Genomic DNA, 57,671 nt, shown 5'->3' on the forward strand with positions numbered 1-57,671 from the left:
TCCTTGGCGACCTGACCGACCGAGCGGTCACCGCGCCGGCACAGCTCGACGATCTCGGCCTTGAACTCCGACGTGAACGAGCGGCGAGGGCGCGGTTTGTTCCCCATGCTCTCCATGATCGACATCATCCTTACCGGGACCGAAGCCCCTGATCAGGGGTGTCCGTCAAAGCGAATCAAGCCCACTGTGCAGTGAGTTTCGCGAGATGCAGCGGAAGCGGGAGAACCAGCGTGGCCCGGTAGTCGGGGGCACGACGCAGCTGGTGGGCCAGCGCCGCCCATTGCTCGGGGTCATCCGATTCCGCGGCGTGGGTCTGGCAGGCGAGGACGGCTAGCTCGAGGGCGGTGGGGTTCCAGGCGTTCTGCCCTGTGTCGGTGACCTCTTCGCCCTTCTTATCCATTCTCGTAGCGATTTTGGAGGCCGTGACCGCAGCGCGCTTCGCGGTGTCTGGCTTCTCAGCAGTGCTGAGGAAGACACGGAAACCGTCAGGAGAATCCGGACGTGTCCAAAGTCCGCTGGCGATGCCGTGTACATGGGTCTCATCGTCTGGCGCGAACCACTGAGGTGTCTCATCCATCCCACTGTCACGGACGCGCACATGGCGAAGCATGTCTCCGTAAAGATCGATCCGCTGAGCAGGGCTAGGGCCAAACTGAAGCATGTCCTGACGGAGGCTTCCATTGCGGAGCCAGGGCCAGTGAAGACGGGAGTTCTGCGCATGAGTCAGTAGCAGCGTGGGCTCGTTACGGAGGCTGTAGAGCATGGCCCGGATGAACTGAGCAGCCTCGGCCTGCTGGTCCTCCAGGTCCGGGCTCCATTCCCGCTTGCCGTTGTTCTGCTGGGTTGCCGCATCGGCCGTAACTGGTGTTTCCTCGGTCACGTCGTCCTCATCGAACTCGCCAGGGATCTCTGCGTGTCGGGCGAGGGCGAGGAGAACTTCGCGGTAGGGAACCCAGGTGCCGCTTTCCGGGTCCCAACCCGTGATGTTGCCGTCTGCGCTGATCTTGACGGCGACGGGAGCGGTACGCCGCTTGCGCGTGGGGCCATCTGCACGGCGCTTGATCATCCACAGTCCGACGTACTGCAGGTCGTCGGGGAGTCCGGTCAGGCTGTGCTCGGGGACAGTGCGCACTCCGAGCTGACGGAATGCGTCCTTCCAAGAGGCTTCGGCCCGGTGTGCGATGTTTTTCGCGCCGGCTGTCTTCCGGGCCGCGCTCGGCAGGTTGATGAACTGGGTGAGTCGACCGGCGTCCGCGTACCCCAGGCGGGCGGCGAACTTCGGGTCCAGGATCGACGGCCGATAGGAGTCTGCGTGCCCGATCTCGATGATGGTCAGCTGCCCAGGGTCGCGCTGGTCCAGATCACACATGGACGCGATCGCCGTACGACGGTCGGTGATGGCTTCGGCGAGGTGCTTGCGCTGCGGTTTCGGTCCGGGGAACGCGAGCGGGGCGGAGACGAGGCCGGCGTCTTCGATGTGCAGACGGACCGCCAGTTCCGGCGAGTCCCAGCTACGCACCGCGCCTTCACCACCATCGCCGTCCAGGCCGAGGAGTTCGGCGAGCGTCGCGATGAGGGCATCGCGGGTACGGGGGTTCTGCCAGCGAATCTCGGCGATGAGCGGCGCGTCGCCGAGCGTTCGGACGACCTGCTTACGCAAGCTGTCCTGCTGCTCGCGCTTCAGAATCGACTTGTGGGCTGCCCGTGCTTCCTTGGTCTTACCCTGAGGGTCCTTGGGCAGATTGCGTGGCACTACCGGGTACCGACTGCGCCCGTGGTCCGGTACACGCCTGAGACGCGGTTCCAGGGCGACCGCCGCCCAGTCAGTGAGTGGGGACCGATCACGTGGCATCAGCCCCGCACCAACGCCGTGCCCACCCATCGACGTTGAGTGCACGACGCCGACCTGGATCCCGTCCTTGCCGTCAATCCAGGCACCCGGATCGCTCTGAAGTTTGCCCGGATCGGGGAGGTCCCGGGCGAAACGCAACCGGCCGATCATGCCTTCCGGGCCGCCCCGGACCCACTGGTAGTCATCAGAACCCCTGCTCTTTCCGAAGCGGCTGACCGACAGTCGCGCACTGCCTGGTGCTTCGTTCAGCCAGGGCATGTCGGCGAGCATGTACGCCGACACGGCACCCTGGAAGGGGACCTTCACCAGGCCGCTCGTGCGCCAGCGGCGCACTCCTGTGCGGAGGTGAACACGGAAGTCGTCAGTGAAGGGAGCAGTCTGGACCGTCAGCGCGACGACGAAGGAGAACCGCCAGGTGCCTTCCTCGCCGAGGAACTCGCGCGGCGGCCAGGAGACGAGCTCGGCTCCGCGCGCTGCCGCAGCGATGCGGAACTGCATTTCGACGCCCTCGAACCGGTAGGGGTCCAACGCCGCGATCTGGTGTGCAAGAGTGTCAGGCAGCAGTTGGTAGAGGCGCGGGTCAGGTTCTGCCGTGCCCCCAGGGGTGCTGGTACGGCTGAGGAGATCCACATCGATCTTCTGCCAGCGCAGTTCATGGGTGTCGAGAGTTTCACCGAGCACGATGGCTGCCTCGACGAGTTCGGGGTGCTTGGCACGCTCCTTGGCGGAGTGCAGATCGCGGATCCATGCATTGATGAACGTGCACAAGACCGGGAGCGGGAAGGGCTTGCGTGCGTAGAGCCACGGTGCGTCATCCTCGAGCGTTGCACCGCGGGCGACGCAGAGAAGATCAGGTGCGACGGCGCGGATGAGCTCGTTCAGTCTCCGGATGGGGACTTGGCTGTAGGTCTCTGGATTCCTCTTACCCAGGCGGTAGAAGTCCAGGAACTTCTGGCGCCAGTGGGCAGGAAAGGCCAGCCCGTAAAGCTGCTGGATGAATGGGGGCGCTGTCCGGGCCGGCTGGAATGCGGCGAGTCTGATGGCAGAGTACGCGGACACGGGGTCCTCCGGGAGGTGGATCGAGGGCGAGTCAGTAATCGTCGGCGGCGGCCGGGTGGTGCGGAAAGAGCCGTGTGAGCGCAGCGTGCAGCGGTTCGTAGAGGGTAGTGACCAGCGCGCGGTCCAGCTGCGGCACGGGCCTCCCGCTCACCGGCAGGACAGCGTCGGGATCTGGGGTGACGTACGGGTCCAGGACATGCCGCATGGCGATCAGTAGGCTGGTCTTCCAGGTGTCGCCGCCTTGCTTGCATGCCGCGCGCTCGGCAAACGGGGCGTCGACGAAGACGACGCGGGCGGGTACTCCGCCGCGCACAAGGCGGCCGATGACCTGCCAGATCACCACCAGTTGATCCCAGGTGAAGGAGATCTTCTCCGCTTCACCGAGGCGACGCCATGCAAGGGGCTGGTTGAGCAGGCGCCTCCAGTGGCCGCGGGCCTGGTGTCGGAATTCCGCGCCGGCCTTGTCCAGACTTGGCTGCGCGCGGACCAGTTCTTCGAAGGTTCCGTCGCGCTGCATACGTGAGGCCCAGTCGTTGACCGCCTGGATGGCCAGACTGATGTCATCGGGGCGAGGGTGGGGGCGGGCGAGGAAGAACACCGAGCCGATGGCTGCGACCCCGTGGTCCAGGATGTTGTGCCCGCGTTCGATGGCGAGCAGCGGAGCGACGAGGATCAGCGTCCCGGTCGAGGCGAAGTTCGCCACGTCGCCGCGTCGCAGGACCTGCGCCGCCGCCATGCCGTGACCGACGTCGACGGTCTGCTGCCACTGGTGGTCCTGCTCAGCGTCGTCCGAGACCAGTCGGCACACCTTTCCGGCCCAGCGGGGTATGCGGTTCAGGATGTCGGCGGCGCGCCGGGCCTCATCGTAGGAGCCCGTCAGAACCAGGAGCCGCCTGCGACGGTCGTCGTCCACGGCCGCCAGTTCCTGCTCGAAGGGGCTGGGTTTGCCGTCCTGCCCGCCCCGGGCCAGTTGGTCGAGCATCTGTTCCAGGACGACTGGGCGCAGATGCGGCTTAGCGCCCGAGAGCTTCAGCGGTTTTCCGTCTGGGCCTTTGAGGAATCGAGTGCTGAACACGGATCGGGCGATGGCGTCGAGCTCTCGCTTCGGCGGCTTGAGCAGGGCGCCTACCTCGGTGAGGACGTGGTAGCGGGTGGACTGCCCCGCCCAACTGGTGCCGGACATCAGCAGAACATGCGGAGCGGGCAGACCGTCGGCTGCGGTCAGATCCGGCAGGTTCAGGAGCAGTTCCCGGCCGTTGCCAGCGCAACGGAAGAAGCGCAGTTCCCCGCTTCGTAGTTCACCGACGCCGGTGTCCTCGGACTGGAACTGGAAGCCGAGGATGTTACCCATGGGCGACTCCGGCACCAGCGGCCGGTAGTCCTCCGGTGGGCGGCGGGACAGAACGTTACTGGAGACCGCGAGGTTGAGTGCGGCCTCCACGGCCGGCCACATCTCCGTCATCAAGTCGAGGCGGGTGTGCAGAGCGGAGAGCAGCAGGGTGAATTCGAAGCGCAAGGTCTGCTCCGTGAGGCTGCTCTGGGCGGCGGTGACCGGTTCACCGACGAGCGCGAGTAGGCGCTCCTGGACGAGACGGCGTGCGTTGCGGGGGCGGGTGGTGTGCAGAAGCTGGCGGGTGAGGCGGATCAGCGCGTCGACGGCAGGGTTGGACTGTTCCTCGTCGCCGAGCGGATCGTCGCGGAAGGCGTCGAGGATCTTGACGATCGCGTCGCGCCGCGGATTCCCGGTGTCCGGTTCGACATGCGCCCCGGACAGCTCGGACGCTGGCATTTCTGCGTGGTAGGAGTCTTCGGCATCGGCAAGGCGCCCGATGTCCTCGTCCCACTCGGGTGCGGGGCGGTCGAGCACATCGGCGGCATCAGCCTGGCTGTCTTCTGCGGTGTCGAACCACTCGGCGACCAGCTTGTACTGGAGTGTCCAGGAGCTGAAGTAGTCCGCTTCGACCCAGTCCCGCAAGCCCTTGTGCTGCAAGAGCATGGAGTAGATACGATCGGCGGCCACGGTGACGGTATGGAGGGCCGCCGTCCACTGCATCACGGTGGCGTCGGACAGCTGAATCCGGCCGTTGCGGGCCAGTTCCTCGATCTTGTGCTGGTGGATCTCGTCGAGCCAGGAGTTCGGGGCCCGGCCAACCAGAGTGGTGGCCGGCGCAAACATCGTGTCCAGCTGCATCTGCACCCGGTCCGCCTCGTCCACGACAATGAGGTCGCTGCGGCGGCAGGCCATTTCCAGGAACCTGATGCGCTGTTCGTTCTGATGGGCCGGCACAGCGCTGTGGATCAGACTCGCGGGAGTGGCGATCCAGATGTCAGCCTCCACAAGTTCTCGGGAGGCGTGATGGCGGGGGCACTGGTACCACAGTGGGCAACCGTGCCGCTTTTTGGCGTTGACCTTGTTGGCGGCGGGCTCTCCTCCGTCAGCAGCGAGCGGTGACAGGCGCCGCTGACCCGAGTTGCCTCCCACGGTGTACAGCTGGGTGCAGGGAGCAGCACGGTAGGGCAACGGCGCGGGGGCTTCCACGCCGCGTAGCGCGTCGAGGGGGCAGGCGGTGCTGAGGTAGTCGAAGCCCAGGGCGTCATGGGTGAGGAGCGAGGCGTCCGCCTGGGTGGCCAGGCGGCGATGCATCCGCTGGAGGTGCTGTTCCCGGGTGGTAGCGCCAAGGACGGGAGCTGCTCGGAGGCCCAGGGTCATGAACATCGCCACCAGGTGAAGGACCTCCGCCACGTCTCCAACCATCAGGGTGATCCGCAGATCCCTGCGGGCAGCCCAGGCGGTAAGGATGTCGCGGAGCGTGCTCTTGCCGGCGCCGACCATGCCGATCAAGTGCAGCATCCGATCAATCGTCAGTGTCTGTCGCTCTCTGGTGAATTTGCCGAGTTGCTGCTCCTGGATGAAGAGTTCGACCCGGTCCAGACGCCGCACCCAGTCCCCGCCGGTTGGATCCTCTTCGCTGCTCAGCTGTTCCTGCATCCACGCAGCGGTCTCGACCAACTCCTCCCAGGGGACCTCCAAGGGCTTGCCTCCTCCGGCCATGCCCGCGTCCAGGAGGTGCGGGGCGGGTTGCACGGCCACCAGTTCAGCGGGGAGGTCGACTGAGGTCCACATGCGGCCTTCGGCGAACCTCCACGTTCCCGGGTCGGCCAGTGGAAGGAGCCGGGTCTGGTGTGGCGGGGCAGCCGCGAGGGCCAGCGTGTAGGTGGCCCACCTGTCGTACGCGATGGACACCGACCGCCGTTGGGGGACATCCGTGTTGCTCTCGATCAGGAAACCGCGGAGTTCCGGGTCCAGCCTGCGATAGCCGTCCAGCGCCCGCTGCCAGCTGCGGCGGCGGCGCAGAGGCCACAGCAGGTGCCGGGCGATCCGCAGCACGAGTTGATCCTCGGGCGTGCTGATGAATCCGAGGGCGGCAGCGAAGGGGTATCCGCCGAACAGGGTCCACGCCGCCTCGGCGGGGTGACCGGGAACGAGGCGCTCCATCAGGAAGAGGCCAAGTTCCACCTCACACAGCCGGGACGCGGCCAGCCGAGGCTTGAGCTCGTCTGCGAAGTACGGGACGAACTCTTCGACAAGGTCTCTCTGCCATTCCCACCGATCACGCATCGTCGTCCTCCATGTCGTCATTGACGGGCAGTCCGTCGATGTGCCCGGCGAGGACCTCGCGGACCCTGGCCACAAACTGCCGCTGGTTCAGGACCGTCAACTGCCCCTTCACCGACTGAGGCAGGAAGCGCTTGATCACGCTGATGTAACCGCGGCGCTGGGTGGTCCGATGGTTCGGGACGACGATGAATGCCTCGTCGTACGGGGGGTTGTCGTCCAGGATGGTCGCGTTGCGGCCCAGCAGGGCGGGGTTCGCCCAGTCCTTGACGTCGACGGCCCACACTCGTCCGTCCGGAAGGGTGATCCTGAGGTCGTAGGCGTCATAGTTCGGCCACAGCTCGGAGGTGAGCCCGAGGCGTCGCAGAGACTGCTCCAGCTGCAGCTCGGCGATGCCCGGCGCGGTGACGAACAGTCGGAGCGGGCGGGTGAGCAGGAGGATCCCGCCGCCCTCGTCCTCGCAGTACTGCGGGCCGACTGGTGCATCTTCCCCGCGACGGCAGCGCGCGTTCTCGCACCACCACCCGCCGTCTCGGGTCGGCACGAGCAGGGTCTTACAGCGTCGGCAGGAAGTGAAACGGCCTTCACGGGTCCAGCCGGCCGGGGCCGGAAGGTAGATCTGCTGCAAGAGGCCGTCGAGCGGAGCGAAGGCCGGTTCTAGAGCGATCTCGGCAGCCTTGTTGCGAGTCAGGACGGGGCGCTCGATCAGCAGGCGCCGGAAGGCGACGTACGCTGACGGGGCGTTGGCGGCCCGACACCGGTCCAGGGCGGTGTGCACCAGAGCGCGGTCGATCTGCTCGGTCGCGGAGTCCGGACGGTCGACCGCCCACTCGTAGCACAGATCGGTGGGGACGTACGCGTGCTCGTCGATCAGCCGGTCCTCGGGACCTGTCAGGGCATCGGGTAGGTCGAGTGGCCAGTCGACGACGGGCCGCTCCCGACACCAGGCCAATAAGTCCGGGACGCTGAGCGGCGGGTCCGCACCGCGCAGGAGGCAGGCCAGGACGGTGCGATCGAGGGCGCGCTGTGCCTCCGGGGGGTAAGGGAGGGTGAAAGTACCGGGGGTCGACACATCGTCGAGGTCAAGGACGGCGCTGGCGATGGTGCGCAGCAGTGTGAGACCGTGATGTGGCGCGTAGGCGGCGTCAGCAGGGGGCATGGCGGATCCAGGATGGTCGTCGGCCGGGCATGGTGGGCTCTGGTTCAGGCGACAGACGTGTTCGTTTCAGCCCCTGTTGCGGGGGCCGGGCACCACCGTGCGACTTCGCACCGGGCGCAGTGTTTGCCGGGCTTGGGCGTGGAGATGGGATCGCCGTGCCACGGAGTCGCGAGTGCGCGGATTACGTCCCGGGCCTTGGCGACCCGGTCGGCCTGGTTGGGGGTGATGAGCTCCAGGTCGGAGCCGGAGGGGCGGAGGATCTCTAGTTCAACGCGCGAGCCTCGCAAGTTGCCGCCGAACACTTCCTCGGAGAGGAGGATCAGGGCGAGGGCCGCCTGCGGGTACTGCTCGAGAATGTCCTTGCCGCCGCGCGGCGTGCGGTACTTGGTGCTCTTCACCTCGCGCCACACCCAGGAGCCGCCACTGAGGTAGAGCAGGTCGGGCTTGGCGACGACCAGGGTGTCGGCATCTGTGTCGTGGAAGGTCAGTGTTCGTTCGATGCGCAGCCCGGCATCGGAGTCTGCGTACTTCAGGGGGCACACGGCGGCATGACGGGCAATCAGTCGGGTTCCCAGCTCCGCGTCGGCGCCGGTCAGATGCCAGTCACCGATGCGCCAGTCCGAGCGGTCGGGCGGAGCGTCGTCTGCGGTGCAGGGGCGACGGGGTGACCGTTCGTGCAGGCGTTGCAGCCAGGCATGGACTGCGTGTCCGCGGCGGACGTGGGGGCCATGTTCGATCTCCCTGTCGTACGGCAGGTGCAGCCGACGCAAGTGCTCCTGTGTGGGGCAAATGTCGTAGCGGCGGAGATCGGTGACAGATAGGGTTCGCCGCGGCCGGGACGTATCCGCGATTCCGAGAAGTCCTGGCACTCGCGGCAGGGCAGGACACGTCGAGGATAGGCGGCACTTGACGCAACTGCTTCCGGGGCGCCGCTCGATGGCATCGATCGTGCTCCGCAGGCGTGGGGCGGCTAGTGTCTTGTACGGGGCTTCGGTTTCTTCGGGCGGGCCGTCGAACAGGACCTTGGCGGAGCCGTCCAAACAGCCCACCTCCACGACCCGCACCCGCTGCGGGATAGCCGTCGGGAGCACCTCGTGCTTCCGACCCCACTCAGGTTCGTCGGCGCGCTCCCCATAGGCAGCGATGTGCGCGACCATGGCGATCTCGGCGGGTTCCCGTTCGCGGACGCCGGCGGTGCCGAACAGTGGCAGTCTGAGCTCCCGCACGCTGCCGTCCGGCGTGGCGTAGCCGCGTCCCCAAGCGCACATCTCATAGACGGCGGGGTCGCCCGCCGGAACAGAGCTCAGCCTGGTCTGTTCGACCCAGCGCTTCTTGTCGGGAAGCAGCCGCCCGGACAGTTCGAGGGTGCTCGACGCGGCAAGGTACTGGGCGACCGCGTGCTCGGCCCAACGTGCCAGCCCGGGATGAGAGGGCAACACCCGGCTCGAGACTTCGCTTATGCCGGCGAACTCAGTCCGGTCAAGGTTCCGCATCACCACGGCAAGGGCGAAGAGTTCGAAGTCCGGAGGCTTGAAAGTAGTGCGGCGCGAGGGGCGCAGCCCGGGGCGCGCGTTGAGCGCCCGTAAGGCCGGACACGCTTCTTCCTTGCCCTGGACCCCGCCCGTGTAGACGCGCACCAGGCTCGGATCTCCAACAATCCCTTCAGGGACAGGCCATTTCGTCATTGTTCCCCCTCTCTGGTCCGGCTGTACCGGACATCCGCAAGTTCGTAGCGGCCTGCCGCTGGCAGGTGCACTGTGGACCGACCCGGGTGCGGTGCAGGGCGGCAAGGAGGCATCACCGACCCTGGTGTCACCAGACGGATACCCAGAGCCATCGTGGACAGCAACAGTAGAGCACATCCCGTGAACAATATCCACGGAGTGAATGTCCACTGATACGCTTCACGCGCCAAGGCCTTGGTGGATGCGATGGGGAGAACGAGCGTCAGGTGGATTCACAAGGACAGACCCTGGCCGAGCGGTACCTGCTAACCCGGAGCCTCGGCGAAGGCTCCATGGGCGAGGTTCGACTGGCGCTCGACATCGCGCTCGACCGCGAGGTGGCCGTTAAGCTCCTGCTTCCACACGGTGCGAAACAGGACGAGGGAAGGTATCTCGATCGCTTCCGCCGGGAAGCCAAGACCACCGCAGCATTGAGCGCCTGTCGCCACATCCCGCAGGTGTACGACTTCGGCGAGTGGGAGGGCAGGCCTTACCTCGTGATGGAGTACATCCGAGGCTTGACTCTCGAACAGTTCGTGAAGGACTGTCACCCGCTGCCAATCGAGGTGGTTGTCGCACTCATCGCCCAGATCGCCACGGCACTCGTCCACGCCCACGACGGCGGGCTGGTCCACCGCGATCTCAAGCCGTCGAACATCATGATCACTGGTGCTGGCGTGGTGAAGGTGCTGGACTTCGGCGTCGTCGCCATCTCCGATCCGAATGCGACCCAGCTCACTGCCACTGGCTGCGTCCCGGGGACTGCTGCCTACATGGCTCCCGAACAGGCCGGCCGCGGACTCGCCGAGCCACGCAGCGACCTGTACGCCGTTGGCTGCATCCTCTTCGAACTACTGACGGGAGAGCATCTCTTCTTTGCCGAGACCGCACACGCAATGGCGAGGTGCCACATCGACGAAGCCCCCCGGAAGGTGACCGAGGTCCGCGGCGGCATCCCGCCCTGGCTGGCCGACCTCACAGATAGCCTGCTAAACAAGGAGCCGGAGCGCCGCCCTGCGGACGCCCGCGCGCTATACGAGAGCGTGCGCCCTTTTCTCCCGCAGAGTGGCGCGCCTGCCGTTTTCACTGCACTGCCATTCGACCCCACGCTCCCGTTCCGCGATCCCTGCGGCCCGCCCCCACTGCCGCAGCGGACGGCTCCCGCGCCGCCCAGAAACCCCCGCCTGCCGAGCAGGCCCCGCCGGCACCGGCGGCCGCCGCTGAAGCGGGAAGACCTGGCCCAGGTCCGACGCGAAGCCGCCGGGCTCGCGGCGGACGGCAAGTTGCTCGACGCGGCGGAAATCATCGACCGCTGCCTGCAGGTCGCTGTCGGGCGCTTCGGTCGCGTCGATGAGGGCGTGGTGCTGATGCGCATCGACCGAGCGGGGCTCTTACACGAGGCGGGCGTTGACGATCTTGCCTGCGCCGCATACCGCGAGGTCAGGCCTGACGCAGTGCAGCGCTTCGGGGACGAGAGCGAGCAGGTTCGCGGCATCGACGAAGGCATCTCTGACTGCGAAGGGGACGTCGACGAGTAAGAGCGGGACTACGGAGGGTCCTCGAACTTCTGCGCGTGAATTATGTACACGCATTGAAGCGCGCCAGTTATGCTTCACATAGCTCGGGGCTTGCATATCATTGGAGGACGTCATGGCGGAACCACCGACCACCGTGACAGCGACCGGCATCGCCAGGATCGCCGGTGTCGGGCGAACCGCTGTCAGCAACTGGCGCCGCCGGTACACCGACTTCCCCAAACCCATCGCTGGCACATCGGCCAGCCCGGCCTTCGATCTCGCCGCTGTCGAGCAGTGGCTCGACGGACAGGGAAAGCTGTCTCAGGCATCTCCCCAGGACCGCGTCTGGCAGCGCGTCGAAGCCTTCGGCGCCAGCGGACAACTCGCTGACGCAGTCTGCCTGATAGGAGCGTTGCTGCTAGCCAGCCCCACAGAGGTGCCTCCCTCAGCCCAACTCGCCGAGTCGCTGCGCTCCTACGGCGAGCCAGCCGCTGAACTTCTCCTCCCCTCCATACCTGCGGAGTGGTCGCCCGCGCAGCGGGCACTCCTCGAAGCCACCGTGGCACTCGCAGAAGGAGCCGATCCGGCGGAGGCATTCGAGCAGGTGCACGAGAGATACTCCTCGGCGCGAGGATCGTCAGGTCTCGAAGTCACTCCGCAGCCGTTGGCCAACCTCATGCTCGAACTCGCTGGACCCGCCGCGCAGGTGTTCGACTTCAGCTGTGGCACCGGCTCCCTGCTCCATGCCGCATACCAACGGTCCCTGGACAGTGGCACCAAGGTTCGCATCTCCGGCCAAGATGTCAATCCCTTCGCAGCTCGAATCGCACTCCTGCGACTCCTCCTGCTGCGACAGCACGCCGCAGACGCTGGCGAAGCACCCGACATCCGCGTGGGCGACCCACTGCTCGCCGATGCTTTCCCACGGCTCACCGCCAGCGCCGTAGTCGCCAATCCGCCTTTCGGTCTCCAAGACTGGGGACATGAGCAGCTCGCCTACGATCCCCGCTGGGCCTTCGGCGGCCTACCGCCCCGTACCGAGCCCGAACTCGCCTGGGTGCAGCACGCCCTGGCCCACCTCGAACCAGGTGGCCGCGCCGTAGTTCTGATGCCCCCGGCCGCAGCGGCGCGAGCTGCGGGGCGTCGTATCCGCGGCGAGCTCGTCCGCCGTGGTGCCCTACTAGCCGTCATCGCCCTACCTGCGGGAGCCCTGCCCGGCACTGGCATCAGCCTCCACCTCTGGCTGCTGCGTCGTCCTGGTGCGGAGGAAGGGACCGGGCAGCGAGTGCTGTTCATGGACGTGCCGGGACACTCCACACCAGGGGGCCGCACAGTTGATCTGCCGGCGCTTCGCCAAGACGTGCTCCCCCTATGGCATACCTACTTGGCCTCCCCGCAGAACTTCTCCGAGAAGCCGGGTATCGCCAGGTCGGTTCCCCCGATCGAACTACTCGACGAAGAGATCGATCTAACTCCGCTACGCCATCTGCCTTCCGCAGAAGGCAGCGAGCGGAACGCCGAAGCACTGCTCGCACTTCCCGCCGCCTTTGACGCCCAGCTGGAATCAATACGCGGAGCGCTCCCGCAGCTGACGGTCGCCCAGGACTCGGCGCTCTCCGCCGCTCCCACCGCAACCCTGGACGGACTCGCCCGCACCGACGCGCTCACCCTGCACCGCTCCCTGGCCAAGGGCACGGGACGATACGAGGCATCGGCAGAGCGGCAAGCCCGACCTTCCACCATCGAGGTCAAGGCTGTCGTCAGCCAGGACGTCATCGCAGGCCAAGGCCCGAGCGGAACTGTGGTGCGTAACGATTCCAACGACGCCAGCAGCACGATCCAGGCGGGTGACATCCTCATCCCGGCGATCGCAAGCAGCGTCATCGCCCGGGTCGCCACGGAGCAGCAGATCGGCGCCCAGCTCGGCATGGGCGTCCATGCCGTACGGGTCAACCCGGACATCCTCGATCCCTGGTTCGCAGCCAGCGTGTTGTCCAGCGCAGACAACACGCGCCGAGCCGGGCGTTCAGCCACTGGGATGGGTGGCCCATTGCGTATCGACGTCAAACGGCTACACCTACCTGTCCTTCCCATCGAGGAGCAACGCCGCTACGGCGAGGCACTACGCAGACTGGCCGACTTCGAGGCAGAGCTCGCCCACACCGCCGAGCTGGGACGCAAGGCCGCACGAAACCTCGCCGAGGGACTGATAAGTGGCACCCTGGACCCTGCTGAGGATGGGTCTGTGCGGTCAACCGGTGTAACTCGCGATCACGGACGTAGCACCTGATGACCGACGTGACCGTCTCCTTTGAAGCGGTTGAGGAAACCGGGGGATTCAAGCAGCGGCGGACCCGGAAGGTGGCCCGTCATCTGCCAGTACGTTGGTAGCGCTTACCGCCTCTTGGGTAGCCTCCCTGGGTAGAAAGCGGCTGGCCTTGCCGTTCCAGGTGATGACGAGTTCGTCGCGGGCGCGGGTGGCGGCGACGAAGAGGAGCGATCGGGCGCGCTGCTCCTCCTGCCGGTAGCGCTGGGGGTTGCTCAGACGGTGGGTCTCGATGCGCTGGTGCGGAACCTGTCCTTCGCTGACGCTGGTGAGGAATACCCGCTGGAACTCCAGGCCCTTGAAGCGGTGCATGGTTCCAATCCGCACGCCCTCGGGGCTGCGCGGGCCGTCCTTTCCCAGTTCCGTGGCCGGGATGTTGAATGGTGGATGGGCCAGAGTCAGTGCCATCTGAGTTGCCGCCGCGGCGTCTGGGACGCTGATGGCCATCGCCTCGTACGGGGTACCGTACTGGTCGTGGCGCTCCTTGACGAGGGTGGCCACGGTTCGCATCTCGGTCTGCCAGTCCGGTGCACGGTAGAGCTGCGGGGCGAGACCGGAGAGCACCGAGCGGTAGCCGTCCAGGCTATCGATGCCGTCGTCGAGATCGTCGAAGGTCTCGCCGGTAATCAGGCCGTGGGCGCTGCCCAGGATCTGGCGGGTGGTGCGGTAGTTCAGCGTCAGACGGCGCGACGCGCGGCCTGGGGTCTTGATGCCGAGCTGGCCCAGGACCACCTGGTGGGCGTAGATGCGCTGGTGCGCGTCGCCGACCAGGAAGATGTCGTTCGATCCCGGCCGGACCATGGCGCGCAGCATCCGCCAGTGGGAGGAGGACAGGTCCTGGGCTTCGTCGACGACGATGTGCTGGTAGCGGGGCTTGAGCCACATTCCGCTGCCGGCCTCGCGGTGAACGAGGTCGACGCCGCCGTGTTCTTCCTTGTATTGCGCCTGCGCCTCGACCCGGGCCATGCGGTGTTCCTCCACGCGGGCGGCCTGGGCTGCGATCTGCGCGTAGGTGGTCTGGAGCGGTGCTTCGGCGAGCTTTGCCTGGTACGCCTCGACCAGGGCCCAGACACGCGCGCGCTGGGAGCGCTGGAACTGGCCGCGGCCCCTGCGCGGGGCCCGCATGTACTGCGCGCAGGTGCCGCAGCCCTGGGCGAGGATGACGTGCTTCCACTCCGAGTCGAGGAACTCCACGTCGAACTCGTACTCGCCCGCCTCGGTGCACACGGTGTGCCACAGGTTCAGTGCTGACTCGTCGTCGATCGGACGCCCCAGGGGTAGGCCGGGCTGTTCCTCGACGACCTCTCGCGCGAGCTGGTCGACGGACTTGACGTCGACGCGCCGCAGCAGTTCGGTGCCGCCGAGGAGCTGGAGGCGGTGTCGAAGGTCCGCGGCAAGATTGGTGTTGTAGGTGGTCAGCAGGACGGGGCGGGTGTGGCCCGGTTGCAGTTGGTCCACGAGATGGCGCACGCGATGCAGGGCGACGACGGTCTTGCCGGTGCCAGGGCCTCCGGTGACCTTTGCCGATCCCTTGAAGGTCGCGGTGGCCAGGCGCTGCTGTTCAGGGTGGAGGAACAGCCGCCAGGCGTCGAAGCTGGAACCGAGCGCGTCGAGGACGGCGGTGTCCTCGGTGCTGACCTGGGAAACCGGGCGGCGGGCGGCCTGGGCCCAGTCGCGGGGGTCGACGTGCTCGTCGGACTTCCACTGGCTGGTGATGTGCTCACGTACGTCGTCGGGATCCATGCCGCCATGGAGGGCGAGCAGGACGTCCTTGGTGAGTTCGGGAAGATTGCGGGCGAGCAGGGAGTCGAGCTGACGCGCGTCCGTGAGCTTGCGAAGTGCGGGTAGCAGGGAGGCGATGACGCCGAGGCTGGTGAGAGTGGTGTTGTCGAAGCGCGCGAAGAGCCGCCCCCGCAGGATGAGGGTGGGCTGTGACGGCGAGTCCGGCGCCTGCGCAGCCGGAGGTTCGGGGCGTTCGGGCAGGGGGATGACGTTGGCGCTGACCTCGGCCTGGTCGACAAGCTCGATGCCGCCGGAGACGGGGTTGATGTCGACGGTCAGGCGAGCGAGTTCGTCGTACGCGACGGGTCCTTCGCGCAGGGCGAGAACAGTGAGGCGGTTCTGCTCGGTCTCCAGGAGCAGCGCCATGCGGGTGCTGTCGAGCACCGCCGTGCACAGCTGGCCGTTGTCGCCTGCCGCGCGCAGCGGGAGTAGGCGCAACGCGCGGTTGGTGCGGTCGGCGCGCAGTCGGCGGACGAAGTCCCCGAGGGCATCCTTGGCGTCACGTCCCAGCCTGCGGATGTCCTGGTGGGCCTGGGGTGAGACGGTGACCTGTGTGCTGATCTTGTTCACCGTTCGCCTCCAGTCGTGGTGGTGAACTGTGCCGGCTCGCTGAGAAGGGCGAGGAGTTCCTCGATAGTCCAGTCGCCCGGGGCACGCACGTGCCAGCCTGCGCTGCGGCACTGGTCCATGTAGGCGGGGTCGTCGGAGTCCTCGGCCAGTACCACGCCGATCCGGTGGTCGGGCCAGGCGAGTTCGATGGGTCGCTCGACGCCGTCGATGTCCAGGCCCGCCTGGGCGACCGGAGTGCCCTTGCGTTCGGCGAGCATGTGTGCGAGGGCGCCGACCTCGGGATCGCCCATGTAGGACAATTCCTTGAGGACGGTCTGCCACAAGGCGCGTTCCAGCGCCGACTGCGTCTGGTCGGCGGCCGCCGGCACTGGCTCGGGCTGGACCTGGGGGGTGGGGGTCAGACCGGTGCCGGAGCGGTTGTCGCGAAGCGCGGCCAGTAGCCCACTGGCCTTGTCCGCGGTCGCGGCGGCAGCGCTGGATACGGCGGCCAGCAGTCCAGCATCGAACGCGTCGAGGCCGGAGCGGGCGAGTTGCAGTCCGTCGGCACGTCCGGTGCCGATCGGGTCGAGGAACTGCAACAGGTTGCCCCAGCAGAGCCAAGCCTTCCAGCGGCGGCGGTGCTCGGCGCGGTCGCCGTCCACCGCCTCAGTGCGGTCGTCCAAGACGGCCAGGCCGCTCCAATGCAGTCCGTTCCGCCGGTCCGCGATCAAGGTGAGTGGGAGGCCGGAAGCGTCTTGGACGGCGATCAGTTTGAGGCCACCGCCGGTGACCGCTGGCCGGGTCCCGCCTCGCAGTACAGCCTCGATCCACGGCGTGGCCGCGGTCGGCTGAGCGTCCACGGCGTCACCGGGGCGGACCCTGACCAGGAGCCCGCCCACTGCGTGGACGGCGAGGTCCTGCCAGCGTGCCAGGTCCGGGTTCCGCAGGAAGCCCAAGAGGGAAGGGATGGCCCCCGAGAAGACCAGTTCGTCGATCTCACGTGGATCGCGCCGCGCCTTGCGCCACTGCTCGCGAACCCTGCCGCCGGGGCCTGCGTCGCTCTTCGTCTCGTACGGAGGCCAGGCGGCGTCGGCGGCGGGCCCAGCGATCACTGCCGCAAGGGGGTTAACGGGGGCATCGACGTTGTCGAGGCGAGGCTTCGCCGGTCCGCGGAGGCTCTCTTCCCAAGCCATGACGTCATCCCAGGTGATCTGCCACACCAGGGTGCCGTCCGCGCGCAGCCGGGCGCGCTTCGCGGCATCGTCCGCGATGCGGTTCGTCTTCGAGGAGGCGTGCCACCGGTAGCCGTCGAGGTAGATCGCGACCGAAAGCGGCGGGGCGCCGTCCCTCGTTGTGTCGCCGGCCACCGGGCGCAGCAGCAGATCGGGGCGGGTCGCGTGCTCAGGTAGGTACTTCTGGGCGACGAGTTCCCAGTGAATGGAGGGGCCCGCGGCGTCGTCTCGGTGCAGGATGAACTGTTTGCCGAGGCGTCCGGTCGGCGTCTCGTCGTGGCTCCGGGTGGCGTGGTTGCCGGGATCGGCGAGCCAAGTGTCAAGGGCTTCGATGAAGCGACGTTCCAGGTCGCTCTCCGCCTGGTCGGCGAACCGCAGCCGGGCTACGCCGGTCGTTTCCTTGCGGACCTGCCAGCCACTGTGGCCGTCGGCGCCGAGGAGCTCGTCGAGCATCCAGAGGGCTTCTTGACGGTCGAGCAGTCGGTAGTCCCGTTGGGGGGCGTGGCCGAGCAGGCACAGGTGGCAGGCGCGGCGCTGGCTGTCCACACAGGGGCATGCGCGCAGGGCCTGCTGGGCAGCGGCGAGGACGGCACGGAATTCTTCGCCGTCTGCGTCAGCCAGGCGCTGCAGGTAGCCGGTACCCCCGGCAAGGGCGTCGTACAGGACAAGGTAGTGGCGGGTCAGGTCGGTGTCGCGGTCGGGTTCGGTGCAGGTGGTGGACCGGATGTGGGCAGGGTCGCCGCCGTAGCGCAGGCCAATGCCCAGGTGCAGAGCTGCGGAGAAGGAGGCGAGGCGTTCCTGGACTTGGAGAGTTGCGGCGGGCAGCAGGATGCGCAGGGCCTCGGTGCGGTGCTCAGTCGCGGTGATGACACGCTGGTCGTGGGGCTGCTGAGGGTGGCTGCGGCTGCGGGTGGGACACCAGGGGCGGTGGTGGGCCAGGTCGGGCCGTCCAGCCAGGGAGTCGGTGAGGGCTTCCTGGACAGGGCCGTTGCCCGGTTCGCGTTCGGTCGCGCCGCCGCACAGCGGGCACACGGTGAAGCCGGTGACGGTGACGGGCTGTCCGGCGAACGCGGTGTCGGCCCGGCGTCCGTACTTGGCCGGGCCGAGGTTGAAGCGCCGGATGACGACCTCGCGCACGTGATCCACACCGAAGGTGGCCTTGGTGTGCCGCCAGGTGTCCTTGATTGCGGCGGGGTCGACGTCGACGGCGGTGGCGATGGTGTAGACGCCGCTGCGGCGGGAGTCGTGGTCGTCGATGATCCGGGCGTCGTCGCGCTTGTCCCGGGAGGTGACCTTGCGGGGCACGATCACGGTCTGCAGGGCCGCGCGCCCGCCGATGCCGGTGCCGCCGCAGCGCGGGCAGGCGGAGGTGTTGCTGGCGGCGTCCCGGGTTCGCACATATCCACAGTCCTGGCACACCCGCCAGGTCTGCACGCCTTCCGGGGTGCCGTCCTCGGAGCGGCGGGAGCGCGGGCCGAGGTCGAAGCCGTCGATCTCGTGCCGGTAGCCGCGCACGTAGTAGGCGTTGCCGGGTGCGAGTTCGCTGAGCGCGGCCTCGGCGGGGCGCTCATAGGTGCGCAGCTCGGTGCGCCAGCGGGCCTTGGGCGTCGACCGGTCAGCCTCGCCACCGGAGTCGCGCTGCTTGCGGGCGGGCTCCTTGTGCGTGAGCGAGGCCTCCAGGCGCACGCCGTCCTCGACGAGGCTGTAGTTGGGCAGCAGGCCCTGCTCGACCAGGAAGCTCTGTGCGCTGGCCTGACCGAGCTCAACCAGGCGGCTGCTGACGCCTGCGGCTTCGCGTTCCAGGTTGCGCTTCTCGCGAGCCTCGTCCTCGACGTTCTCCTGGAGCCCGTCGGCCGCCTCGTTGATCATCGCACGGCGGTCCAGCAACTCGGTACGCTCCGCCTCCCAGGCGTCCTCGGCCTCCCTGAGCCCGTCCTGCAGGCCGGCCTCCGCGTAGCGGCGCAGGGCCTTGCGGGCGTCGCGGGACACGCCGGAGTCGGGTACACCGTCGATGTCGGGGAAGAGACAGAGGAACTCCTCGACCAGGTCCATCCGCCCGGCAACCGCCTTACCGAAAGCCTTGAGCCAGCCGGTGCGGCCGAACAGCGCGGTGACCCGGTCGGGCAGCGGCAGGACGCCCTCGATTCGGCCCCGCGCGGCGAGGTCGATGAGGTGGGCGGTGTACTGACGGCGCAGCAGCTCCACGGCGGAGAGGAAGCAGCCGGGAGGCAGGATGCGCCCGGCGATGAGCTGGCGCGGCTCGGCCAGGTGGTACAGCGCGCGCGGGCTGGTGTCGGCAATGCTCACCATCAGCGCGTTGCCGGTCGAGCGCCCCGCACGGCCCACCCGCTGGACGTATCCGGCGGTGGACGGCGGCAGGGAGGCGAGGATGACCGCCTCCAACTGACCGATGTCGATACCGAGTTCCAGGGTCGGGGTGCAGGACAGCACGTTGGGGTCGGTGTGACGGCCGTTGCCCTGCCGGAAGCCCTTCTCGACGGCTTCTCGCTCCTTGCGGGTCAGTACCCCGGTGTGCTCCGCGGCGACCACGCTGTACGGGCCCGACTCCCGGTACAGGCGACGGTAGTAGTCGGAGCGGAAGTCCCGCGCGGCGCGCCCGTCGGCGCTGGACGAGGGCACAGTCAGCGCACCCTCGCAACGCTTCAGCGGGCAGGGCAGCCCCTGCCACACCGGCACCCGGTCCGGGTGGACCGTCTGCGTCCACCCGCACTCGGGGCACGTCACGGCTGCCACGCCGGTTTGAGTGTCGTCCAGCAGACGCACCCGGATATGACCTGCCGTCAGCCCATATACCCCGTGGCCATTGTTCTGGCCACCCGGACGCCCCTCGCCGGTGCGCCGGTACGCGAGCGCTTCGAGGTCCGCGCCGGCCAGCAGCGGCACCAGCTCTGCCAGGTAGGCGGCAGCCTCGGTGTGGTCCAGTCCCAGGCAGCGGTGGGTGAAGTCGGCGTACCAGCTGTCCTTCGAGTCGGCCCGTTCGAAGTCGGTACGCCCCGACCGGGAACCCACCAGCAGGAACGACGGCGCGTCAGAGCCGCGCCCGAAGGCGGGCATGCCCTCGGGACGGCCGGCCCAGACCGGATAGCGAGTGCGGCCCTCCTCGTCGACATAGGTGTGTAGCCAGGTGTGCTGGATGCCGCCGCTCTGCCGCAGATGCTCCAGCAGGCCGCGGACATAGCCTTCGAAGCGGCGCTCGCGGTCGACCCCGGCGGGCGGCAGCGGGTGCCTCATCGCTGCGGCGACGGGGTCGTCGATCCCCTCCAGGACCTGGCGGCGGTCCAAGTGCACCTGGAGCAGCGACTCGGCGGTCCTCGCCGCCCGAGCCGGGTCCTTGACGTGGACCTCTGCGGCGACGGTCCGGGTGAGCTCCAGAGTGCGGCCCATTCGGGAATACAACCCGAACTCCAGAAGGGTGTTGAACGCCAGGCGCTCACCAACCAGGGTCCAGGTGCTGGCGGGAATACGCTTCTTCTTGTCGAGCAGTCGCGCAACCCGGTCCACGTCGTGCAGATCCGGCGGGACCACGGACGCCAGCAGGTTCTCCTCCGGCACGGCGGCACGGCTTACCAGCGACGCTATCAACTCATTTAGCGGCAGACCGCTTTCGCGGTAGTCCTCCGCATCCAGCGCACGCCACTGCAGCTGCTCGTGGATCAGGGAGCGCAGTGAGAACTTCCAAGCCCGGCTCGCCACGAATCCGGCTCGGTGCGCGGCGTCCTGCACCGAGTCGTTGAAGATCAGAGTACGGCGGCGGTCCTGCCCCTTCGCGTCCTTGCTGGGCAACTCACCGCCGGTGAACAACTGGGTTACGACCACGGAGGCGAGCGGAGCGACACCGGCACCCAGGAAGCGGATACCCTGCGCCTGGCCGCAGGCCGGGCAGCGTTCGTTCTTCGAGTAGTCGTCGGCCTCGGGGTTGTCGTACCAGGCGAGGACGTACACGCCGTTCTCCGGTGCGGTCGCGATCCGCCCGCCGGCCAACAGAACCTCGTCCGGGTCGATGCGGCGCAGCGCCTCGCCGTTGTTCTCCAGGACCAGGACAGTCGCGTCATGGCTGGCCGCTCGGCGTCCCCGGCGCTCGCGCTGCTGAAGGATGGCCCGCGCTTGCTCGGCCGCCTCGGTAGGCGTAGCCGACACCAGGGCCCGCACACGTGCCTTGATCGGACCGCCCGCGACGCTACGCCGGTAGATCTCGTCGGGATCGCTGATCAGCGCGGCGGGGTTTCGCTCCGGGGAGATTGCCGCCCATCCGGATCGACCACAGTCGCGGCAGTACACGGACGGCAGGCGACCTGCGCGGGGGTTATGGCTCTGGCCGCGCTGCGTTCGGGCGCTAGGGCTGGTCACGGCGGCCTGGTCGTCGTCCGACCAGGAGAACACCGGCTCGGGTGCGACGAACCGCAGCACGCGTGACAGCGCGCGCAACCACAGGTGCGTCTCCACCAGCAGCAGCGGACGCTCACGGTCGGCGGGCGCGGACGGGTCGCGGGCGACCGAGATCAGGGCAACGAGACGGGCCAGTGCGGCGGCGGCCGTCGCCGGGTCCTGGGCAGCGGTGGTACGCCAGACGGAGGTGGGATCGAACGCGGCGAGGGCCTCGATGGAGGTCAACGGAGCGTCAACATCTGCGCGCAGCAGGGCGTGGATGAGCGGATGCTTCAGCAGGCGGGTGCCGAGCTCGCGCGGGTCAGTGGTGTCGCAGCCGGCAACGGCCTCGGCGATCCGGTCCAGCGCGTGCGGCGTGCGGGCAGGGTCGGGGAGCGCGGCCAGGTCGGCCGGGGTCGGCAAGGGAAGCGCCAGGTCGACCGGAGAGAGGAAGGAGTTGAGGTCTCGCCGATCCTCCCCCACCACAGCGTCATCGGGGAACCGCACGCCGAAGACCTGCGAGGCGACGTCCAGCATCGGACGCGCCAGCGTGACACCGCTGGGCTGGACGGTTCCCGCCTCGGGTGAGGTCGGCTTCGCGGTGGCGGGGGCCTCCCCCAAGGTCGCCGAGGTCGCCACAGGGCAGATCGCGCCCAGCGGGCGCCCGGGCTCGGAGGCCCCCACGGCGGCGGCCAGTCGCCGCAGCAGCATCGCCACGTCGGTGCCCTGGGCGCCGTCGTAGGTGTGGAACTCGTCGATCACGATGTAGGCGAGGTCTGCATCGAGCCACAGCGGAGCGTCGTGCTGACGTTGCAGCAGCAGGTCGAGCATCTTGTAGTTGGTGATCAGGATGTCCGGTGGATTGCGGCGGATCTCCTGCCGGTCCACCATGACTCGCTTGTAGGGCGAGGCGGCACGCGATGCCCCCGCCTCACCGATGTAGAGCCCCGCAGTGACCTCCGCCAGACGCGGGTCCTCCAGCAGATCGCCGATCCGGTCAGCCTGGTCACCAGCCAGGGCGTTCATCGGATAGAGCAGGATCGCCTTGATCCCGGCCCGGCCCTGCAGCCGGGCACGGCGGCAATGGTCCAGAACGGGGACGAGGAACGACTCCGTCTTGCCAGAGCCGGTGCCGGTGGTCACCAGCGTCGGCGAGGGGGTGTGGCCACCCTTGGTCGTCAGCCGCGCGAACGCCTCCGCCTGGTGCGCGTACGGCCAAAAGCCGTCCTGCCACCAGTCCAGATGCTCCTGCCAGCCGGCGTCGGCCGAGCGGAAGGGACGGCGAATACGCAGGTACGGGCCACGGAACAACCCGTCGACCGGGTCGGTGAGGAACTCCGTCAGCGCGTCCTGAGTATCCGGCTCGGCCAGCGCGAACGTCGTAGTCAGATACTCGACGGTCGTATCGCGCAACGCTTGCGCGGCAAGTGTGGGCCTCATGACGCGGAACCGCCCCCCGTGGTGTGCGAGTACTCGAATGATGACGTGCCAGATTCCCGGTGTTCATCGCTCGGATCGAAGGTATCGGCCGCCCCTGACAGGCCGAGCTTCGTCGCTCCTGGCACCCAGCCTGCTTCGTGCATGCGCCGGGTGAACTCGGCGTGTGCGGCGCGCATCTCAGCTTCGCGGTTGGCGCGGTACAGGGGGCCGGTATAGCCGGTGGGGACATTCGCTGCGAGGGGGAAGTCGTCGTGGGAGCTGAGTTGCTTCCAGGCGTCCTTGGGCTGGCCGTAGCCATGCACCTGGTGAGCCTTGGCGACCCGGCGACCGGTCGCGTCGAACCACATGTTCTCCTCGTACTGCTGGAGCACGGGGAAGCGGGAGCGATACATGGCGACCAGTTCGTCGGCCTCTATGCCGAGCCAGACCGCGACGAGAGCATCGATCTCGACGAGGGCAGCACGGCGGGCAAACTCAGCACGGAGGGGGGTTTCTCGGGTCCATGTCGGCCCTAGGTTGTGGGTGATCGGCTGCAATTCTCCAGGTTTTCCAGGGGTCCATGCGTCCTGGAGCCAGCTCGACTCATAGAGCTCCCGCCACAGGCGATCGTACACCGACGTCTGGCAGTTGAGACGCAGAGTGCGCAACATCAAAGCAGAATCCAGCGGGTGATCCGGCGTTGGTGCAGGCATTGCCTGTGCCTCGCCCACCTGGAGATCATTTCGGCCCGTCGCCCTGAGGAAATAGTCCAGCGGAAGGGAGGCCCAGAATCCCGCCACCAGCGCCGTTTCGCGCACCGTCGACAACGTCATGCTGTGCGCCATGTGAACATGGGCAGGCCCTGCTGGCATGAGGGCTGCAAAGAGGCTGCGCTCGGTATTCGAAGCGATCTGGCGTCGCCACACCATCCGAGTAAAGCGTGAGTATGGGCGCGATGACCATTTCACTAGCAGGCCCCGCTGCGCATCCTCATCCTCGGTGATCGAGGCCAGTTCATCCGCGACTCGCGAATCCGCCTTCAGGTCGCCTAGCAACGTCCGATCAAGCCAGGTCCTTCGCCTCAAGGCATCCTCGTACTTCTCGCGCGTGCAGTTCAGCGACCGCCGATAGTTGGTGCGCGGCACCTGGTCCTCGGCGAGGTTGAGGTGGTCCCACGGTTCCATCTGGAGCGAGGTGCGGGCGCCGTCGATCGGGCGCTTGGCAAAGGGCGTAGCGATACCGAAGAATGGGCCCTGAAGGATCACATCCTGCCAGCTTTCCGCCGGGCCGGAGTCCCAAGTGAAGTACCCATCCGTCCGGTCATTCTTCTCATGGAAGCCAGCACTGATGCGCGGAGTGAGGGCGGCAAGCCGGTTAGGCCAGGACGCCAGGGTCGTGATCGCGGACTCCTCCGAGGTTGTGACAGGGAAGAGCAGCTTGGTCTCCTCGATCGGGGGCGGATTCTCCTCACCGGCCAACTCGCGCCACATGGTGAGCGTCCGTTGATCGACCCTAATAATTCGCGACTTATGAGCCCGAAGGTCCCAGACGTACTTGCCCGACTCCTTGTCAAAGCGCTTAATCCCCGGCAGATCACCCTCGCCGCTGTGTCGCAGGGAGCGAAGTAGCACCTCAGGATGGAAGAGCCAACTGAGATGCTGGAAGCGGATCGTCTGCGCCCCGCCATAGACATTGACGCTGAAGTGTGTGGTGTCACTGACGGGCGGCGCGAACAAGAGTTTCGCGTTCACAAAATCCGCATGCAACCGCAGGTGCCCGTACGCCGCCCTCCGAAGCCGCCCTTCCTTTGCCCCCGTCAGGTGCGTGGCCGGATGTAGCAGTCCAGCGATGCCTCGCTCCCCGATCGCTCGCCAAGACTGAAGCATGAACGCCCGGTACAAGTCGGGCTGTGTGCCCACCAGTTCGGGGTAAGTGTCCACCGACGCCAAGAAGCCTGACAACGCTGCCGAGTCAGCCAGCTCACCCAGGAACGTCGACCGCGCACTAGCCTGCGCGAGCACGGCGGCCTTGCGCCCAGCCCACGCCTCGTTGCTCGGCTGCTCAGCCAGTTCGAACCAGGGCTCGAACTCCGCAAGGACGCCGCTCTCCTTCCACTCCTGCTTGACCCACGGCGGGTTCCCCACCATCAGATCGAACCCACCCTCCGCGAACACGTGCGCGAAGTCCAGTTCCCAGTGGAAGAACCCGCGCTCGCGCGCGATCCGGTACGCCGTCCCGTACCACGGGAAGAGGTCACCCAGGTCGTACGGCTCCTCCCATGCAGTGGCGTCGATCATCTGCGCGTCGAGGTTCCGCTCCGCCTCGTCCAGCTGTTCCAGGTCGGTGACCTCGGCCACCTCGAAGAACGACACCTTCTGCTTCCCAGAGTCGACGTCCACCCGCCCCACCACGGCTTCGGCGAACTCGATCCAGTCGTCCAGGGACTTCAGTGCAGTCTTGCGTCCCGCGTAACCCTTCTTGATCTTGGTCAGATCGACGTCGCCCTTGAAGTACCGCGCTCGGTCGGTGCCGTTGAGTAGCCCGACCTCCTCCAACGGCCAGAACCACAGCGCGCACCAGGCGTCCATCACCTGTCGCAGTCGCCAGTACGGGCTGCCCTCGGCGTGCAATGCCGCCAGTACCGCGTCGCGGTCCATGGCCCGTCCACCGGCGGCCTCACGCGTCTTCGCGAGCGCGTCGGCGCTCGCGCCCCACACGCCCACCGTACGGGCGATCTCCTGCTCCGACAGCTGCAGCCGCTTGACGACCAACTGCCAGAGATACTCAACCCGCTGAGCAAGCGCCATGAGCCGACCGACCTGCGCGCTCTGCTCGCTCTCCTCTTGCCGGTCCTCTGCTCGCTGGACGCGCTTGGCTGCCGCCATCCCCCGACCACCGCCCGCTGACCCGCCGAGGTCCAGGCTGCCCTGCTGCCAGCTGTCCAGCCCGAGGTCCAGTGCCCCTTGCCCGTGCTCATCCTCCAGCGGCGGCGCCGCCACCGATGTACTGACCGCAGGCGCCGCCTTCCGCGCCGCTGCCGCCTTCTTCGCCGCGCCCCCGCCCTTCGGCGCACGGCGAATCCCCGCCCGCCACTTCGTCATCGCCTCGATGACCTCCGGATCGAGCCACGCGGCCTCGGCGCCGGCCACCACGCTCGTCCCGGTCTGGCCGGCCGCGTCCTTCTTGGGCTTGCGCACCGACACGTCCTCGACCACCGACCCCCACCCCAGCGCGGGCAGCAGGAACTGGTGTACCGCCTGCCCGGGCAGCGGCTGCCCCAGCGGTACCTCCTTCGGTGCGGTCTGTCCCTTGCTCCGCAGCCACCCGCCCTCGTGCAGCGAGTTTCCCGGGTACACCTTCCGCGACGCGCCGATCAGCGAGTTACCCCGATGCAGGTGCAGCCCGTACCAAGGGGCCTTCATCCCCGGGTACATGGTGTTGAGCCACAGCGAGATCTCCGCTAGCTCCACCGCCGTTTCATTGAGGTCAACCCCGTATGCGTTGTGCAGGGCGATGTACGCCTTGGCCTTCTGGAACTCGCGTTGGTAGTCCTCGGGGTCGATCTGCACGCCCCGCTCGCGCTCGGCCAGGCGCAGATACAGCTCAGCGAGCTGGTTCACCGCCTCGTTGAGGAACGCCCCCGAGCCGAGTGCCGGCTCGCACACCCGCCAACGCAGCACGTCCGCCGCGTTCACCCACGCCTTCTCCGGTTCCTTCGGGTCGACCTTCCCCTCCGGGTCCAGTCGGAACCGCAGCGCCTGCTCGACAGTCGCCTGGGTCAGGGACTCCGGCGTGTAGTACGAGGCGCTAGTCTGCCGGTCGCGGCCCGCGAGGCGGTACACGTACGTACCCGCCGGGTACGTTGCGGACTCCTCCTCGCGGGTCTCCTTGTTGACCAGCCGCTTCACGAAAACGCTGTCGCCAGGCCCGTCCGGGTAACGTCCAGACTTGACCTGGCTACCAGTGATCAGCCAGGACCCGCCCTCCGGGTCGCCGCCCTTGGCGACCTCGTACAGCACCTCGTCCGCGATGAACCCGGTGTAGGACATCAGGCCCTCGTACACGGCCCCGAGGTGGTTGATGCTCAGATTGGCGTAGGAGATGAAGCCTCCCCTGCCGTATCGGCCCTTGCCCTCGATCAGCGTGAGGTGGCGCAGCACCTTGTGCAGCACCTCGTTGCGCAGCCGCAGGTCCAACGTCTTGGGACCGTCGCCGACGCCGTGGCTGGGAGCAGAGAGCTTCTGCCCGACGAGCCTTATCGACACGGGGTCGAAGAGCCGCGAGCGCAGCGCCTCGATCCGCACTCCCTCCTGCCCGTCGTCACCGCTGAGTTCCGTCGCCTCCCCGGCACCCACCGCGTCGCGTGTGGAGACGGTCTCGGCGACGGGATGGCCGGTGAAGACCTTGTCGAAGAGCAGCGCCAGCGAGTCGTGGAAGTGGTGTCCGCGCCGGGCGCGGCTGTCGGTGAGCTTCTCCGGGATCACAAGCTCCCGCAGGCGGCTGACGCTGTATCCGGTGACGTACTCCTCGCTCTTCATCGGCAGGATGTCGAGCTCGGGCCGAGCCTCCGCGTACAGCAGAAACAGGATCCGGTACAGGTAGCGCAGCGACTCCGTCGTGAGCAGCTTCGGCAGGTCGGCTGGCTCCTTGAGGACGTCGGGCAGCCACGCAGCGAGGTCCTCGACCCGTACCTTCTGCTCGCGGACCAGGTTCAGCACCTCGTTGGCGATGAGCTGGACGGAAGCCTGCAGGCCCTTGCGCAGGTCGCCCGTGACGCCGACCGAGTGGTCACGGGACTCTGCGACGAAGCGGGCAATGTCGTCCTCTTTGCCGTCCTCCTTGGGGCGCAAGGAGTCTGCTCCGAAGAGTGCGGCGATGACGTCGAGCTCCCCAGCGGTGGCGCCCTTGGCGCCCTTTCGGGGCAGCGCGATGTCGAGGCTGACGGCGAGGTACCTGCCGCGGGCGAAGTGCTCCCGGTCGGCGAGGATCATCACACCGCCGAAGAGCAGCAGGGCGTAGCGCGGCGGGTTGTCCGCGCTGAGCAGCCAGGCCGCAAGGTCGGTGACGGTCGTCAGGGTCTTGCCGGAGCCGACGCGGACGGGGGCGGGCAGTCGGCCCGCCGCGCCGTCACCATCGCCGCCGCGTACCTGGTCCACGGAGGTGGCGAAGCCGCCGGTGAGGACGACGAGTTGGTCCTCGCTGTGGGCGACTGGCACGGCGACCGCGCCGGCCGGGCTGTGGACGGTGCGCAGGCCGGGGACGGGGGTGTAACCCAGGGCGCGCAGCAGCCGGTCGTGCCAGCCTGCCAGCGCAGTGCGCCATTCGGCCTCGGCGCCGACCTCGCTGGCCCAGGCCGCGCCGGGCTGCGGGTTGGCGTGCGCCAGGGAAGAGGGCAGTTCGTCGCGTTCCAGGGACCGCAGGGACTTCAGCGCCTCCGCGCCCGCCCGCTGGGCGGCGACGGCAAGCGCGTCCTCGGTGGCGTTGAACTTGTCCGCGGCGTCGCGCAGTGCGGCGCGGGCGGTGAGATAGGGCACCGACAGGTTGCGCAGCCCCTGTCGCGGGGTGTCCTCCCCCGCGCGTTCCTTCGCGGTCCACTGCTTGAGCAGGCCGTTCTTGAGCTGCGTGGGCAGGATCTCGTCAAGGTAGAAGGCGGGGAAGTACTCGCCCTCGTTGACCAGGGAGTCGAACGTCACGCCTGCTTCTCCTGCCCGCTACTGCGTTTGCCCATAACGTCGTTGTCGCTCATGCGCTCGGTTCCAAGACTGCCAGGACGCGCACCATCGGCCTGCCGGCCGTCTTCAGCCGCTCGGCACACCTGCGCAGCTGCTCGGCGGTCTCGTCGCGTTCGCTGCGCGTGAGGGCGCCGAGCCCCGGCAGGGTCTGCTGCCAGTGCTCGATCTTCCTCTCGTACTCGTGCAGCGGGGCGTCCACCAGCTCGTCGCTGACCGTTCGCAGCTCGTAAAGCTCACGGCGGGTCGCGGCGACAGCCGCCGGGACCAGCTCGGTGAGCGCGTCGCGATCGCCCGGCGCGAAGTGGTCGTCCATGCCGGGCCCGACGCCGAGCTCGGCGAGCAGTTCGCGCGTCAGCGGGCGGATTCGCGGATGGACCTGCGTCAGCCGGTCGACGGCAAGCCAAGCGACCACTGTCGGGCGCCCTTCGGCGTTGGACCACAGCCCTTGGGTCAGGAACACCGGCTCCGGCACCTTCTTGGCGTTCACCTGCAGTACGGGGGCGCTCTGGCGGCCGATCTGGACCAGCACCTTGTCGGTGATCCACTCGAGGACAGGGTGGAGCTCCCCGACGTAATGGGAGTCCGGCCACAGGGAGTTGGAGTGGGAGTCCTCGCGAGCGCGACGCAGCGAGTCGGCGGCATCCGCCACATCGAAGGTGAGGTTGAGACGCCGGTCGATACCCTGGTCGCGGCGGTAGGAATCGGGAAGGACTGAGAGGCGGTCGGCCAGGTCCTCGGGGGTGTCGAAGCTCAGGTCGTTGCCTTCGACGACAGTCTTCAGCCGGAAGGACTCCAGGTCTTCGAGCTCCTCGAGCCCGGCCAGGACGTAGTCGCGCCGGCTGGAGAAGAGACGCAGCTCCTCGACCAGGACCGGCGAAGTGGGAAGGCCGTCCGCCGAGGCTTCCTCAGGCTCAGCTTCGCCCCCGGCGTCGAGCAGATCGAGGAAGCCCATCCCGATCGGGCCATCGTCGTACTCGGCCATCAGCGCCTGCTGGACCGGCGGTTCGCCCTCCTGGGACACGGCCTGGGCCTCCAGGTCGCGGACCGCGTCCTCGGGGCGGCGGCCGGCGAGGAGCGACTCCATCAGCCGCTTCTCCTCCTTGTCGGCATCGTGTTCCTGGCTGACGGCCTCGACAGTGCCGAGCACCTGATGGACCACCGCCTCACGGTCAAGAACCCGCTGCGCGACATCCCGGTCATCCAGCGCCCCCTCAACGCCGGAAGCGAGGATCATCGCGCGGAACTCCGGCGGGTGCTGCTGTCCGTAGCGGTCGATGCGACCGTTGCGCTGCTCGACCCGGATCAGGCTCCACGGCAGGTCCCAGTGGATCAGGTGGTGGCACTGACGGTGCAGGTTCACACCCTCGGAAGCCCCATCACCGGTCAGCAGCAGCCGCACGTCACTGCCCGCTCGCGCGAACTCGTCCACGTACTCCTGCTGCTCGGTGTCCGGCACAAGACTGTGCAGCACCTTGACCGCGTTCCTGCCACTCTCCTCGGTCTTCCAACCGAGCAACGGCGGGAGGATCACCCCGAGCCAGTCGAGAGTCTCGCGGCGCTCGGAGAACACCACCGCCCGGGTCCCGCTGCCGGGCCTGACGCCGATCTCCTGCAGTTCCTCCACCAGCCCTGCGAGTTTCGCTGCCCTGTGATGTCCCTCGGTGCTGACGGCCTGCTCGATGTCACGGGCCAGACCGGCCAGGCGCAGCAGGGAGGCCACCTCCGGGGCGGACGACGGCAGGTCCACGGGCGGCGGGTCGGTGACGTTCTCATGGTGATGCGGCAGCTTGTGGCCCAGCTTCGCCAGTCGTGCCCGTACGGTCGCGAACAGCGCGCGGTGCGAGGACAGGAACGACTTCAACAGCACGTACGGGAACAGCCTGTTCTCGTCGCCGCGCAACTCCGCGCCTTCATCGCCGGCCTCACCGGGGCGTCGCAGCCAGAACGAAGCGAGCTCGGCGAAGACCTGCTCCTCCAGATCCGTCGCATTCCGTTCCACCGGATACGAGCCGCCCCGAGGTGCCCACTTCACCACCTCTACGGTCTTCCCATCCTTGACCTCGGTCTTCGTCGCCAGTACCTGCGATACCTCGCGGCTGGCCTTGGTACGGCGGATGTAGAGGTGCCTCAGCTCGTCCGGCTTGGGGTCGTTCACGTCCTTGATTGCCATCGGGTCGAGCAGCCGGACGAGGCCGGCGAAGGACCGCATCTTGCCGTTGTGGGGCGTTGCGCTGGCCAGGATCAGCGCGTCGGTGTGTTCCGCCAGGAGGTTAGCCAGCGCCCGGCGGTCGCTGCTCTCTCCGATGAGGTTGTGCGACTCGTCGATGACGACGGCGTCCCAATGGACGTTCTCCAGCCAGGGCTTGTAGCGCTTCGGGTTCTTGATCGTGTCCATGGAGACGATCACGCGCTTGTAGTAGGTGAAGGGGTTGCGCCCTGCCGGGACACGCCGCTCGATGCGGGCGATACCGACGCTGTCCAGCCGCACCAGCGGCAGCGCGAACCGTGTCCACATCTCGTGCTGGAACTGCTCCAGCACCGGGGCCGGCGTCACCACGAGGATCCGCTCACCGCGCCCACGCCGGACCAGCTCGCCGAGCAGCACCCCGATCTCCAGGGTCTTGCCGAGGCCCACCACGTCGCCGATCAGCAACCGTGGCCGAAGCGGGTTGGCCAGGGCCTTCTCAGCGGGGCGCAGCTGGTAGTCCATGCGGTCGAGCAGGAATCCCTCGGTCAGCGCCAAGCCCTTCTCGGACTGCGGCAGAGGCGTCCTGCGCATCACCGCCTCCAGGAAGAGGCGGCTGCGCCGAAACTCCTTCGAGTTGTCGGGCACCAACCGGGTGTCCTCGGGGCGCAGTACCCGAGGCTTGTCCAGAGAGGTGAGGAACCGAGCCTCGTGCCCTCGGACCAGGTCAGAGGCACCGGTCGCCTTGATCAGGTACTCGCCATCCCTGGGTTTGCTGATGCTGCGGACCAGCCAGTCCTCGTCACGCACCTCGATAACGGTGCCGACGGCAATCCCGAGCGGTGCGGCTGCGCCGACGTGGTCGGGTGAAGCGGCTACTGCGTCGGGCATCGCGTGGTGACCTCTCGAAAAACGATCGCGCCGCTGCATGGGCGCTGTGCTGGCGGAATGATCTTCTGTTTGCATCTGACTGCCACCCGTTCGGGGAACAGAGCGAGTGGCAGGCTTCGGCCCCGTCGGCCCACGGACATTCGCCCGCGGCTGGAGCCGAACGCCTATAGTTTTCGGCTACGGGCGTACGCCTCACGGAGGAACTTGGCGACGCGTAGCGCGGCCGCAGGTGCGGTTGGCGGCAACTGGGCAGTGGCGGCAGCTTGCGGCAGTTCGATTGGGAGGATCATCGTCGTCCTCCCTGACGATGTGTCCGCCGGTGGCAGCGGCACTGTGACCACGTTCGCCGGATCGACCACCGTAGGTGAGTAGCCCGCTTCGGGCTCCGGCGCCGGTTCGAGCGCCACTGGTTCGAGTTCCTCTGAATCAAAGAGCTGCGCGAAGAGATCATCACCGCCGACCCACGGCGCGTCGGGCGCAGCTCCGGCATCCACCGCCTGCTGCGCCGCCGCCTGCACCTCAGCGTTCGCTACACCGGCGAACGCCGAGGGGGGCAGCTCCGGCGCGAGCCCCGCCCTCTCCACGACCTCGCGCAACTGCGCATCCGCGTCCTCGGATGTCAGCCCGTGCTGGACGAGGAGCTCGTGCAATCCCTGCTCCACGCCGTCGAGCGTCGGCCGCTGCTCCGGAATATGCACAATGATCTTGGCAAGCAGCGGGACAAACGTGTTGTCGATGTCATCCCAGACCGGTGACACCGGGACAGGGCCGTGCGGATAAGGCGGACGGCCTGCGGCCGCATAGAACAGAGTGGCCCCAAGGGCGTACACGTCAGCTGGTTCCTTGACTCGCTTCAGGTCGGTCGCCTGCTCCAACGGCATGTAGCCGGCGGAGCCGAACCCCAGCCCGGTCTTGGTCAAAGCCTGGCTGGTGCGGCGGTCTGCCAGTACCGCAAGGCCGAAGTCAAGGACGACAGGGCCGGTAGGGCCGAGGACAACGTTGGCCGGCTTCAAGTCCCGATGCAGCAGCTTCGCCCCGTGGATGGCACGCAGCGCGTCCACCAGTGCGAGCCCCAGCGCGGCGTACGGGCCGACAGAGAAGACATCCGTCTCCTTGATCAACTTGCTGAGGTTCGGACCGTGCACGTAGTCGATCGCCAGCCACGGCTGCGCGGCCTCCGGGTCAGCGGCGAGCAGCGAAGGCACCCTGTCACTGACGACCGCCCGCACCGCGCCTATCTCCTGCACGAACCGGGCGCGTTTCTCATCCTCGTCCTGCTGCCTGTTCTGCAGGTACTTCGGGCTGATCACCTTCACTACCGAGAGGGTGTTCTCGCGGTCGGCATCACCCTCGGACAGGTAGTACCCGGCCTCCAGCTCGGGGCCCAGGTTGTCCAGGGGCAGCCGCCGCGCGAGATAGGCCCTGCCCATACCCCCCTCGCCGAGAACGGCCAGCAATTCGAACGGGCCTAGCACCAGGGGGTCCACATCGCTGTCCAACGGCTCCATCAGCGCCCTCGTACCCCCGCCCGACTCGGAACTTGACCTAAACCCCCGCGACCGCGTGCAAAGAAGCCCGGCGCACCCGCTACGGACCCACAGCACAGCCCACCGACCAGTTTAGAGCGCGTGCACATGAACCCTGCTGGATCTTCGAAAACCGTCCCAACTCGAGCAGCCGCCATCAGAGCTCATCGTGTGGCACGCAGTCTCACCAACGCCTCCGCGTTGCCTGATCAGACGGCTCAGCTCGGCTGCTTCGGGCTCCTCCGGGGGCCTCGAGCTCTGGGACTTTTCAGGGACTTTCAGCTCTGTCCGAGGGACTTGAGAGGGACTTTTTGCCGCCTAACGCGGCAAGGCCCTGAAAGATCGGAAAGGGCCTCCGACGCAGGTCAGAGGCCCTTTCCGGGGCAAACGTGCAGGTGACAGCGGACGAGTCGGCCTGTACGCCGGGTTCTGTCTCCCGGGTTGCTTGCGCGGCCCGGGGAGGCGGCCATCCATCTAGGGCTGCCGTTGCCGACAGCCTCGTGCGGTCTACCCGCGGACTCGGGCGAGCAGCCCTCGAACATCCGCGCACGGTGCCCGAGGGCACCGATCTTGACCTTGCTCCGAGTGGGGTTTACCGAGCCGGCCGAGTCACCTCGGTCGCTGGTGGTCTCTTACACCACCGTTTCACCCTTACCTGCGGCCGAAGCCGCAGGCGGTCTGCTTTCTGTGGCACTGTCCCGCGGGTCACCCCGGGTGGGCGTTACCCACCACCCTGCTCTGTGGAGCCCGGACGTTCCTCGGCGGGTCCGTTGAGAACCCGTCGCGACCGCCCGGCCGGCTCGTCCGCCGTACTGGTCATCGTAGCCGGTCGGCGGCGGGCGTCCGTACCCGCGCTCCGGCCGCGGCGGGCGGACGCTCAGTGGGCGACCGGCTGCCGCTCCTGTTCGGGGGTGAGGCGTACCGCCACTCCGGCTGCGGTACGGGCGGCCCAGGCGGTGGTGGTCAGTGCTCCCAGCAGCAGGATGGCCGCGCCCAGGCCCACCACGATCCACCAGCCGGTGTGGCTGGCCTCGGTGAAGCCGCTGCCCGCCCGGGGGCCTAGGGAGGCCGTGGCGGCGACCACGGTGCCGATCACCGCCACGCCCAGCGACTGCCCGATCTGGCGGCTGGTCGAGGCGATGGCGGCCGCGACACCCGCCTGGGAGACCGGCATGCCGGAGACCGCCGCGTTGGTGATCGGCGCATTGACGAAGCCGAAGCCGATTCCGAACAGCGCGTAGGCGACCAGCAGCAGCCCGGCCGGCGAGTCATCGGCGGTCCGGGTGAGCAGGACGCCGCTGGCGGCCAGCGTCGCGCCCGCGGCGAGCAACGGGACACGCGGACCGTGCCGCCCGACGATCCGTCCGGAGAGCGGCGCGAAGACGCCCATCATCCCGGCCATCGGCAGGGTCCGGAGCCCGGCCTCGAAGGGGTCGTAGTGGCGGACGTTCTGCAGGTAGAGGGTGTTCAGGAAGAGGAAGCCGCCGAGCGCGGCGAAGGCGCAGACGGCGGTGACGGTGGCGCCGGTGAACGGGACGCTGCGGAAGAAGCGCAGGTCGATCAGCGGCTCGGGGGTACGCAGCTCCCACCAGGGCAGGACCAGCAGTGCGGTGAAGGCGACGGTGGCGAGGGTCAGGATCAGGGGCGAGGCCCAGCCGTGGCCCGGGCCCTCGATGATCGCGGCGGTACCGGACCCGAGCAGCACCACCATCAGGACCTGCCCGACCGGGTCCAGCTTCCGGGGCCTCGGGGCCTTGGACTCGGGGACGTAGCGGAAGGTCAGGGCCCAGGCGAACAGTCCGACCGGAACGTTGATCAGGAAGATCGACGGCCAGCCGGCCGCCTTCACCAGGGTCCCGCCGATCAGCGGGCCGAGCGCCATGCTGACGCCGACCACTCCGCCCCAGACGCCGATCGCCTGGGCGCGTTCCCGGCGGTCGGTGAAGGTGTTGGTGATGATCGACATCGCCACGGGGTTCAGCATGGAGCCGCCGACCGCCTGCAGGGCCCGGAAGGCCACCAGCCAGCCCAGCCCGGGTGCGAGGCTGCACAGCAGCGAGCCGAGGACGAAGACGACCAGTCCGGTCAGGAACACCCGGCGCCGCCCGAACCGGTCCGCGACCGATCCGGAGAGGATCAGCAGTGCGGCGAGCACCAGGGTGTAGGCGTCGATGATCCACTGGAGTCCCGAGGCCGCCGAACCCAGGTCGTGCTGGATCGACGGCAGCGCGATGTTCACGACCGTGTTGTCCAGGCCGACGATGAACAGACTGAAGCAGCAGATCGCGAGCACGAGCAGTCGGTGTCCGCGGGTGGTCGGAGCCGGCGTGACGGTTGGTGCGCTCACCTGTTGATCATCCCAACGGGTCGGAGACGGCGGAGAACGGGTCGGAGGCAGCGGGAGGGGACGGACGGCACGGGGGCGGATGCAGGACGGCTGCCCGCCTCAGGGCGGCTGCCCGTCTCAAAGCGAACGCCCGCTCGGCGGAGGCTCATGCCGGGACGAAGCGGACCGTGCGGGTGGCCGGGTCGGCCTTGGCCAGCCGGACCCGGAGGCGTTCGCCGAGCGTGAGGGGCACCGAGTCGCCCTCGCACCGGGCGACCACGGCCGGCTCGCGGAGCTGGACCGTGCCGTCGACCGGTCGGCGTTCGTCGACCTCGATCACCACGGCCTCGAAGTCCTCGCCCTCACGTCCGCGCAGCAGCTCGGCCTCGACCAGGTCCGTGAAGGCCCGCTCCACCTGGTGGGCCCGCCGGTCACCGCTCGCCATCAGCGTGGGTACCCGCGGCAGCGTCTCCTGAACCCAGCCGGGGACGTCGGCGCCGTCGGCGAGGGCCAGGCAGGCCTCCAGCGTGTAGCGGTCGGCGAGGCGGCGCAGCGGCGCGGTGCAGTGCGCGTACGGCCTCGGCGAGGGCCTCGTCGGGCCAGTCCGCGGACAGCTGCATCGCGGCCCGCAACTCGGCGAGCTCGATGGTGATCCGGGCGGAGTCGGCTGCTCTGAGCGTGAGTTGTGGGCGCGGCATGGTCGCAGCGTACGGCGGGGGCGGGCGAAGTGGCCCGTTGTGCTGGGCCATAGGGTGGGCGTGGCGAACAAGGTTCGGCGGAACGGGGGTTGGGCGTGAACATGGGCACGATGACAGGTGCCGCCGCGGGGGCAGCGGCCGGAGCGGCGGCGAGGACGGCGGCAGGCTCGGTGGCGGGGGCGGTACGGACCACCGGCGCCGTGGTGGCCGGGGCGCTCGGCGCGGTCGGGGCGCTGCACGCGGTGTGGGTGCGGACGCCGTGGCCGATGGGCAGCCCGGCGGAGTTCGCCGACGCGGTGGCCGGTGTCGGGGTGGACCGGCTGCCGACGCCGGCGATGTGCGCGGAGGTGGCGGTCGCGCTGGGCGCGGCCTCGTACCTGGTGGGTGCTCGCGCGGGAGTGCTGCCCTCGGCCGGGCCCCGTCGGCTGCGGACGGCAGGGGCTGGGACGGTCGCGGCGGTACTGCTGGCGCGCGGCGTCGGTGGGCTGCTGCTCTTCGGCACGGCGGAGTCGGGCCGGCGGTTCGTCCGAGGCGAGCGGTTCGTCCGGCTGGACCGGCGCTACTACTCCCCGCTCTGCCTGGCCCTGGGAGCCGGCGCGGCGCTGGTGGCCGCACGGGGTGCGTAAGGTTGGCAGGGTTCGCTGCCAACAGAGTGCTGAAGGAGTCCGCTGTGCTGGTCCTGTTGCCGCCGTCGGAGGGCAAGGCCACTTCCGGGGACGGGGTGCCACTGGCACTGGACGGACTCTCGCTGCCCGAACTGTCGGCGGCGCGCGAGCAGGTGCTGAACGCCCTGGTCGAACTCTGCTCTGCCGATGAGGACGCGGCGCAGGAGGTGCTCGGGCTGAGCAAGGGCCTGCGCGGCGAGGTGGCCCGCAACGCCGGCCTGCGGACGGCGGGTGCGCTCCCGGCGGGCGAGGTGTACACGGGCGTGCTGTTCGACGCGCTCGGGCTGGCGAAGCTGGACGAGGCCGCGTACCAGCGGGCGGAGCGTTCGCTGCTGGTCTTCTCCGGGCTGTGGGGCGCGGTCCGGATCGGTGACCGGATCCCGCCGTACCGCTGTTCGATGGGCGTGAAGCTGCCGCCGCTGGGCGCACTCGGGGCGTACTGGCGGCGCGAGATGGCCTCGGAACTGCCGGCCGCCGCCGGGAACGGGCTGGTGCTGGACCTGCGCAGCTCGGCGTACGCGGCAGCCTGGAAGCCGGCCGGGGAACTGGTCGCGCGGACGGTCACCGTGCGGGTGCTGCAGGAGCGCGAGGTGGACGGCGTACTGAAGCGCTCGGTGGTGAGCCACTTCAACAAGGCCACCAAGGGGCGACTTGTCAGGGACCTGCTGAATGCGGGAGTCGAGCCAGGCTCTCCGGGCGAGCTGATCGAGGCCCTGTTCGGACTCGGGTACCGGGTGGAGGTCTCGACCGAGGGGTCGGCACGGAAGGCGTGGCAGCTGGACGTCGTGGTGACGGACGTGCACTGAGCGGCTCGGACGCCGAATGGCGCACGGCGGATGACGGATGACCGGCGGCGATCGACCGCTGGCGAACACCCGCCGACAGATGGAAACCATCAACGGGCGAGGGTAGCTACTAACAGATGACGGATACCGACTGACCGGTGACAGGCGACGATTGCCGACTGGCCGACGACGGCTAACGGCTAACGGCTAACGGCTAACAGAATCTGAAATCCGTCAGCCGCTAGCTGCCATGCGTTATCCGTCGTCCGTCGTCCGTCACCCGCGCTCCGGTCAGCGCAGATGGCTCGTGTCGTTGAGCAACCGCAGTGAGGCATTTCCGTCGGAGTAGTACTGAACCGCGCACAGCGAGGCCGCCGACAGCTCCATCCGGTACATCGAGTCCGGCGGCGCGCCGAGCGCGAGCCGTACCAGGGTCTTGATCGGGCTGACGTGCGAGACGGCCAGGACCGTCTTGCCCGGGAAGCGGGCGATCAGCTTGTCGCGGGCGACGCCGACCCGGTGGGAGAGGGAGGCGAAGCTCTCGTTGCTGCCGGTCGGCTTGGCCTTGGCCGAGCCGAGCCAGGCTGCGAGGTCGTCCGGGTAGCGTTCCTGCACCTCGGCGAAGGTGAGGCCCTCCCAGTCGCCGAAGTCGAGTTCCCGCAAGCCCTCCTCGATCCTGACCTCCAGGCCCAGGCGGGCGGCCACCGCCTCGGCGGTCTGCCGGGCGCGCCGCATCGGCGAGCTGACCACGGCCTGGATGGTGCCGCGCGCGACGAGCGCCTCGGCGACCCGGGCCGCCTGCCACTGGCCCCGGTCGGAGAGCTCCGGATCCCCGCCGCCGCTCCCGGAGAATCGCTTCTCCGGGGTCAGCGCGGTCTCCCCGTGCCGGAGCAGCACGAAGGTGGTGGGGGTGCCGAGGTCGGCCGGGAGTGCCCAGCCCGTCTTGGGGGCCGTGGGCGCCGGGAGCTCCTCCTCCACCGGGACTGCGGCGGGTGCCGGACGTGTCCTGGCCTTGGGCTCCCACTGCCGTCCGGCCTTGCCCGCGTCCATCGCCTCGTTGGCCAGCCGGTCCGCGTCCTTGTTCCTCTCGCGCGGGATCCAGGTGTAGCTGACCTGCGAGCGCGGGTAGACGGTGCGCGCCTCGGCGGCGAGGGGCTGCATGTCGGGGTGCTTGATCTTCCAGCGGCCCGACATCTGCTCGACCACCAGCTTGGAGTCCATCCGCACGTCGATCGCGGCGTCCGGGTCCAGCTCGTGCGCCGCGCGCAGTCCGGCGATCAGGCCTTTGTACTCGGCCACGTTGTTGGTGGCGTGCCCGATGAACTCGGCAGCCTCCGCGACGATCTGGCCGGTGTCGCCGTCCCGGACCACCGCGCCGTAGCCGGCCGGCCCCGGATTGCCCCGGGAGCCGCCGTCCGCCTCGACGATGAACCTTCGCCCTGTCATCGACCGCTCACCCTCCATCGCCCGGCCGACCACCGGCCGGACCCGCCATCTGCTCGGACCACCGCCGAGTGCCGCGCACGTCGACCGCCACGTATGGCGACCATCACGGTCGGCGCCCGTCAGGTTCGCCAACCGCCGCACACGCCAGCACTCATCCCAGCGCGCACGCCGGCTCGCGGGCGCGCACCCGTACACCCGGGTGCGCGCCCGCGTGCTCGTACATCCTGCGGGCGCACGCCCTACGGGCTCAGGCGCCCGAGTCGGCCGTACGGACCAGGATGCGCCCGCAGTTCTCGCAGCGGACGACGGCGTCCTTCGGCTCGGCCTTGATCGCGTTCAGGTCGGTGATGGAGAACTCCACCCGGCAGCCCTCGCAGCGGCGCTGGTACAGCCGGGCCGCACCGACACCGCCCTGCTGCTCGCGCAGGCGGGTGTAGAGCTTCAGCAGGTCGGCCGGGATGACGGCGGCGACGGTCTCCCGGTCGCGCTTGACCTTCTCGGCCTCGGCGTCGATCTCGGCGAAAGCCGCGTCCCGGCGCTGCTCGGCCTCCTTGAGGACGACCGTGGAGTGGTCCAGGCGGGCCGTCAGCTCGATGACCCGGGTCTGCGCGGCCTCCAGGCGCTCCATCACCTCCAGGACGACGTCCTCCAGGTCAGCCTGGCGCTTGGCCAGCGAACCGATCTCGTGCTGGAGGTTCTCGAGGTCCTTCGGCGAAGTGATGGCGCCGGAGTCCAGCCGCAGCTGGTTGCGGGCGGCCCGGGCCCGGACCTGGTCGACGTCCTGCTCGGCCTTGGTCTGCTCGCGGGTGGTGTCGCCGAGCTGGGCCTGGGCGGCGACGACCAGGTCCTTGAGCGCGGTGTGGTCGGCGGTCGCCTTCTCGATCTCGGCGTGCTCGGGCAGGCTGCGGCGCCGGTGGGCCAGCTGGTCGAGGCGGGAGTCGATGGCCTGCAGGTCGAGCAGGCGGATCTGGTCGGCGGGCGCGGCGTTCAAGCGGAGGGCTCCTGTGAATCGGTCAGGTTGCAGGTCGGATTCGGGTGCGCGGGGTGTCGCACGGGTGTGCCGCGCGAGGTCGGCCGGGGTGCCTGGGTGTCAGGCCCGCCCGGTCACTCCGGCAGCGGACGCCACCGGGGTGCCGGAGGCGAAGGCGGTCATCGGGGCGTGGGCGGTCCACGGGTCGGTGACCACCTCGGAGACCCTGGTCTCCAGCGGCCAGCCGTGCTTCTCGGCGGCTGCGGACAGTCCGCGTTGGGCGAGCTTCAGCCACGGCCACTCGGTGGCCCAGTGCGCGGCGTCCACCAGCGCGACGGGGGCCGCCTCGGTGGCCTCGGAGGCCGGGTGGTGGCGCAGGTCGGCGGTGACGTAGGCGTCGACACCGGCGGCGCGCACCTCGGCGAAGAAGCTGTCACCGGAGCCGCCGCACACCGCGACCCGGGTGATCAGCCGGTCGGTGTCCCCGGCCACCCGGACGCCGGCGGCCGTGGCCGGCAGCCCGGACGCGACCTGGGCGGCGAAGTCGGCGAGCGTGAGCGGCGGCTCCAGGACGCCGATCCGGCCGGTGCCCCGGCGGCCCGCCGGGTCGGTCGGGTCCGGGATCAGTGGACCGAGCACCCGCAGGCCGACCGCCTCCGCGAGGGCGTCGGACACTCCCGGGTCGGCGTGGTCGGCGTTGGTGTGCGCGACGTGCAGGGCGGTCCCCGAGCGGATCAGGGTGTGCACCACCCGCCCCTTGAAGCTGGTGGCGGCGACGCTGGTGGTGCCGCGCAGATAGAGCGGGTGGTGGGTGACCACCAGGTCGGCACCCCACTCGACGGCCTCGTCGACCACCGCCTGGACCGGGTCCACGGCGAACAGGACGCGGCTGACCTCGTCCTCGGGATCACCGCAGACCAGCCCGACCGCATCCCAGGATTCCGCCCACTGCGGCGGGTAGAGCTCTTCGAGGGCACTGATGACGTCGGACAGTTTCGGCACCTGTCGAGACTACCGCGCGCGGAGAGCCCCCGAGCCCCGGCGGGGGCGGGAGCCGCCCGGGACGTGCGCGGAGCAGCCCGTCAATCTGCCGCATCGGGTACGTCCACCGTCGGGCGAGCGGGCGCACAGCTGCCCGTCAACCGGCGTGTGACGGCGCTCGGAGGCGCGTGAGCGTGCCGACGGCGGCACACGGACACATGAATTCCACGTCGCCTCTGGTCACACTCTGCGGGTAGCGCGCATTCGAAAACGAGCCTGGATCACCCTTAAGAGTGAAGTGACCTCGCTGGCGTTGAGGCGCCCCCATCCCGAAAGTAACTTCAGTGATGCGAACGGGAGTTGCCTCGACCAGGGGGGTCGAAAAGGGCGCTCCGCCGAAATTCCGGGCTCACCGCGTTCCGCCTCCAGCTCCGCCGATCGGACGATCGGCGCACGGGACGGCGGGACGCCGAGGACCGGCACGAAAGCGGCGGACGCGGCCGGGGCGCCGGTCCCGTATCTCCGAGAAACCGACCGGACCGAGGGCCCGCACAGCGGGCGCCGTCGGCGACGCAGCAGAGGGGTGTGAAGCAGATGGGGGCGGGCACACCGCTGCGCTCGGCCGGGGGGCCGGGGTCGGTTGGCGACGGGCCGGGTGCGGTCGGCACGTTGCCGGAGGTGGCGCGGGCGGCCGTGGCCGGTACCGGGAGTCGGGGAGACGAGGGTGGTTGGAGTCTCACCGTCGAGGGCTTCTGGTGCACGGCCCGGCCGTCCGGGCCGGCCGCCGCGGTACCCGCGCAGGGCTGGAAAATCCACGTGAGCGCGGCCTCCCCGGCGGCTGCGGAAGTCCTCTCCACCGTGGCGTCGGTCATCGCCGCAGACCCCTGCACTTTCAAATTCGCCGCTGACCGGGAGAAACTCCACGAGATCAATTCCCGGAACAGCGAGCGCGGTTCCGCCGGGAAATTCATCACCGTCTACCCCGTCGACGAGGAGCAGTTCCGGCGGATCGCCGAGGAACTGCACCGCGCGACCGAGGGCCTGCCGGGGCCCGTCATCCTCTCCGACCGGCCGTACGCGCCCGGCAGTCGGGTGCACTACCGGTACGGGGTCATCGCCGCCCGCGCCGAACTCGGCAACGACGGGGCGTACCGTTCGACGCTGACCGGCCCGGACGGCAGCCGGACGGAGGACGTGCGCGGCGCGAGCTACCGGTGCCCACCCTGGGCGATCGACCCCGTCGAGGGGAGGGGGTCGGCCGCCCCCGGCGCTCGCGGAGCCGCACCGACCCGTACCGGGGGCACCACCGGCAACGGAACCGTCGACGGCAAGCCCATCGGCGGCGATGCCCCCGGCAACGGCTCCACCGGCCGCGGATCGCGCCCCGGCGGGGTACTGCTCGGCGGCCGGTACGCGCTGACGGCGGCCATCCGGCACGGGACCAAGGGCGGCGTCTTCCTCGGCCGGGACAACACCGACGGCACCGAGGTGGTGGTCAAGCAGGCCCGCGCGCACATCGAGGTGGACCGGTCCGGCCGGGAGGCCAGGACGGCACTGCGCCACGAGGGACGGCTACTGGAGCACCTCGACGGCCGCGCGCTCACCCCGCATCCGGTGGAACTGATCGAACAGGGTGACTCGCTCTTCCTGGTCCAGGAGCGGATCACCGGCCGGACACTGGGCAGCTGGGTGGCCGAACGCCTGCGCCGCGACGGCACACCGGACATCGCCTGGGCCGAGGCCGGCCCGCTGGCCCTCGCGCTGACCGACCTGGTCGAGCGGGTGCACGCCGAGGGGCTGGTGGTACGCGACCTGGCGCCCGGCAACGTGATGGTGCGGCCGGACGGTTCGCTCCGGCTGATCGACCTCGAACTGGCGGCGGAGGCGGGCAGCACGGCCGGATCGGCCGGCACGCCCGGGTACCGCGCCCCCGAGCACGGGCCCGGTCTGACCAACTCCCGTGCCGAGTACGCCGGCGACCTGTACGCCCTGGGCGGCCTGTTCTTCCTGCTCGCGACCGGCCACGACCCGCTGCTGCCCGAGGACTCCCCCGAACCCCGACCGGTCACCGACCGGCTGGGCCACTGGCTGGCCGCCGCCGCACACTGCGGCGAGACCGCGCGGCACCTGGCACCGCTCGTGCTCGCCCTGCGCGCCGAGCGGCCGGGGCAGCGGTGGGAGACTGCGCGGGTACGGGCCGCGCTCGCGGACGCCCTCCGGCCGGACGCGCCACCGACCGAGAGCGGGGCCGGCGCGGAGCGGCCCACGGCGGAGCGCCCGGAGACGGCGGCGGACACCCCCGCACAGCTGCCCTGCGGGCCGACGGACGCGCTCCCGACGAACCCCCTGCACCGGGCCCGCCCCGATGGAGGACTCGCGACCGCGAGCAGTCCCCTTCCGGCACCCGGCCGGGCCCTGTCGCCCGCCCTGACGGACCGGCTGCTCGCCGACGGCCTGCGCCAGCTCGCCGAGAGCGCGACACCCGAGCGCGGCGACCGGCTCTGGCCGACCGTCCCGGCCGGGCAGCTCACCGATCCGTGCAACGTCCAGCACGGCGCCGCCGGCGTGCTCGCCGTGCTGGCCCGGGCCGCCGTCGCGCCGCTTCCCGGCGCCGTACGCGAACAGGCGTTACGGACGGCCCGGTTGGCGGCCGAGTGGATCGAACGGCGGTGCGCGGCCGAGCCGGTGGTACTACCGGGGCTGCACTTCGGCCGCTCGGGCGCCGCCTGGGCCCTGCTGGACGCCGCCGAGGCACTCGCGGACGGCCACCTCGCCGACCGGGCCGAGGCGATGGCCCGCCAGGTCCAAACGGTCTGGCCCAATCCCGACGTCTGCCACGGCGCCGCCGGGGCGGGGTTCCTGCAGCTCAGGCTGTACCGCTCGACCGGTTCCGCCGAGCACCTGGGCCGGGCGGCCGAGTGCGCCCGCGGCCTGCTGGCCGCCGCGCGACGCGAACCGTACGGCACGGTCTGGTCGGTGCCGAAGAGCTTCGACTCCAGCCTCGCCGGGATCACGCATCTCGGGTACGGCCACGGGGTCGCCGGGGTGGGTGCGTTCCTGCTGGCCGTCGCCGAGGCCACCGGGGACGACCGGCTGCTCGCCGGGGCCCGCGAGGCCGCCGGGACACTGGCCGCCACCGTACGGCGCGACGGCCCGGGCGGGCGCGCCGGGTGGTGGCCGCAGAGCGCGGGCGACCCGGAGAGCGTCCGGCTGGCGCACTGGTGCAACGGTGCCTCCGGGGCGGGCAGCTTCCTGATCCGGCTCTGGCGGGCGACGGGCGACCGCAGCGCGTACGAGCTGGCCGTGGCCGCCGGACAGGCGGTGCTCGACGGCCGGTGGCACAGCGGAACGTCCGCCTGCCACGGCCTGGCCGGCAGCGGCGAGTACCTACTGGACCTCTCCGAGGCCACCGGGGAGAGCCGATTCCGCAGCGCAGCCTGGGAATTGGCGGATCTGATAGCCGCCCGCAGCGCGCTCAGGGACGGACTGCTGGTCCTGCCGGACGAGACCGGCACCGGCTGCACCCCCGCCTACGGCACCGGCAGCTCGGGGGCGCTCGCCTTCCTGCTGCGGCTGCGCCACGGCGGTCCGCGGATCTGGCTCGACCCGCGACCGCCGGCCACCCGGTCCGGCCCCGGCACCGCCGAGCCGACGGCGAGCCGAGGATGAACGCCCCCGCCGCCCGACCCCACCCGACCACAACTCCCAGGAGGTGAGACCGCGATGAGCATCGCCACCCGCACCACCGCCCAGGCGCTGCGCCGGCTGAACTTCACCTTCGCCGCAGACGGCTCGCACGCGGCCTGCCTGGCCGCGGCCGCCGACGGCGGCTGGTACGTGGAGAGTTGGCGGCTGCCGGCGGACGGCCCGGCAGGGCCGACCGCGCTGGCCCTGCCCGGCAACCGCTCGGAGAGCCTGCGCTCACAGCTGGTCTCACTGCCGGACGGCCGGGTCCTGCTCTGCCGCCACGACGGCGACCGGCACGACCTGGTCGCGCTCTGCGCACCGTCGAACGGCGGTCCCCACTCCACCGAGGAACTGGTGGCCACGCTGCGGATGCCGGGCCTGCGCCTGCTGCCGCTGCCCGGCGGGGCCCGGCCCGCGCAGGTTCCGGTCGCGGTCGCCCTCGGCACCGACACCCGGCCGGTCACCACGGTCTGGCTGGTGGCCACCGACGGGTCCGAACCCCGCCGGGTCGCCGAGCTCCCCGGGCTGCACGGCGGCGGCGTCTGGCTGGACCGGACGGGGCGGCTGCTCGCCCTGGACCGGGTCAGCTCGGGGGCGGTCAAGTCCGTCGTACTGGACCTGACGTCCGGCCAGGTCAGCCCGCTGCTGGAGATTGCCGAGGGCAGCAACGACCGACTGGTGCTGTTCGACCCGGACACCGGGTTCGCGATGATCCGCAGTGACGCCCCCGGCGCCGACCGGCTCGGCTGGGGCCTGCTCGGCGCCGGCGGACCACCGCGCTTCCCCGAGTGCCTGCACGTCCCGGAGATGTTCCTGCGGCCGGTGGCGCTCACCCGGTCGGCCCCCGGCGACGCGCCCGCGCCCGACGGGATCCGGGTCGCCGTACAGATCGACCACGGCGCGGCCTCCGCACTCGCCCTGTGGCAGCCCACCGGCGGCCGGCTCGACCCGCTGCCCGTCCCGCCCGGACGGCTCGGCGCGGTCGGGCACTGGTCCGCCAGCGGGCTGCGGATGCCCTACTCCGCCCCCGACCACCCCGCCGCGCTCGCCACTCTGGACGTCGACGTCCTGCTCGGCCTCACCCCGTCCGGCGCACCCGCGCTCACCCCCGTACCGCTGCCGCTCCAGCTGGCCCCGCTCGGCCGCGCGGACGCCGCCCGCCCGGCCGACGCCGAAGGCGGCGCCCCGGGCGAGGACGGGCCGGTGGGACCGGCCGTCCGGGGATCGGCCCAGGACACCGTACGGTCCTGGTCGTCCTGGTCCTCCTGGTCCTCCTGGTCCTCCTGGTCCTCCTGGTCCGCACCGACCCGGGTCCTGCGCACCTCACCGCCCGGCTTCCGGCTGGACGCGAGCGCCCACCCCGGCGAGGGCGGGCGCTGGCACCCGGCGCAGAGCCTCGAACTCACCGGCCCGGCCGGCCCGATCGAGGCCGTGGTCTACGGCGGCGACGCCTGGCTGAGTTCACCCCAGCTGGTGGTGGCGCTGCACGGCGGGCCGGCGGACGCCTGGCGGCTGGAGTTCGACCCGGCCCTGCAGCGGATGGCCACCGAGGGCCTCACGGTGGTCGCCCCCAACCAGCGCGGCAGCATCGGCTACGGGGTGGACCACGCGATGGCCATCCGCGGCGCCTGGGGCGGACCCGACCTCGACGACGTCCTGCACCTCGTCGACGACTTGTCAGGACAGCGCTCGGTGCTCGGACTTGGACCACCGGCCCTGTTCGGAGTGAGCTACGGCGCCTTCCTCGCACTGCTCGCCACCGCGTACGCACCCGCCGGCCAGGTGTCCCGCTGCGCCGTGGTCGCACCGTTCCTGTCCGGCGCCCGGCTGCTCGCCGAGGCGTCGGCACCGGTCCGGGCGCTGACCACCCGGCTCGGCGGGGGCGATCCGATCACCGACGCCCGCGGCCCGCGCGACGTGCTCCAGCTCGCGCACCGGATCACCGCACCGCTGCTGATCGTGCACGGGGACCGGGACGAGGTGGTGCCGGTCAGCCAATCCCGTTCGCTTCGGCACGAGTTGCTGCGGGTCGGCCGAACGGAGGGCACCGACTTCCGGTACGTGGAGGCGGCCGGCGCCGGCCACGAGGTGCTGGCCGAGGAAGGCGGGGCCGTCCTGCACGAACTGCTGGCCGCCTTCCTGCACACCGGACGGCCGACCTAGCCCGCCCCGCACCACGACACCGCCCGGCGGCGGAAGCGCACTCCACGCCCGCCGACGGCACCCACGAAGCTTCCCGGCCCGGCCGACCCACCGAGCCCGGGAGAGAGACCTGCGGCAAAACGATTCTGCCGCAGTGGCCGCAACCCGGCGGGCAACGCCCGCGCGGCCGACAGAACCGACACCGACCGCACCGTGCGGCCGGTGGACACCAAGGGGAGGACCCAACCATGGAGAACCTGATGGACTTCGAGACCGACCTTGCCGCGCTGCAGGAGCTGCCGGAGACCGAGTCGGTCGGGCTGACCGGTCAGGGCGGCGGCTGCCAGTACACCTGCCTGATCCTCACCTGCCTGATCTTCACCATCAGCTGACGCCGGCAGGCCGGCACACCGGGCCGCGCCAAACCCTCACGGGGGTGGCGCGGCCCTCCCGTTTCCACCAACCACCGCCCGGGTTCCGGGAGTTGCCCCATGCCAGGGCACCTGCCCGGCGGCCTCCCGGTGCACGGCCCTCCGGCCCGCCGGGCGCCCATGGCCGCCCGGCTCCGCGAGCGCGGACGGTGCACTGCGTGACCCGTCCGCGCTCGCCACCGGGAAGTGCCGGTGCACCACCCTGGTGCGGACGTGCCTCTCCCCCGCGCCGGTGGTGGTACCGGACGAGGCGACCTGCCATCTCGACGCAGTCACCGAGGCCCGGGTGGAGAGGCGTTTCGCCCGCCCGTGCGGGCACCGTCGTGGTGGTGGCTCACCGGATCGGCTCCGCCCTGCGAGCCGATCCGGTGCTTCTGTTGGACTCCGACCCAGGGGCCAGCCGCCCGGCACGGCGACCCCCAAGGCGCTCTCCCGCCCCACCGCGAACCGGTCGGCCGCTGGCTGGGATCAACCCCGTGCGGCACCCGCGGCAACGCACCGGCCGGCGAGCCGGCGTGGAACCACACAGGCCCGGTGCGGCGTCGATCATGCCGAGTCCACGGGGTTTCCCGATACGCCGGTGTACGAGACGGCCGATAGGGTGGCCCCGTACAGGCTTGGGGTCGCGCTACCGGTACCGGCGCGTCGCGCCACCCGCGGTGGGCACCCCGGCCGGATTCGACCGGTGCCAGGCGGCACCACAGACCAGCACCCTCGCACGGAGAAGACAAACCTGATGTCCGACACCCTCACCGACACCACCGAGCACGACAGCACCGCGCCCGGCGCCGACGGGGCCACGGCCGAGGACACCGCACACGGTCGCCACCGGGGCATGACCGCACCCGACGACTCCGCGGACACCAGCCCGCACGGCCGTCACCGCCGCTGAATCTCGGTCGCCGCTGAGGCTCGGTCACTGAGCCTCGGTCACTGAGCCTCGGTCACCGCTGAGCTTCTCGGCCACCGCTGAGCGTTCGTACCCGCACCCACGTGGGTCAGCCGACCGAGGGGCCCCACCAGGGGCCCCTCGGTCGCGGCGTTCCGGGGCCGTGCCCCACCGGACTCCTGACCCGTCCGCACCTGCTGGCATGATCAGCACCCATGCCTGCCACCCCCACCGCGCTCCCCCGCGCCTGCCCCGCCTGCTCGGCTCCGCTGGAGGCCGACGAACGCTTCCCCGTCTGGTGCCCCGGCTGCGAATGGAACCTGACCCCCGCCACCCGCACCCCCGACTACGACTCGCCCCGCGCCCGGCGCCTCGCCGAACGCCGGCAGCACCGCAACGCCGCCCGTGAACAGCGGGTCAGGGCCCGGGTGGAGCAGCTGTACGAGTCGCTGGCGAGCGGCGCGGAGCCGGGGCCCGACCGGGTCTGGATCGCGGCCGCGGCACTGGCCGGTCTGGTGCACCTGGTGACGCTCACCGTGGTGTCCGGCTCCGTCGCGCTGCTCTGCACCGACCACTGGCCGCTGCGGATCCTCGGTCTGATCGGCCTGGTGATCGCCTGGCCGCTGCGCCCGCGGCTGGGCCGGGTACCCAGGGGCGGCACCGTGCTGGGCCGTGGCGACGCTCCCGCGCTGTACGCGCTCGCCGACCGGGTCGGCGCGGCCGTGGGTGCCCCGCCGGTGGACACGATCCGGGCGACCGGCGACTTCAACGCCTCCTTCGGCCGGGCCGGGATGCGCCGGCGCAGCGTGCTGACCATCGGGCTGCCGCTGTGGGCCGCGCTGACGCCGCAACAGCGGGTGGCACTGCTCGGCCACGAATTCGGACACGACGTCAACGGCGACCATCGCCGGAGCCTCTGGCTGGCGTCGGCGATGAGCGCTCTCACCGAGTGGTACCGGTTCAGCCTGCCCACCCGGCGCCGGAGTCGGAGCCGCAAGCTGTTCGACCAGATCGCCGATCTGCTCGCCGGCCTCGCGCGCTGGCTGATCAGGCAGCTGGTGAGCGCCCTGCTGGACCTGCTGGAGACCCTGACCACCAGGTCCGGCCAGCGGGCGGAGTACCACGCCGACCGGCTCGCCGCCGAGGTCGCCTCGCCCCGCGCCGCGTACGGGATGCTGTCCGCCCTGCTGTTGGACTCGAGTGCGGAGACCATCCGACTGCGCTACCGCAGCGCGGCCAGGCTGCACGGCTCCCGGAGCCGGCGGAGCGCCGCGGCTCCGGGGCCGGACCTCTGGGCGGAGTTCGGCGGAATGGCGGCCGCCCTCCCGCCGGCCGAGTTGGAGCGGCGGATGCGCCTGTCCGCCCGCCAACTGGGCGCGGTGGACCGGACCCACCCGCCGACCCACCTCAGACTCCGCCTGCTCGGCACCCGACCGGAGACCGAGGCGGCCGTCCTGTTGTCCGACGCCGAGGCCGAACTGATCGAGGCCGAACTGGCTCCGTCCCGGGACCGGGTGGCCCGGAGCCTGCAGACGGTCTGAGCCCGTCCGGGGTCAGCCGTCCGGGGTCGGCCGTCCGGCCCCGGGCTGCCCGCGCCGGACGGGCGTCGAGTAGGGTCCAGCGACCAGGACCACGACCTCAGGGAGCAGCAGCATGACCGATCTCCGGGAGAGCACCCGTCCGGCACCCGAGGTGCTGGCGGCGTTCGAGGCGGCGACCGGGTTCATGCCGGTCGACGAGGGGCTGGCGCTGTACGCGGCGGCCCTCGACGCGGCGCGGCTGACCGGCGGGCTGCCGCTGCTGGAGATCGGCACGTACTGCGGGCGCTCGGCGATCCTGCTGGCCGGCGCCGCGCGGGCGGCCGGCACGGTGGCGCTGACGGTGGACCACCACCGGGGCTCGGAGGAGCAGCAGCCGGGCTGGGAGTACCACGACCCGACCCTGGTCGACCCGGAGATCGGGTGGATGGACACCCTGCCGCGCTTCCGCCGGACCCTGCACCGCGCCGGTCTCGAGGAGCACGTGATCGCCCTGGTCGGGCGGTCTCCGCAGGTCGCGGCAGTGTGGGGCGGGCGCCTGGCGCTGGTCTTCATCGACGGCGGGCACACCGACGAGCACGCCACGGGCGACTACGAGGGCTGGATGCCGCACCTCGCCGAGGACGGCCTGCTGGTGATCCACGACGTGTTCCCGGATCCGGCCGACGGCGGCCAGGCCCCGTACCGGGTCTACCTGCGGGCGCTGGCGGAGGGCTTCGAGGAGGTCTCGGTCACCGGTTCGCTGCGGGTGCTGCGGCGCGGCGCCGGCCAGCACGAAGGCCTTCCGGAGAGCTCGGACCGCACGGACGGCTGACCGCACCCAAGGCCGCCGGCTTCCTGCGGGCTCGCCGGACCATGCTCTAACGTCTTCCCTCGGAGCGCAGTCCTGCGGCACCGCACGGCGGTACCGCACCACCCGCGAGCTCCCTGTACCGCCGCACCGCCGTACCGACATGCCGTGGAGGCGGGTACGGTGTCGGCGAACAACCGGACCGGGCGGGCCAGTTCGAGACGACAGCGGGGCGAGGCGAGGAATGACCGACCAGGACAACACCGCTCCGGCGGTCTGGGATCCCACCGCGCGCGGTGGCGCGGGCGGCTGGGTCCGCCGCAAACCCGCCCAGGACCAGCCGGGTGCCCCGGCGCCGTCCACCGCCCCGGGTGCGTCGGCCCACCAGACCCCGTACGGCTTCCCGCCCCCGCCCGGTGCACCCGCCCAGCCGGGCATTCCGGCCCAGCCGGGCGCACCCGTTCAGCCGAACGGTCAGGCGCAGCCGGGCGCGGGTGTGCCGCAGCCCCCGCCGGGCACGTTCTCCGCGTACGGCTTCGCCGCGCCGCAGGACGCGCCGACCGCGAAGCTCCCGCCGGTGCCTCCGCTGCCGCCGACCGCAGGGTCGCCGACCGGCGCCCCGTTCACTCCGCCGCCGCCCGGTTCGCAGCCCGGGACGCACTCCGGTGCGGGCGCCGTCGGCGACGAGGGCCCACCACTCGGTGCCCGGCCGTACCTGGGCGCCGCGACCCCGCCCTCCGGCTTCGGGGCCCCCGCCACGCCGCCCCCGGGCTTCCCGCCGCCGCCCGCACAGGCCGCTTTCCCGCCGCCGCCCGGTGCCGCCCCGGCGCAGTCCGCCTTCCCACCCGCGCAGTCCGCCTTCCCGCCGCCGCCCGGTACCGCCCCGGCGCAGTCCGCCTTCCCACCCGCGCAGTCCGCCTTCCCGCCGCCGCCCGGTACCGCCTCCGGCTTGGTGCCGGGCCCCGGGCCGGTTCCAGTTCCGGGCGGCGGCTTCCCCCCATCCGCCGAGTACGAGGAACTCGCCCCGTACGAGGAGGACCGGCCGCGCGGCCGCACGCCGCTGTTCGTGGCGGTCGGCGTGGTGCTGGCGATCACGGTGGGCGTCGGCGCGTTCTGGCTGCTGGACGGCTCCGGTGACGGTTCGAAGAGCCAGGCGCAGCCGGCTCCGGCCGCCTCCGCGCCAGCCCCCGCCGCCTCGCAGCCCGCGTCGGCCGGTACCGACCCGTCCGCGTCCGGTGCCTCTTCGAGCGCTTCCCCGAGTGCCTCGGCGAGTGACGGCGAGGGCCCGAACGCGGCCGCCCAGGCGAAGACGCTGGACGACCTGCTCGGCCGCGGCGAGGGCGCGAAGGCGCCGATCGGCAACGCGGTGGCGAAGGTGAACAGCTGCCCGTCCAAGTCCGAGATCGACAGCGCCGTCAAGGTCTTCGAGGACGGGGCCGCCCAGCGCGACCAGCTGATAGCGGATCTGGCGAAGCTGGACCTCGGCCAGTTGCCGGGCGGCGCGGACGCGGCGCAGACCCTGCGCAGCGCCTGGCAGCAGTCGGGCGACATCGACCGGGCGTACGCGGCCTGGGCCCGTACCGTCGGCAGCCGCGGCTGCAGCAGCGGCGCCGCGCCCGACACCGACGACCTCAAGCGAGCCAACGACCTCAACCCGCAGGCCACCAGGACGAAGCAGGACTTCGTCGCGAAGTGGAATTCCATGGCAGGCCGCTACAGTCTGCCGACGCGCACCTGGGACAGGATCTGACCTACTCGTGAACGGCACCACCGACGAGCACCCCGCCCCCCGTCGCTCCACCCGATTCCGGCTGACCGTACTCGGCTGCACCGCGGTGCCGCTCTGCTTCGCCGGCTGGCTCGGCTGGCAGGCTCTGGCCGGCGGCCACTCCCCGGCCACCGCCGACGCCCCGCCGTCGGCCACCCCGTCGGCGCCCACCTCGTCCGGCGGCACCGCACCCGCCGCGAGCCCGAGCAGCGCCGCGAACAGCGGTGCGAGCCCGTCCGCCGCGGCGTCCGCCGGCACGGGCCAGCTGAGCGGCCGCACGGTGGTGCTCGACCCAGGCCACAACCCCCAGAACGTGAACCACCCCACCGAGATCAACCGCCAGGTGGACATCGGCAACGCGCACAAGGAGTGCGACACCACCGGCACCGAGACCAACGACGGGTACAGCGAGGCCGAGTACACCCTGGACGTCTCGCACCGCGCGCGGGCGATCCTGGAGTCCCGGGGAGCGAAGGTGGTGCTGACCCAGGACGGCGACCGGCCCTACGGCCCGTGCGTCGACGAGCGTGCGGCGATCGGCAACACGGCGCACGCCGACGCCGCCGTCTCGATTCACGGTGACGGCGCGCCGGCCTCCGTCAGCGGCTTCCACGTGATCCTGCCGGCCAAGGTGACGGCGGGCATCGCGGACACCTCGGCGATCGTCGATCCCTCGCACCGCCTCGGTGTCACGCTGCGGGACACCTTCAAGGCCACCACCGGTGAGCCGTACGCCGACTACATCGGCGAGCAGGGCCTGGACACCCGCAGCGACCTGGGCGGGCTCAACCTCTCCAAAGTGCCCAAGGTGTTCATCGAGTGCGGCAACATGCGCAATGCCGGAGACGCTCAGCGGATGACCGATCCCAAGTGGCGCCAGCTCGCCGCCCAGGCCATTGCCGACGCCCTGACAAGCTACCTCACCGCCCCCGCGAGCTGATCTCGAGGCCATGCCCGACTCAGGCGATCTGCGAGGATTCGGGGCGGTTCCGGAGGGTGCTGTGCCACTGTTAATGGCTTGCGCCTAGGCTTTTGCCCGGTTCGGGCGTCCTGCCCGCCCGGTCAACCGACCATCCGACCGCCGTCCACGACACGCCGACGAGGGGAACGTTAGTGAATCTGCGTGCTCTCACCAGAGGAGACGCCGCCGTCGCAGGTGCGGCCCTCCTGCTGCTCATCGCCTCCTTCCTGCCGTACCGGACCTCCACCGGCTGCTCGGGCCCGAAGGGCGGTCAGCAGTGCAGCTCGGCCTCGGTGAGCGGCTGGTCGACCGCGATCTTCCCGGTGCTCCCCTCGGTCTTCCTGCTCGGTGTGATCGCCGCCGCACTGATCCTGCTCCACCGCTTCCAGGGCCAGGCCGTGGCCACCCGCCAGGTGCTCGGCCTGCGGCTGGACCAGTGGGGCACCGCCCTCGCGGTCGCCGCGCTGTGGTCCGGTCTGTGGTCGCTGGCCGGTGGCCCCGCCGACTCCTCGAGCAGTGCGGGCGGGATCACCGCCAGCACCAGCACCGGTAGCGGCTTCGGAGCCTGGCTGGCGCTGCTCGCGCTGGTGGTCCTCGCCGGTGCGGCCGCGGGCGGCCCGCTGGTGCCCGCGCTGCAGGCCCCGCTGATGCCCGACAAGCCCGCCACCCCGCAGGGCCACTCCGGGTACCCGCAGGCCGGTGGCGGTCAGCCCGGCCAGCCCGAGCCGTACGCGCAACCCGGCCAGCCCCAGCCGTACGCGCAGTCCGGCCAGCCCGGCCAGTACGGCTACCCCGCTCCGGCGGCCGCCGAGCACGGCGGCGCCCCGCACAACGGCACGCCGTACGGCGGGCAGCCGCAGGGCGGCTACGGCTACCCGACCGCGGCCGGCGCCGCCCAGCCGCAGGCCGAGCAGGCCGCTCCGGCGCCGGCTCCGGCCGCTGCCGCCACTCCGGCACCCGCGCCGGCCGCCGAGTTCGCGCCGTTCTGGTTCGCCGTCCCGGTCACCCGCCAGGTCACGCCGAAGGACAGCCCGGCGGGCCCGCCGGTCGGCGAGCTCGTCCCGGGCACCTGGTACCTGGCGGTCGAGCAGCGCGGCACCGCCCTGGTCGCCCAGCTGCCGGACGGCACCCCCGGCCTGCTCACCGACGTATCGGGCATCCAGCGCGGCTGATCCCTCCGCGCACCACGACGGCCCGCGGCCGCCGGAACCTTTCTCCGGCGGCCGCGGGCCTTCGCGTTCCGGGCGCGCGGCCGGGTGGCCGACCTTGGATTGCGGGTGCGTACCGGCCCGCTTACGCTCCGGAACATGCCACTCGCATGACAGTGAGGAGCGGGCCATGGGAAGGCGAACGGCCGCTTCCGGGCGAGCGCTCCCGCGATTCGAGGAGTCCGCAGGCCCGGAGCCGCGACACGGACCGTTCGCGTGCGATCCTGTGGCCGTGCTGGAAGGTCACCGGCTTCTCGGCCGTTTCGGCCCGGTTCCTCGGCATCCACTCCGCGGATGCCCCGGCAGCGGGAGCGGTCGGCGTTGACGGCCGCCTCCCGGCTTCCCCGCGGCCGACCTGCCTCCCGTCCGGCCAGGACGGCCGGCGGCCGGCACGGCGAGGGCGGCGTCCGGGCGGTGGACCGGTGGAGACCCTGCGCTGTGCTGCTGTTGCTGCTGAGCCTGTCGTGGTGGTGGGGCGCACCACCTGCTCTGGCTCATCCCCAGGACGTCGACAGCTGCCATCCGGAGCAGCTCGTCGACGCCCGGACGGAAGCCACTCTCCAGCTCTTCAACCACAAACAGAACTTCGTCGAGGCCAAGGGCGAGATGGCGGTCCACGTGCCCGTCACCTGGCCGTACGCCAAGGATCTGCTGCTGAGCGAGAGTTCCGACGAGCACCAGCACGCGATGCGCTGCCTACTGCGGGGGGATCAGGACGGCGCACAGTACGGGTACCTGCGCACCAACGAGTGGCGCATGCACAGTCCGGAGGTGACCGCGGCACTGTCCTCGGTCACGGTGAGGTGCCAGGTGCTGTCCTGGCTCAACCATCGCGGCCGGTTCAACGTGGGCCCGTGGACGGCCGACGTGGGTGCCGATCGATGGCAGCTCTCGCTCACCCCGCCGACGGCGCTGGAGAGCGCCCACTGGGACCACGTCCAGATCGACCCGGGCGGCCTGAACGTCTCCGAGGTGTCCCCGATGCCGCCGGTCGCCGGCGATGGAAGCCTGGTGTGGAACGGGATCGGGCCGTCCGGGGGTCTGCGCCCCACGGTGACGGTCGAGATGGTCCCCTCCTGGCAGCGCGCCTGGGCGGCCAGTACGGACACCGATCCCTGGCGCGTCGTCAACGCGGCCGGACAGACCGTCTCGTGGGTGGGTACCTCGGCCGCGGTCATGCTGGCCGCCCTCTGGGCCCGCCGCCGACAGGCCGACACCGCCGACACCGTGGTCGAGCGAGGGAGCTTCCGAGCCCTGATGCAGTGGGCTCTGCTCAGTGCGGTGATCGGCCTGGTACTCATGCTGCTGTTCAACCTGTTCCTCGACGGCGCCAAGGCGCCGACGGACCTGTGGAGCGGGCGGCAGCACTGGCAGGCCCTGCTGGGCATACTGATCGGCTGGGCCCTGGTGGTCCTCGCCCGCCCGAGGTGGTCGTTGCTGCTGGCCGCCACGCTGGTGGCGGCGGCCGGCGCGCTGGTGGCCGTACGGCCTTCTCTGTTCGGGCTGCCCGCCCCGCACACTTCCGCCGGGGGCCTGCACGCCCTCGGCATCGCCGCGCTGGCGGTGATGACCGCGGCGGCGGTGTGGCTGGGGCTGGCCGGCCTGCTGCTCTGGGCCTGGCGTCTCGCACGTGCGGGCAGGCTGATCAGGTCCTCGCGGCTGCCCTGGGCCGGAACCGTGCTCGCCGTGGTCACGTTCCTGCTGCTGGCGCTGTCGGTGTGGGCCGACGAGCTCTCCTGGCAACGGGTCAGCTGGCTGATCGACCGCAGCTCACCGGCCTACCACTCGCTGCACGTGCTCTTCCTGAGCCAGCAGACGGTGGCCTTCGCCGCCGGCATCCCCACCTGGTGCTACTCCCGCACCTGGGTGCTTACGGGTCTGGCGATCCTGGCGCTGCTGCGGGCCAGGGAACTGGGCCGCCGGGCACCCTCCGTGAGCCCAACCGGTTTCGACTTCCTGCTGCTCGCCGTGTTCTTCGCCATCGTGGCGGCCTGGCGCGAGGGCTCGTACGCCGGCAGCCAACTGCTCGGTTTCCTCTGGCTGGCACTGGACGTCGCCGCACTGTACGGCCTGCTGGCGCTGGGCCGCAGGCGAGCGGTCCTGAGCCAGCACTTCGAGGGGCGCGGCGCTCCCGCACTGAGCGAAGTGGTCATCGACCGGGCCGACCACCAGGACCTCATCGAGCGTGCCCGCCGCTACCGGGAGCTGGTCGTCGAACTGCGCGCTCTGGAACAGGGGCACGGCGAGGGCGCTCACAGCCGGCACGAGCTGGAGGAGGAGCTGAGGCGGCTGCACTGGTGGGAGAGCAGGGCCGGCAACGCGAGGGCGACGCCGCGGTCCCTGCCCAACCAGGTCACGGTCCTGGACGTCGCCCTCAGTTGGGGTCCGCACGCCAGATGGTGGGGGAACGCCGTTCGGGCAGCCGTGGTCGCGGCGGTCGTCGGCCTTCCCTGGAGCATCATCATGATCTGGCTGGACTACTCGTCACCGCAGGCATGGATGTTCACGGAACAGGACCCCTTCGGATACGCCGATCTGCTGGGGAAGTTCCTGACTTCGGAGCTGTCCTGGGCGGGCTCGGGCCTGATGCTCGGAGCGATGTGGCGCCAACTGCCCGGTCGTCGGGGCCCGGCACGCGCCCTGGGCCTCTGGGTCGCCTACACCGTGCTGGTCGCCCTGGACATCGCCATCAACACCCTCGCCGACCAGGATCTCGGCGACGCACCCAAGGCCATCGGCCTGATGCTTCCGGTGCTGACCGTCACCGGCCTGGCCATGGACGCGGACACCTTCCGCACCGAACGGCGCCTGTGGCCCAACCGCTTCGGGCTACTGCTCTCGATCTACCAGATGCGGGGCCTGTCGGCGCAGATCGCCTGGGTGCTGGTGCAGGTGGGTGCGCTGGTGGCGATCTGGCAGCACTTCGGCGGCTTCGACACCCGGACGATGAAGCCGCACTGAAGCCGCCGGACGGCAGCGGCGGTTCGCCCTCCACGGCCGTCCGCACCCCGCACGCCGCGCGGGTCCCGGACCCCGGGGCCCGTGCGGCGTGCGGGCCGCGCTCTCAGCAGCAGTCGCCGACGACCAGCCCGGTCGGCAGCTGCTCTCCGCCGAAGACCGCCACCGTGGCGTGGTCGCCGCCCAGCGCCGCGACGGCCAGCAGCAGGGCGCCGGCGGTCCAGGTGGTGCGCTCCTCGGGCCAGATGGCGTCGTCCTCGAAGACGTACCCGGTCCAGTACGACCCGTCGGTGTGCCGCAGGTGCTGGATCCAGCGCAGGATCTCCACCGCGCGGTCGGACTGGCCCACCGCCCAGAGGGCGAGGGCGAGTTCGGCGCTCTCGCCGCCGGTCACCCAGGGCCGGTCGCTGACGCAGCGCACGCCAAGGCCCGGCACCACGAAGCGCTCCCAGTCGCGCTCGATCCGTTCCATG

Annotated in this window: 29 protein-coding genes and 1 other RNA gene (1 of these 30 running past the window's edge); 14 read left to right on the forward strand and 16 right to left on the reverse strand. The window is 70.3% G+C overall.

The features are described from left to right. Nucleotides 1–175: 175 nt before the first annotated feature. Genes ACWDAK_RS16845 through ACWDAK_RS16860 form a run of 4 tightly spaced genes read right to left on the reverse strand, consistent with a single transcriptional unit; the run spans nt 176 to nt 9,323 of the window. Nucleotides 176–2,911 (reverse strand): pPIWI_RE module domain-containing protein, encoded by a 2,736-nt coding sequence (locus tag ACWDAK_RS16845; RefSeq protein ID WP_427393807.1) that lies wholly within the window; start codon nt 2,909–2,911, stop codon nt 176–178. Nucleotides 2,912–2,942: 31 nt separating this feature from the next. After that, complete coding sequence (locus ACWDAK_RS16850) at nt 2,943–6,530, reverse strand: pPIWI_RE_Z domain-containing protein (protein ID WP_427393808.1); 3,588 nt, start codon at nt 6,528–6,530, stop codon at nt 2,943–2,945. After that, on the reverse strand, nt 6,523–7,686 hold the full coding sequence (locus ACWDAK_RS16855) for a pPIWI_RE_Y domain-containing protein (RefSeq protein WP_427393809.1): 1,164 nt from the start codon (nt 7,684–7,686) through the stop codon (nt 6,523–6,525). Before ACWDAK_RS16855 ends, ACWDAK_RS16850 begins: the two co-directional genes overlap by 8 nt. Before the next feature lie 44 nt (nt 7,687–7,730). Next, complete coding sequence (locus ACWDAK_RS16860; protein WP_427393810.1) at nt 7,731–9,323, reverse strand: PD-(D/E)XK nuclease family protein; 1,593 nt, start codon at nt 9,321–9,323, stop codon at nt 7,731–7,733. 314 nt (nt 9,324–9,637) lie between these two features. On the opposite strand from ACWDAK_RS16860, the gene ACWDAK_RS16865 reads away from it, so the two are divergent. Both ACWDAK_RS16865 and ACWDAK_RS16870 read left to right on the forward strand, forming a co-directional pair. Next, nucleotides 9,638–10,948 (forward strand): serine/threonine-protein kinase, encoded by a 1,311-nt coding sequence (locus ACWDAK_RS16865; protein WP_427393811.1) that lies wholly within the window; start codon nt 9,638–9,640, stop codon nt 10,946–10,948. A gap of 112 nt (nt 10,949–11,060) precedes the next feature. Beyond that, the gene (locus tag ACWDAK_RS16870; RefSeq protein ID WP_427393812.1) at nt 11,061–13,217 is read left to right on the forward strand and encodes an N-6 DNA methylase; all 2,157 of its coding nucleotides are present in this window, start codon (nt 11,061–11,063) and stop codon (nt 13,215–13,217) included. Nucleotides 13,218–13,265: 48 nt separating this feature from the next. On the opposite strand, the gene ACWDAK_RS16875 is transcribed toward ACWDAK_RS16870, so the two are convergent. The 8 genes from ACWDAK_RS16875 to ACWDAK_RS16910 all read right to left on the reverse strand — a co-directional run bounded on the left by ACWDAK_RS16875 (nt 13,266) and on the right by ACWDAK_RS16910 (nt 35,726). Beyond that, nucleotides 13,266–15,605, reverse strand: coding sequence for a UvrD-helicase domain-containing protein (locus ACWDAK_RS16875; RefSeq protein ID WP_427393813.1), 2,340 nt, complete (start codon nt 15,603–15,605; stop codon nt 13,266–13,268). Continuing rightward, nucleotides 15,602–22,642 (reverse strand): DEAD/DEAH box helicase, encoded by a 7,041-nt coding sequence (locus tag ACWDAK_RS16880; RefSeq protein WP_449806477.1) that lies wholly within the window; start codon nt 22,640–22,642, stop codon nt 15,602–15,604. Before ACWDAK_RS16880 ends, ACWDAK_RS16875 begins: the two co-directional genes overlap by 4 nt. Beyond that, on the reverse strand, nt 22,639–28,314 hold the full coding sequence (locus ACWDAK_RS16885; RefSeq protein ID WP_427393815.1) for an Eco57I restriction-modification methylase domain-containing protein: 5,676 nt from the start codon (nt 28,312–28,314) through the stop codon (nt 22,639–22,641). The genes ACWDAK_RS16880 and ACWDAK_RS16885 overlap by 4 nt, the downstream gene beginning before the upstream one ends. 49 nt (nt 28,315–28,363) lie before the next feature. Then, nucleotides 28,364–31,468, reverse strand: coding sequence for an SNF2-related protein (locus ACWDAK_RS16890; RefSeq protein ID WP_427393816.1), 3,105 nt, complete (start codon nt 31,466–31,468; stop codon nt 28,364–28,366). A gap of 125 nt (nt 31,469–31,593) precedes the next feature. Then, complete coding sequence (locus tag ACWDAK_RS16895; RefSeq protein ID WP_427393817.1) at nt 31,594–32,937, reverse strand: serine/threonine protein kinase; 1,344 nt, start codon at nt 32,935–32,937, stop codon at nt 31,594–31,596. Nucleotides 32,938–33,357: 420 nt separating this feature from the next. After that, nucleotides 33,358–33,758, reverse strand: an RNA gene (gene rnpB, locus ACWDAK_RS16900) — RNase P RNA component class A. A gap of 74 nt (nt 33,759–33,832) precedes the next feature. Continuing rightward, nucleotides 33,833–35,302, reverse strand: a complete 1,470-nt coding sequence (locus ACWDAK_RS16905) for an MFS transporter (protein WP_344634235.1) — start codon at nt 35,300–35,302, stop codon at nt 33,833–33,835. A 145-nt stretch (nt 35,303–35,447) separates the two neighbouring features. Then, nucleotides 35,448–35,726: a hypothetical protein gene (locus tag ACWDAK_RS16910; protein ID WP_344634236.1), complete on the reverse strand. Its 279-nt coding sequence runs from the start codon at nt 35,724–35,726 to the stop codon at nt 35,448–35,450. A 363-nt stretch (nt 35,727–36,089) separates the two neighbouring features. Here ACWDAK_RS16910 and ACWDAK_RS16915 point away from each other — a divergent pair, with 363 nt between their 5' ends. Together ACWDAK_RS16915 and yaaA are read left to right on the forward strand one after the other, a co-directional pair. Further along, entirely contained in the window at nt 36,090–36,605 is a 516-nt protein-coding gene (locus tag ACWDAK_RS16915) for a DUF3995 domain-containing protein (protein WP_344634237.1), read from the forward strand. Nucleotides 36,606–36,649: 44 nt separating this feature from the next. Continuing rightward, nucleotides 36,650–37,450: a peroxide stress protein YaaA gene (yaaA, locus tag ACWDAK_RS16920; RefSeq protein WP_344634238.1), complete on the forward strand. Its 801-nt coding sequence runs from the start codon at nt 36,650–36,652 to the stop codon at nt 37,448–37,450. Between the two features lie 270 nt (nt 37,451–37,720). Here the strand turns inward: yaaA and ACWDAK_RS16925 are convergent, their stop codons facing one another. The 3 genes from ACWDAK_RS16925 to ACWDAK_RS16935 all read right to left on the reverse strand — a co-directional run bounded on the left by ACWDAK_RS16925 (nt 37,721) and on the right by ACWDAK_RS16935 (nt 40,847). Continuing rightward, nucleotides 37,721–38,875 (reverse strand): bifunctional RNase H/acid phosphatase, encoded by a 1,155-nt coding sequence (locus ACWDAK_RS16925; protein ID WP_427393818.1) that lies wholly within the window; start codon nt 38,873–38,875, stop codon nt 37,721–37,723. 247 nt (nt 38,876–39,122) lie between these two features. Continuing rightward, on the reverse strand, nt 39,123–39,866 hold the full coding sequence (locus ACWDAK_RS16930) for a zinc ribbon domain-containing protein (protein ID WP_344634240.1): 744 nt from the start codon (nt 39,864–39,866) through the stop codon (nt 39,123–39,125). A 99-nt stretch (nt 39,867–39,965) separates the two neighbouring features. Further along, a complete protein-coding gene (locus ACWDAK_RS16935) occupies nt 39,966–40,847 on the reverse strand; it encodes a Nif3-like dinuclear metal center hexameric protein (RefSeq protein ID WP_344634241.1) in 882 nt (293 codons plus the stop codon). A 573-nt stretch (nt 40,848–41,420) separates the two neighbouring features. Here ACWDAK_RS16935 and lanL point away from each other — a divergent pair. From lanL to ACWDAK_RS16985, 10 genes are all read left to right on the forward strand, one after another. Next, entirely contained in the window at nt 41,421–44,495 is a 3,075-nt protein-coding gene (gene lanL, locus ACWDAK_RS16940) for a class IV lanthionine synthetase LanL (protein ID WP_427393853.1), read from the forward strand. A gap of 54 nt (nt 44,496–44,549) precedes the next feature. Continuing rightward, nucleotides 44,550–46,676 carry an alpha/beta hydrolase family protein gene (locus ACWDAK_RS16945; protein WP_427393819.1) on the forward strand — a complete coding sequence of 709 codons (2,127 nt, stop codon included), beginning with the start codon at nt 44,550–44,552 and terminating at the stop codon, nt 46,674–46,676. 227 nt (nt 46,677–46,903) lie between these two features. After that, the gene (locus ACWDAK_RS16950; RefSeq protein ID WP_344634243.1) at nt 46,904–47,047 is read left to right on the forward strand and encodes a VenA family class IV lanthipeptide; all 144 of its coding nucleotides are present in this window, start codon (nt 46,904–46,906) and stop codon (nt 47,045–47,047) included. A 775-nt stretch (nt 47,048–47,822) separates the two neighbouring features. Beyond that, nucleotides 47,823–47,978, forward strand: a complete 156-nt coding sequence (locus ACWDAK_RS16955) for a hypothetical protein (protein ID WP_344634244.1) — start codon at nt 47,823–47,825, stop codon at nt 47,976–47,978. Nucleotides 47,979–48,190: 212 nt separating this feature from the next. Then, nucleotides 48,191–49,516: a M48 family metallopeptidase gene (locus ACWDAK_RS16960; protein ID WP_427393820.1), complete on the forward strand. Its 1,326-nt coding sequence runs from the start codon at nt 48,191–48,193 to the stop codon at nt 49,514–49,516. A gap of 112 nt (nt 49,517–49,628) precedes the next feature. Next, entirely contained in the window at nt 49,629–50,327 is a 699-nt protein-coding gene (locus ACWDAK_RS16965) for a class I SAM-dependent methyltransferase (protein ID WP_427393821.1), read from the forward strand. Nucleotides 50,328–50,547: 220 nt separating this feature from the next. Then, nucleotides 50,548–52,053, forward strand: coding sequence for a hypothetical protein (locus ACWDAK_RS16970; protein WP_427393822.1), 1,506 nt, complete (start codon nt 50,548–50,550; stop codon nt 52,051–52,053). 7 nt (nt 52,054–52,060) lie between these two features. After that, on the forward strand, nt 52,061–53,011 hold the full coding sequence (locus ACWDAK_RS16975; RefSeq protein ID WP_344634248.1) for an N-acetylmuramoyl-L-alanine amidase: 951 nt from the start codon (nt 52,061–52,063) through the stop codon (nt 53,009–53,011). A 173-nt stretch (nt 53,012–53,184) separates the two neighbouring features. Continuing rightward, nucleotides 53,185–54,204, forward strand: coding sequence for a hypothetical protein (locus ACWDAK_RS16980; protein ID WP_344634249.1), 1,020 nt, complete (start codon nt 53,185–53,187; stop codon nt 54,202–54,204). Between the two features lie 330 nt (nt 54,205–54,534). Beyond that, a complete protein-coding gene (locus tag ACWDAK_RS16985) occupies nt 54,535–57,201 on the forward strand; it encodes a DUF6185 family protein (RefSeq protein WP_427393823.1) in 2,667 nt (888 codons plus the stop codon). A gap of 103 nt (nt 57,202–57,304) precedes the next feature. Here ACWDAK_RS16985 and ACWDAK_RS16990 read toward each other — a convergent pair whose 3' ends face one another. Continuing rightward, nucleotides 57,305–57,671 carry the 3' portion of a prenyltransferase gene (locus ACWDAK_RS16990; RefSeq protein WP_427393824.1) on the reverse strand. It continues 692 nt past the right edge of the window, so only the last 367 of its 1,059 coding nucleotides appear in the window; its start codon lies off the right edge, out of view; it ends in the stop codon at nt 57,305–57,307.

Source organism: Kitasatospora sp. NPDC001175, assembly GCF_053598215.1.

Excerpts from the sequence above, each read along its gene's own strand:
- ACWDAK_RS16850 (WP_427393808.1), bottom strand. The coding sequence starts at position 6,530 with ATGCGTGATCGGTGGGAATGGCAGAGAGACCTTGTCGAAGAGTTCGTC.
- ACWDAK_RS16855 (WP_427393809.1), bottom strand. The coding sequence starts at position 7,686 with ATGCCCCCTGCTGACGCCGCCTACGCGCCACATCACGGTCTCACACTG.
- ACWDAK_RS16870 (WP_427393812.1), top strand. The coding sequence starts at position 11,061 with ATGGCGGAACCACCGACCACCGTGACAGCGACCGGCATCGCCAGGATC.
- ACWDAK_RS16880 (WP_449806477.1), bottom strand. The coding sequence starts at position 22,642 with ATGAGGCCCACACTTGCCGCGCAAGCGTTGCGCGATACGACCGTCGAG.
- ACWDAK_RS16890 (WP_427393816.1), bottom strand. The coding sequence starts at position 31,468 with ATGCAGCGGCGCGATCGTTTTTCGAGAGGTCACCACGCGATGCCCGAC.
- ACWDAK_RS16895 (WP_427393817.1), bottom strand. The coding sequence starts at position 32,937 with ATGGAGCCGTTGGACAGCGATGTGGACCCCCTGGTGCTAGGCCCGTTC.
- ACWDAK_RS16910 (WP_344634236.1), bottom strand. The coding sequence starts at position 35,726 with ATGGCGAGCGGTGACCGGCGGGCCCACCAGGTGGAGCGGGCCTTCACG.
- ACWDAK_RS16915 (WP_344634237.1), top strand. The coding sequence starts at position 36,090 with ATGACAGGTGCCGCCGCGGGGGCAGCGGCCGGAGCGGCGGCGAGGACG.
- ACWDAK_RS16925 (WP_427393818.1), bottom strand. The coding sequence starts at position 38,875 with ATGACAGGGCGAAGGTTCATCGTCGAGGCGGACGGCGGCTCCCGGGGC.
- lanL (WP_427393853.1), top strand. The coding sequence starts at position 41,421 with ATGGGGGCGGGCACACCGCTGCGCTCGGCCGGGGGGCCGGGGTCGGTT.
- ACWDAK_RS16945 (WP_427393819.1), top strand. The coding sequence starts at position 44,550 with ATGAGCATCGCCACCCGCACCACCGCCCAGGCGCTGCGCCGGCTGAAC.
- ACWDAK_RS16950 (WP_344634243.1), top strand. The coding sequence starts at position 46,904 with ATGGAGAACCTGATGGACTTCGAGACCGACCTTGCCGCGCTGCAGGAG.
- ACWDAK_RS16955 (WP_344634244.1), top strand. The coding sequence starts at position 47,823 with ATGTCCGACACCCTCACCGACACCACCGAGCACGACAGCACCGCGCCC.
- ACWDAK_RS16960 (WP_427393820.1), top strand. The coding sequence starts at position 48,191 with ATGCCTGCCACCCCCACCGCGCTCCCCCGCGCCTGCCCCGCCTGCTCG.
- ACWDAK_RS16965 (WP_427393821.1), top strand. The coding sequence starts at position 49,629 with ATGACCGATCTCCGGGAGAGCACCCGTCCGGCACCCGAGGTGCTGGCG.
- ACWDAK_RS16970 (WP_427393822.1), top strand. The coding sequence starts at position 50,548 with ATGACCGACCAGGACAACACCGCTCCGGCGGTCTGGGATCCCACCGCG.
- ACWDAK_RS16985 (WP_427393823.1), top strand. The coding sequence starts at position 54,535 with ATGCCCCGGCAGCGGGAGCGGTCGGCGTTGACGGCCGCCTCCCGGCTT.